The organism is Lactobacillus delbrueckii subsp. bulgaricus, from assembly GCF_046938665.1.
Lineage (GTDB): Bacteria > Bacillota > Bacilli > Lactobacillales > Lactobacillaceae > Lactobacillus > Lactobacillus delbrueckii_C.
Genome location: NZ_JBKZCD010000003.1, coordinates 1 through 56,628, shown reverse-complemented (window position 1 = coordinate 56,628; position 56,628 = coordinate 1). Strand labels below are relative to the sequence as shown.

General features: G+C 49.4%; 57 protein-coding genes, 3 tRNA genes and 1 pseudogene (1 of these 61 only partly in view). 55 read left to right on the top strand and 6 right to left on the bottom strand.

What is annotated here, in order from left to right:
- From ACLUXO_RS02890 to ACLUXO_RS02695, 40 genes are all read left to right on the top strand, one after another.
- On the top strand, positions 1 to 200 hold the 3' portion of the coding sequence (locus ACLUXO_RS02890) for an aminotransferase class I/II-fold pyridoxal phosphate-dependent enzyme (protein ID WP_412136260.1). It extends 982 nt beyond the left edge of the window; 200 of the gene's 1,182 nt are visible here — the last part of the coding sequence; its start codon lies beyond the left edge, outside the window; it ends in the stop codon at positions 198 to 200.
- Positions 187 to 1,242, top strand: coding sequence for a PTS transporter subunit IIC (locus tag ACLUXO_RS02885; RefSeq protein WP_412136259.1), 1,056 nt, complete (start codon positions 187 to 189; stop codon positions 1,240 to 1,242). The genes ACLUXO_RS02890 and ACLUXO_RS02885 overlap by 14 nt, the downstream gene beginning before the upstream one ends.
- 75 nt (positions 1,243 to 1,317) lie before the next feature.
- Positions 1,318 to 1,399: transfer RNA gene (locus tag ACLUXO_RS02880), tRNA-Tyr, on the top strand.
- A 5-nt stretch (positions 1,400 to 1,404) separates the two neighbouring features.
- Positions 1,405 to 1,476 (top strand) — tRNA-Gln (locus ACLUXO_RS02875).
- A 283-nt stretch (positions 1,477 to 1,759) separates the two neighbouring features.
- Positions 1,760 to 3,367 carry a peptide ABC transporter substrate-binding protein gene (locus tag ACLUXO_RS02870; protein WP_412136258.1) on the top strand — a complete coding sequence of 536 codons (1,608 nt, stop codon included), beginning with the start codon at positions 1,760 to 1,762 and terminating at the stop codon, positions 3,365 to 3,367.
- A 344-nt stretch (positions 3,368 to 3,711) separates the two neighbouring features.
- On the top strand, positions 3,712 to 4,875 hold the full coding sequence (locus tag ACLUXO_RS02865) for a matrixin family metalloprotease (RefSeq protein ID WP_412136257.1): 1,164 nt from the start codon (positions 3,712 to 3,714) through the stop codon (positions 4,873 to 4,875).
- Between the two features lie 167 nt (positions 4,876 to 5,042).
- Positions 5,043 to 6,155: a hypothetical protein gene (locus tag ACLUXO_RS02860; protein ID WP_412136256.1), complete on the top strand. Its 1,113-nt coding sequence runs from the start codon at positions 5,043 to 5,045 to the stop codon at positions 6,153 to 6,155.
- A gap of 12 nt (positions 6,156 to 6,167) precedes the next feature.
- Entirely contained in the window at positions 6,168 to 7,235 is a 1,068-nt protein-coding gene (locus tag ACLUXO_RS02855) for a hypothetical protein (protein WP_412136255.1), read from the top strand.
- Positions 7,236 to 7,301: 66 nt separating this feature from the next.
- Positions 7,302 to 8,003, top strand: a complete 702-nt coding sequence (locus ACLUXO_RS02850) for a GntR family transcriptional regulator (RefSeq protein WP_412136254.1) — start codon at positions 7,302 to 7,304, stop codon at positions 8,001 to 8,003.
- 162 nt (positions 8,004 to 8,165) lie between these two features.
- Positions 8,166 to 9,305 carry a CDP-glycerol glycerophosphotransferase family protein gene (locus tag ACLUXO_RS02845; RefSeq protein WP_412136253.1) on the top strand — a complete coding sequence of 380 codons (1,140 nt, stop codon included), beginning with the start codon at positions 8,166 to 8,168 and terminating at the stop codon, positions 9,303 to 9,305.
- Positions 9,306 to 9,308: 3 nt separating this feature from the next.
- The gene (locus ACLUXO_RS02840) at positions 9,309 to 10,736 is read left to right on the top strand and encodes an oligosaccharide flippase family protein (RefSeq protein ID WP_412136252.1); all 1,428 of its coding nucleotides are present in this window, start codon (positions 9,309 to 9,311) and stop codon (positions 10,734 to 10,736) included.
- A gap of 50 nt (positions 10,737 to 10,786) precedes the next feature.
- Complete coding sequence (locus ACLUXO_RS02835; protein WP_412136251.1) at positions 10,787 to 11,521, top strand: WecB/TagA/CpsF family glycosyltransferase; 735 nt, start codon at positions 10,787 to 10,789, stop codon at positions 11,519 to 11,521.
- Positions 11,521 to 12,621, top strand: a complete 1,101-nt coding sequence (locus tag ACLUXO_RS02830; RefSeq protein ID WP_412136250.1) for a glycosyltransferase — start codon at positions 11,521 to 11,523, stop codon at positions 12,619 to 12,621. The genes ACLUXO_RS02835 and ACLUXO_RS02830 overlap by 1 nt, the downstream gene beginning before the upstream one ends.
- Complete coding sequence (locus tag ACLUXO_RS02825) at positions 12,618 to 13,319, top strand: glycosyltransferase family 32 protein (protein WP_412136249.1); 702 nt, start codon at positions 12,618 to 12,620, stop codon at positions 13,317 to 13,319. Before ACLUXO_RS02830 ends, ACLUXO_RS02825 begins: the two co-directional genes overlap by 4 nt.
- A 104-nt stretch (positions 13,320 to 13,423) precedes the next feature.
- Positions 13,424 to 14,254, top strand: a complete 831-nt coding sequence (nadE, locus tag ACLUXO_RS02820; RefSeq protein ID WP_412136248.1) for an ammonia-dependent NAD(+) synthetase — start codon at positions 13,424 to 13,426, stop codon at positions 14,252 to 14,254.
- Between the two features lie 205 nt (positions 14,255 to 14,459).
- The gene (locus ACLUXO_RS02815; RefSeq protein ID WP_412136247.1) at positions 14,460 to 17,126 is read left to right on the top strand and encodes a calcium-translocating P-type ATPase, PMCA-type; all 2,667 of its coding nucleotides are present in this window, start codon (positions 14,460 to 14,462) and stop codon (positions 17,124 to 17,126) included.
- A gap of 292 nt (positions 17,127 to 17,418) precedes the next feature.
- Complete coding sequence (locus tag ACLUXO_RS02810) at positions 17,419 to 18,207, top strand: hypothetical protein (protein ID WP_412136246.1); 789 nt, start codon at positions 17,419 to 17,421, stop codon at positions 18,205 to 18,207.
- A 222-nt stretch (positions 18,208 to 18,429) separates the two neighbouring features.
- Complete coding sequence (locus tag ACLUXO_RS02805) at positions 18,430 to 18,840, top strand: choline-binding protein (RefSeq protein ID WP_412136245.1); 411 nt, start codon at positions 18,430 to 18,432, stop codon at positions 18,838 to 18,840.
- A gap of 93 nt (positions 18,841 to 18,933) precedes the next feature.
- Positions 18,934 to 19,722, top strand: a complete 789-nt coding sequence (locus ACLUXO_RS02800) for a hypothetical protein (RefSeq protein WP_412136244.1) — start codon at positions 18,934 to 18,936, stop codon at positions 19,720 to 19,722.
- Positions 19,723 to 19,833: 111 nt separating this feature from the next.
- Entirely contained in the window at positions 19,834 to 20,304 is a 471-nt protein-coding gene (locus ACLUXO_RS02795; protein ID WP_412136379.1) for a hypothetical protein, read from the top strand.
- A gap of 17 nt (positions 20,305 to 20,321) precedes the next feature.
- On the top strand, positions 20,322 to 20,924 hold the full coding sequence (locus ACLUXO_RS02790) for an ABC transporter ATP-binding protein (RefSeq protein ID WP_412136243.1): 603 nt from the start codon (positions 20,322 to 20,324) through the stop codon (positions 20,922 to 20,924).
- 42 nt (positions 20,925 to 20,966) lie between these two features.
- Complete coding sequence (locus ACLUXO_RS02785) at positions 20,967 to 21,425, top strand: SprT family protein (RefSeq protein WP_412136378.1); 459 nt, start codon at positions 20,967 to 20,969, stop codon at positions 21,423 to 21,425.
- Between the two features lie 31 nt (positions 21,426 to 21,456).
- Positions 21,457 to 21,542 (top strand) — tRNA-Leu (locus tag ACLUXO_RS02780).
- Between the two features lie 118 nt (positions 21,543 to 21,660).
- Positions 21,661 to 22,284, top strand: coding sequence for an ECF transporter S component (locus ACLUXO_RS02775; protein ID WP_412136242.1), 624 nt, complete (start codon positions 21,661 to 21,663; stop codon positions 22,282 to 22,284).
- A gap of 13 nt (positions 22,285 to 22,297) precedes the next feature.
- Complete coding sequence (locus tag ACLUXO_RS02770; RefSeq protein WP_412136241.1) at positions 22,298 to 22,951, top strand: glycoside hydrolase family 73 protein; 654 nt, start codon at positions 22,298 to 22,300, stop codon at positions 22,949 to 22,951.
- Between the two features lie 90 nt (positions 22,952 to 23,041).
- Complete coding sequence (gene pcrA / locus ACLUXO_RS02765) at positions 23,042 to 25,303, top strand: DNA helicase PcrA (RefSeq protein ID WP_412136240.1); 2,262 nt, start codon at positions 23,042 to 23,044, stop codon at positions 25,301 to 25,303.
- A gap of 10 nt (positions 25,304 to 25,313) precedes the next feature.
- Positions 25,314 to 27,329 carry an NAD-dependent DNA ligase LigA gene (gene ligA / locus ACLUXO_RS02760; RefSeq protein WP_412136239.1) on the top strand — a complete coding sequence of 672 codons (2,016 nt, stop codon included), beginning with the start codon at positions 25,314 to 25,316 and terminating at the stop codon, positions 27,327 to 27,329.
- Entirely contained in the window at positions 27,326 to 28,471 is a 1,146-nt protein-coding gene (locus ACLUXO_RS02755; RefSeq protein ID WP_003617018.1) for a CamS family sex pheromone protein, read from the top strand. Before ligA ends, ACLUXO_RS02755 begins: the two co-directional genes overlap by 4 nt.
- Positions 28,472 to 28,482: 11 nt before the next feature.
- The gene (gatC, locus tag ACLUXO_RS02750; protein WP_003620937.1) at positions 28,483 to 28,788 is read left to right on the top strand and encodes an Asp-tRNA(Asn)/Glu-tRNA(Gln) amidotransferase subunit GatC; all 306 of its coding nucleotides are present in this window, start codon (positions 28,483 to 28,485) and stop codon (positions 28,786 to 28,788) included.
- On the top strand, positions 28,788 to 30,230 hold the full coding sequence (gene gatA, locus ACLUXO_RS02745) for an Asp-tRNA(Asn)/Glu-tRNA(Gln) amidotransferase subunit GatA (RefSeq protein ID WP_412136238.1): 1,443 nt from the start codon (positions 28,788 to 28,790) through the stop codon (positions 30,228 to 30,230). Before gatC ends, gatA begins: the two co-directional genes overlap by 1 nt.
- 5 nt (positions 30,231 to 30,235) lie before the next feature.
- Positions 30,236 to 31,666 carry an Asp-tRNA(Asn)/Glu-tRNA(Gln) amidotransferase subunit GatB gene (gene gatB, locus ACLUXO_RS02740; RefSeq protein WP_050889622.1) on the top strand — a complete coding sequence of 477 codons (1,431 nt, stop codon included), beginning with the start codon at positions 30,236 to 30,238 and terminating at the stop codon, positions 31,664 to 31,666.
- 35 nt (positions 31,667 to 31,701) lie between these two features.
- Entirely contained in the window at positions 31,702 to 32,628 is a 927-nt protein-coding gene (locus ACLUXO_RS02735; protein WP_412136237.1) for a diacylglycerol kinase family lipid kinase, read from the top strand.
- Positions 32,629 to 32,688: 60 nt separating this feature from the next.
- Positions 32,689 to 33,399, top strand: coding sequence for a TMEM175 family protein (locus ACLUXO_RS02730; protein WP_412136236.1), 711 nt, complete (start codon positions 32,689 to 32,691; stop codon positions 33,397 to 33,399).
- Positions 33,400 to 33,402: 3 nt separating this feature from the next.
- A complete protein-coding gene (gene rlmD, locus ACLUXO_RS02725; RefSeq protein ID WP_412136235.1) occupies positions 33,403 to 34,752 on the top strand; it encodes a 23S rRNA (uracil(1939)-C(5))-methyltransferase RlmD in 1,350 nt (449 codons plus the stop codon).
- Between the two features lie 247 nt (positions 34,753 to 34,999).
- Positions 35,000 to 35,314, top strand: coding sequence for a type II toxin-antitoxin system RelB/DinJ family antitoxin (locus ACLUXO_RS02720; protein WP_412136234.1), 315 nt, complete (start codon positions 35,000 to 35,002; stop codon positions 35,312 to 35,314).
- Positions 35,301 to 35,636: a type II toxin-antitoxin system RelE/ParE family toxin gene (locus ACLUXO_RS02715; RefSeq protein WP_412136233.1), complete on the top strand. Its 336-nt coding sequence runs from the start codon at positions 35,301 to 35,303 to the stop codon at positions 35,634 to 35,636. Before ACLUXO_RS02720 ends, ACLUXO_RS02715 begins: the two co-directional genes overlap by 14 nt.
- Positions 35,637 to 35,703: 67 nt before the next feature.
- A complete protein-coding gene (locus tag ACLUXO_RS02710) occupies positions 35,704 to 36,684 on the top strand; it encodes a Fic family protein (protein WP_412136232.1) in 981 nt (326 codons plus the stop codon).
- Positions 36,685 to 36,978: 294 nt separating this feature from the next.
- The gene (locus ACLUXO_RS02705; RefSeq protein ID WP_412136377.1) at positions 36,979 to 37,551 is read left to right on the top strand and encodes a TetR/AcrR family transcriptional regulator; all 573 of its coding nucleotides are present in this window, start codon (positions 36,979 to 36,981) and stop codon (positions 37,549 to 37,551) included.
- Positions 37,552 to 37,586: 35 nt separating this feature from the next.
- Positions 37,587 to 38,159 carry a sugar O-acetyltransferase gene (locus ACLUXO_RS02700; RefSeq protein ID WP_412136231.1) on the top strand — a complete coding sequence of 191 codons (573 nt, stop codon included), beginning with the start codon at positions 37,587 to 37,589 and terminating at the stop codon, positions 38,157 to 38,159.
- A gap of 27 nt (positions 38,160 to 38,186) precedes the next feature.
- On the top strand, positions 38,187 to 38,573 hold the full coding sequence (locus ACLUXO_RS02695) for a VOC family protein (RefSeq protein WP_412136230.1): 387 nt from the start codon (positions 38,187 to 38,189) through the stop codon (positions 38,571 to 38,573).
- A 376-nt stretch (positions 38,574 to 38,949) separates the two neighbouring features.
- Here ACLUXO_RS02695 and ACLUXO_RS02690 read toward each other — a convergent pair whose 3' ends face one another.
- Positions 38,950 to 39,264, bottom strand: coding sequence for a hypothetical protein (locus ACLUXO_RS02690; RefSeq protein WP_229771798.1), 315 nt, complete (start codon positions 39,262 to 39,264; stop codon positions 38,950 to 38,952).
- A gap of 111 nt (positions 39,265 to 39,375) precedes the next feature.
- Between ACLUXO_RS02690 and ACLUXO_RS02685 the strand changes: the two genes are divergently transcribed.
- The 6 genes from ACLUXO_RS02685 (at position 39,376) to ACLUXO_RS02660 (ending at position 43,021) form a co-directional block, all read left to right on the top strand.
- Positions 39,376 to 40,242, top strand: coding sequence for an ATP-grasp domain-containing protein (locus tag ACLUXO_RS02685; RefSeq protein WP_412136229.1), 867 nt, complete (start codon positions 39,376 to 39,378; stop codon positions 40,240 to 40,242).
- 455 nt (positions 40,243 to 40,697) lie between these two features.
- The gene (locus ACLUXO_RS02680; protein ID WP_412136228.1) at positions 40,698 to 41,324 is read left to right on the top strand and encodes a DUF4417 domain-containing protein; all 627 of its coding nucleotides are present in this window, start codon (positions 40,698 to 40,700) and stop codon (positions 41,322 to 41,324) included.
- Positions 41,324 to 41,737: a hypothetical protein gene (locus ACLUXO_RS02675; RefSeq protein ID WP_412136227.1), complete on the top strand. Its 414-nt coding sequence runs from the start codon at positions 41,324 to 41,326 to the stop codon at positions 41,735 to 41,737. Before ACLUXO_RS02680 ends, ACLUXO_RS02675 begins: the two co-directional genes overlap by 1 nt.
- Entirely contained in the window at positions 41,737 to 42,117 is a 381-nt protein-coding gene (locus tag ACLUXO_RS02670) for a hypothetical protein (RefSeq protein WP_412136226.1), read from the top strand. Before ACLUXO_RS02675 ends, ACLUXO_RS02670 begins: the two co-directional genes overlap by 1 nt.
- A 24-nt stretch (positions 42,118 to 42,141) precedes the next feature.
- The gene (locus ACLUXO_RS02665; protein WP_412136225.1) at positions 42,142 to 42,504 is read left to right on the top strand and encodes a helix-turn-helix domain-containing protein; all 363 of its coding nucleotides are present in this window, start codon (positions 42,142 to 42,144) and stop codon (positions 42,502 to 42,504) included.
- Positions 42,488 to 43,021 (top strand): ImmA/IrrE family metallo-endopeptidase, encoded by a 534-nt coding sequence (locus ACLUXO_RS02660; protein ID WP_412136224.1) that lies wholly within the window; start codon positions 42,488 to 42,490, stop codon positions 43,019 to 43,021. Before ACLUXO_RS02665 ends, ACLUXO_RS02660 begins: the two co-directional genes overlap by 17 nt.
- A gap of 66 nt (positions 43,022 to 43,087) precedes the next feature.
- Here the strand turns inward: ACLUXO_RS02660 and ACLUXO_RS02655 are convergent.
- A pseudogene (locus ACLUXO_RS02655) lies at positions 43,088 to 43,778 on the bottom strand (IS30 family transposase); the annotation flags it as partial.
- A gap of 64 nt (positions 43,779 to 43,842) precedes the next feature.
- Between ACLUXO_RS02655 and ACLUXO_RS02650 the strand changes: the two are divergent.
- From ACLUXO_RS02650 to ACLUXO_RS02625, 6 genes are all read left to right on the top strand, one after another.
- Positions 43,843 to 44,436, top strand: a complete 594-nt coding sequence (locus ACLUXO_RS02650) for a GNAT family N-acetyltransferase (RefSeq protein WP_412136223.1) — start codon at positions 43,843 to 43,845, stop codon at positions 44,434 to 44,436.
- Between the two features lie 151 nt (positions 44,437 to 44,587).
- The gene (locus ACLUXO_RS02645; RefSeq protein WP_412136222.1) at positions 44,588 to 45,148 is read left to right on the top strand and encodes a hypothetical protein; all 561 of its coding nucleotides are present in this window, start codon (positions 44,588 to 44,590) and stop codon (positions 45,146 to 45,148) included.
- Positions 45,149 to 45,296: 148 nt separating this feature from the next.
- On the top strand, positions 45,297 to 47,225 hold the full coding sequence (locus ACLUXO_RS02640) for a heavy metal translocating P-type ATPase (protein WP_412136221.1): 1,929 nt from the start codon (positions 45,297 to 45,299) through the stop codon (positions 47,223 to 47,225).
- Positions 47,226 to 47,247: 22 nt separating this feature from the next.
- A complete protein-coding gene (locus tag ACLUXO_RS02635; RefSeq protein WP_009559129.1) occupies positions 47,248 to 47,475 on the top strand; it encodes a heavy-metal-associated domain-containing protein in 228 nt (75 codons plus the stop codon).
- A 57-nt stretch (positions 47,476 to 47,532) separates the two neighbouring features.
- Complete coding sequence (locus ACLUXO_RS02630; protein ID WP_412136220.1) at positions 47,533 to 47,814, top strand: iron-sulfur cluster repair di-iron protein, ric; 282 nt, start codon at positions 47,533 to 47,535, stop codon at positions 47,812 to 47,814.
- A gap of 24 nt (positions 47,815 to 47,838) precedes the next feature.
- Positions 47,839 to 48,489 carry a Crp/Fnr family transcriptional regulator gene (locus ACLUXO_RS02625; protein WP_412136219.1) on the top strand — a complete coding sequence of 217 codons (651 nt, stop codon included), beginning with the start codon at positions 47,839 to 47,841 and terminating at the stop codon, positions 48,487 to 48,489.
- Between the two features lie 72 nt (positions 48,490 to 48,561).
- On the opposite strand, the gene ACLUXO_RS02620 is transcribed toward ACLUXO_RS02625, so the two are convergent.
- The 4 genes from ACLUXO_RS02620 to ACLUXO_RS02605 are packed head-to-tail and all read right to left on the bottom strand — an operon-like array spanning position 48,562 to position 54,328.
- Complete coding sequence (locus tag ACLUXO_RS02620) at positions 48,562 to 48,822, bottom strand: SemiSWEET family transporter (RefSeq protein ID WP_412136218.1); 261 nt, start codon at positions 48,820 to 48,822, stop codon at positions 48,562 to 48,564.
- The gene (locus tag ACLUXO_RS02615; protein ID WP_412136217.1) at positions 48,812 to 51,454 is read right to left on the bottom strand and encodes a family 78 glycoside hydrolase catalytic domain; all 2,643 of its coding nucleotides are present in this window, start codon (positions 51,452 to 51,454) and stop codon (positions 48,812 to 48,814) included. The genes ACLUXO_RS02620 and ACLUXO_RS02615 overlap by 11 nt, the downstream gene beginning before the upstream one ends.
- Positions 51,444 to 53,087 (bottom strand): glycoside hydrolase family 3 protein, encoded by a 1,644-nt coding sequence (locus ACLUXO_RS02610; RefSeq protein WP_412136216.1) that lies wholly within the window; start codon positions 53,085 to 53,087, stop codon positions 51,444 to 51,446. The genes ACLUXO_RS02615 and ACLUXO_RS02610 overlap by 11 nt, the downstream gene beginning before the upstream one ends.
- Before the next feature lie 29 nt (positions 53,088 to 53,116).
- Entirely contained in the window at positions 53,117 to 54,328 is a 1,212-nt protein-coding gene (locus ACLUXO_RS02605) for an MFS transporter (RefSeq protein ID WP_412136215.1), read from the bottom strand.
- 157 nt (positions 54,329 to 54,485) lie between these two features.
- Here ACLUXO_RS02605 and ACLUXO_RS02600 point away from each other — a divergent pair, with 157 nt between their 5' ends.
- The 3 genes from ACLUXO_RS02600 to ACLUXO_RS02590 are packed head-to-tail and all read left to right on the top strand — an operon-like array spanning position 54,486 to position 56,497.
- The gene (locus tag ACLUXO_RS02600) at positions 54,486 to 55,520 is read left to right on the top strand and encodes an AraC family transcriptional regulator (RefSeq protein ID WP_412136214.1); all 1,035 of its coding nucleotides are present in this window, start codon (positions 54,486 to 54,488) and stop codon (positions 55,518 to 55,520) included.
- The gene (locus ACLUXO_RS02595) at positions 55,517 to 56,131 is read left to right on the top strand and encodes a DUF1349 domain-containing protein (RefSeq protein ID WP_412136213.1); all 615 of its coding nucleotides are present in this window, start codon (positions 55,517 to 55,519) and stop codon (positions 56,129 to 56,131) included. The genes ACLUXO_RS02600 and ACLUXO_RS02595 overlap by 4 nt, the downstream gene beginning before the upstream one ends.
- A 39-nt stretch (positions 56,132 to 56,170) precedes the next feature.
- A complete protein-coding gene (locus ACLUXO_RS02590; RefSeq protein WP_412136212.1) occupies positions 56,171 to 56,497 on the top strand; it encodes a putative quinol monooxygenase in 327 nt (108 codons plus the stop codon).
- Positions 56,498 to 56,628 lie beyond the last annotated feature (131 nt).

Genomic DNA, 56,628 nt, shown 5'->3' with positions numbered 1-56,628 from the left:
CCGGCCTTAACCAAAAAGACACGGAATTCGTTTATGAGCTGGCTGACCAGGCCCATGTCGGGGTTTGTGCCGGTTCCTGGTTTGCCAAGGGCGGCCAAGGCTGGCTCCGCTTCTCCTACGCGACGGCCCTGGACGAAATTAAAGAAGGCGTAAGCAGAATCAAGAAATTTGTCGAGGAAAATAAGAATGACGGAAAGTAAAGAAACAAACGGCCTTAAGCAAGGCACGCTGAACATTTTAAACGGGATCGGACTCGGGGTTATTGCCGCCCTGGTGCCGGCCGCGATTTTAGGCCAGCTGATGAAGGCCCTCTTGGGCGTGGCACCGGCTTTTTCCCAGACGGTCATCAACATCACTACTTTTACCCAGAGCCTGCTGGCGGCCATGGCCGGCTTCTGCGCGGCCTACCTCTTCCAGATGAACATGATCCAGATGTGTTCGGTCGCAGCCGCGGCCATGATCGGGTCTGGCGCGGTTACTTTTAAAAATGGCTTGATCATGGTCGCCGGGACTGGTGACGTTATCAACATCGGCTTGACGATCACCCTGGCCATCCTCTTGATCAAATTGATTGGCAACAGACTTGGTTCCTACACGACCATTCTCTTGCCAATCATCGTCTTGGTCGTTGGCGGCGGGATCGGCCTCTTGATCTTGCCATACGTTAAGACTGTGACTACCTTTATCGGCATGATCGTCATGGCCTTCACCAAGCTGCAGCCGCTCTTGATGGGTGTCTTGATCGGGATGTCCTTCGCGGCCATGATCGTGTCGCCGATTTCTTCAGTGGGGATCGCGGTGGCGATCGGCTTGACCGGGGTTGCCTCCGGGGCCGCTAACCTGGGCATCACCGGGGCAGCCTATACTTTGGGGATCATGAGCTACAGCGTCAACGGGATGGGGACCACCTTGGCCCACTTCATCGGGACGCCAAAGATCCAGATGGCCAACATGCTGGAGAAGCCGAAGCTTTTTGTCCCAGTCTTGCTTTCGTCTGCTTTGTCCGGTCTTCTGGCCGCCATCTTTAACCTGCAAGGGACGCCGAGTTCCGCTGGCTTTGGCTTCAGCGGCCTAATCGGGCCCCTGGCGGCTTACGCCAAGATGACGCCAGGCTGGGGGAGCATCGTCCTTTTGACTGTTCTCTACGTCGTTTACCCAGTTGCCTTGGGCTTCTTCATGCGCTGGCTTTTCATCGACCGCTTGAGCTTTGCCCAGGCAGAAGACCTGCGCCTGGAAGTTTAAGCCAAAAAGTAAAAAAATTGCCAAAAAACCTTGCACTTGCCCTGTTTTTTCGTTAAGATAATAGAGTACTTCAACGGAGGAATAGCGAAGTGGCTAAACGCGGCGGTCTGTAAAACCGCTCTCTCTGAGTTCGGTGGTTCGAATCCACTTTCCTCCATTGATTGCGTTATAGCCAAGTGGTAAGGCAACGGTTTTTGGTACCGTCATGCGCTGGTTCGAATCCAGCTAACGCAATTGTTCTAAAGAACACCCAACCCGAAAGAAGAGCTTCTGACTGAGTCAGGAGCTCTTTTTTTGCCCCAAGCAAAAGAAAAATAGTTTTTGGTCAGAAGAAGTACTTAAAAACAGATGAGAAAATTAATTTTAAAAGAAAAGGATTTCTTTCATAAGTAATGATGTACATTCTTAGGTTTACTTGCTATACTGAAAAAGTAAGTTGTTGGTTACTTTTAGTAAGTTCATTAAGTACAAGTAAGATTAGATTGGATTGGACAAGTAAACTCTCGGGAGATAAAAGATGCATAAGAAAAAGATTGCTTCAGTAACACTTTTGGCAACGGCCGCGCTTTTGGCAGCTTGCGGGCAAAACAAGGGGGCTTCCAGCTCCAAGCAGGTGATGAAGACGGCTGTGACCGGGGAAATCAGTACCCTGGACTCCAGCAAGTACGGGGACACCATCAGCTCTGAAACCCTGCAGAACTCCATGGAAGGGCTCTACCGCTTTGATAAAAAGGGGCAGGCCCAGCTGGCCGGGGCGGTCAAGGTGACCAAGTCCAAGGACCAAAAGGTTTACACTTTTACCCTTAGGAAAAATGCCAAGTGGTCTAACGGGGACCCGGTCACGGCCCAGGACTACGTTACTGCCTGGCGGCGGACGGTTGACCCCAAGAACGATTCCCTGGACAGCGACAGCTACCAGGTGATCAAGAACGGGACGGACATCGTGGCCGGCAAGAAGAAGGTGTCCAGCCTGGGCATCAAGGCCTTGGGCAAGTACAAGCTGCAGATCACCTTGGAAAATCCGATCCAGTACCTGCCGGACCTCTTGACTGGGGCCCAATTCTACCCGCAAGACACGAAGATCGTCAAAAAGTACGGGTCCAGCTACGGGACCAGCTCTAGCAAGCTAGTTTACAACGGGCCATTTACTGTCAGCCAGTGGACCGGGTCCAATCTCAAGTGGACTTTGAAGAAGAACAAGACTTACTGGAATGCCAAGTCCGTCAGCTTGAGCGCGGTCAAGGTCCAGGTCATCAAGACCACCTCTACCGGCCTCAACCTCTATAAGGGCGGGCAGCTGGACTACGCGCCAGTTGATTCTGACTACGTCAAGCAGTATGAAAAGAACGCCGACTACCACACGAAGACCACGCCGACCAACGGCTACATGGTCTTTAACTTGAAGCGCAAGACCACTGGCAATGTCCACGTCCGCCGGGCAATCAGCCTGGGCGTGAACAAGCAGGAACTGGTGAAGACGGTCCTGCACTCAGGCAAGGCGGCTCAAGGCCTGGTAGCCAGCGACTTCATCTATGATGAAAACGGCAAGGACTACCGGACCAGTGCCGGCAAGCTGATGACCTACAATCTGAAGCAGGCCCAAAAGGAATGGGCTTTGGCTAAAAAGCAGCTGGGCAAGTCCAAGATCACCATCGAACTGTTGACTAGTGACATGGATGCTTCCAAGCGGGTAGGCGAATACCTGCAGAGCAACTTGATGAAGAACCTGCCGGGCTTGACCGTTAAATTGCGGTCAATTCCGCTGAAGTCCCGCCTGGCTGACACGAGCAAGCACAACTTCGACATGGTTTACGGGACTTGGCAGCCAAGCTTCCAGGACCCGATCGACTACTTGACCATCGGCGGCCTCTTTAACCTGGAAAGTGACTACAAGAACAGCACTTTCTGGAAGGAAATCAACCAGGCAAAGAGCACTTACGCTACCCAGCCAGCCAAGCGGCAGGCAAGTTTGATCGCTGCCGAAAAGCAATTGATCCAAAAGGATGCTTTCGCGGCACCGCTCTACCAAGCCGGGGTTTCCTACCTGCTTAAGTCCAAGGTGACCGGCTTCCGCCTGTCTCCTTACGGGACTATTGCCTACTACTGGGATGTCAAGATTAAGTAAAAATTACACGGCTTCTGCTTTTGAGCAGGAACCGTTTTTTGTTAATTTCTTAAAGATGTTTTGCTTATTTTAATTAAATAACATTTTTGTTTTACAAAATCACGAATAATCTTTGATTATCAGCAAGCTGAATTGGTAATGAGGAATAATTGTATACCTTTTAAAGCGTTTGCTATGTTTTTCTTGAATTTGTCAAGTTAATATAAATACTTTTTAGCCTGCCGTATAGTGCGATAGCTTGCGTATTTTTTTGTGATTATAAGGTTTTTACGCTTGAAACCGCTTTTAGTATAATGTATTATAAAAGTGAAAACAAGCAATAACTATAGTTGAAGGAGAAAAATATGTTAAAAAAGAAATTAGCTGTACCAGCGTCAGCACTTGCTTTGCTTGGACTTTTTGTTACTGGGAGTAATAATGCTGAAGCTGCGACTAAGTCGATTACCCCATCACTTGCTTACCGCTATAAGCAAAACAATGCTTACTATTACGATTTATCCACCTCTGATTACTATAAAGATGTGTGGAACACTGCAACTGCAGCGTGGAAGAAGAATGGGTTTACTTGGAAAAAGGCAGCAAATCATTCAAAAACTACTGTAAGCAGCTATTCAGATGATACTAGTTCCGGTCTTAAATATGCCGGGTATGACCAAGTCAGCTACGATTTAAAAACTGGAAAAATTATTTCAAGTAAAGTGAGATTAAACAGAGCAGTTTTCAAAAAATATGGATATACCAAAGCTGAACAGATTAATGTAGCTGAACATGAGCTTGGGCATGCATTAGGATTAGACCATAACTCATCCGGTAGTGTATCAGTAATGAATCCAGCTAACAGATCTTATTCCATTAAATCTTGTGACGTAAAAGGAATGGAAAAAATCTATTCTACCGCTGCATCATTTGATTTAGTGGATGGTCAAGAAGAAGTTGTAACTGTTACTAACTATATTCCAGCATCAGCCAAGATCAGCAAGGTTAAGACTAAGTACACGTCTAAGACTAATTCATTGTCTGTAACTGGCCAGGCTAAAGGGGCTAATTCAGTAAAAATTAGCTACAATGGCAAAGCGGTAAAGAATGTAAAAGTTGACAAGAAAGGTAAGTTTAAGGCAAGTGTGAAATTTACCGGCTACAAAAACTTCACTTTGATTGCCCAGGATAAGAAAGGTAAAGCGTTAACAAAGGCATATAAGATCACTTCCGACAAATACGCGACTGCTAAGCCAGTTGCTGTTAAGGCATCACATCCAGAAGAAGCAGCAAAACTTACTTACACGGTAAATACCACTAAGGGTAGTAAGTTGAACTTTTACTACAAGAATAAGTTAGTAAAGAGTGTTCGTGCAAATAAAAAGCAGGTTGTAGTTACTTTCAGCGAAAAAGAATTAGCTGATAAGAAGGGTAACTTCACAGTTACTGCTAAGGCAGAGAACAAAAAAACTAGCCAAAAGGCCAAGTTCGCAATTGTTCCTGTAGGGCAAGAACAAACACTGAATTACTAAAATTATCTTACATCGTATAAAGGGTGATAAAGGTCAAGACCCCCATTTTGATTTGGGGGCTTGGCCTTTTAATATTTCAAGAAAAGCGAAAAATACCAAGCTTAGTTTGCCTATTTTTAAGGGTTAGCAGGTACAATAGAAGATAGCTTTTATTGAGGAGGCAAAAGATGCCTAAATACATCAAGGTTGGCAGCGGCGGCGGTGAAGTGACCTGGCACCGGGCCATGCTCGACATGGAGCCGGGGGACTATCTGCTGCTGGAGCCCGGCTATTACGTTTGGCCCCGGGGCCGGCTATTAGAAGACGTGACCATCAAGGGCCTGGGGGCCAGTCCGGAAGACACCCGGATCCGCAGCTTTTTCTCCATCGGTGAAAACAGCTCCCGGGTGGTTTTTGAAAACTTGACCCTGGAACCTTACGGGGACGTAAACACCCTGGATTTGCCGGAAGAGACTAACAGCTACCTGATCTTGCGCGGCTGCGTCTTGACCGGGACCGGCAGCAAGACGACCACGATTTCCGTCAATGGTCAGGACACGGTGGAGATGTACTCCTGCCGCCTGCTTAACGGGACCCTGTCCTTTTTTGAAAAAGCCAATTTCCGCCTGGAAATGGCGGACTGCCTGCTGGACTATGAATCAGATAAATTCGGCACCATCTCTTTGGAAGGGACCGGGACGGCTATCATTAACAATTCCGAGATCCGGGGGACGGTCAACAGCTTTGATTCCAGCAACATCGAATTAAACATCAATAACTCCGCCATCGGCAACCTTAACTTAGGCGGCAAAAGCTGGGTCAATGTCTACGCCGGCCGTTTTCTTAACCGGGACTACAGCCTTTATGCCCGGGGCGAATGCTGGCTGAACATCCTGGAGAGCCAAATGCCAAGTCAATTAGCCATCGAAGACCACTGCCACTTGCTAATGCAGAACAGCCAGCTCTATAATTTCCAGGCCCGGGGGGAGAGCCAGAGCTTTTTGTCCAATGTCCAGATCGCGGCCGCGGCCAGCCTGGAAGGAAAAAGCTTTATGGACGGCAGCTTAGTGACCTTCTCCGGCAACGGAGACTACCCTTACTTCATCTTCCTGGTTGACCAGGCGGTATTGAAAGGGCGGAACCTGCAATTTGACCCGCAAAACTGGCCGGTTCTGGTCGACAATGATGCCCGCTTAGTGGCCAACGCCCTTTACTACCAGGGAGCGCCACTGGAAATCAAGTGCGAGCATCCGGAAAACATCTCTTTGATGGGAATCAAGTGGACTGAACGGAAGGAATAGAAAGGAGCCACCATGCGCTTAATCAAAGTAAGCCAGGACCCCCGGGACTTGTCCTGGGAGCAGGCTTTAGACCAGCTGGAAGACGACGACGTGCTCATGCTGGCTCCCGGCTTTTATCAAATTCCTTTTGGGCAAAAGCTGAAGAATATCGTGATCAAGGGGACGGGGACAGCAGCGGATATGACGGTCCTGGTTGGCACGGTCATCCTGGATGGCCGCTATTTGACCTTGGAAAATCTGGCCGTCAAGACTACTGCAATTGCTGGAGCCCTGGTCAGAGTCTATGAAGGAGAAAATGCTCCTTACCTGACCCTGCGCGGCTGCCGGCTGGAAGCAGCAGAAGGGGAGAGAGGCATGGCTCTCATGACCTTAGGGCCGGTCTGGCTGGAACTTTATTCCTGCCAGGTCAAAGGGAGAATCCGCCTGGTTGGCGATGAGGAGCAGCATGTCCAGATCTCTTCCAGTGAAATCGCGGCAACTCCAGCTGCTTTTACCGGCAAAGGCTTTGGCCCATTAGCCATCAGCCAGTCCCAGATCAAGGGGGATTTTGTCCTGGAGGAAAGTTCGGCTTATGAAGGGCACTTTGACCAGACGGCTTTTGACCAGGTGACCAGCTTGAGCGAAGGAAACGACCTTTACTTCACTGAGTCTGCCCTGTCTTTAACTCTGAAAAATGGCCAGGCCGACCTTCTGAACTGTGACTTGCCGGGGACAAGCCTTTTGGAAAAAGCTAAATCAGCCGCTTTCCAAAACTGCACTTTTAAGCAATTCAAGCAGGTCAGCGGCAGCAGCAACTTAACCAACTGCCACTTGGAGGCCGGGGCAATCATGGGCCAGGGCAAGGCTGTTTTTTGCCGGCCGCACTTTTCCTGCAGCGAAGGCACTTGGCTTAGTTTAAGGGATGCAAGCCAGGTCCGTCTGCAGGATGCCCTCTTAAACGTGGCTGGCAGCCACTTGCGCCTGGCTGACAAAGCCGGGATCTTAGGCAATGTTTTGGAGAGCGACCAGGACCAGCTGCTGGTTAAGCAGACTGGCCAGGGCAAGGTAAAATTGACAGGAATAAAATGTAAACTTGTCTAAAGGCCGCCTTTTGCTATAGAATTTAATTAAGATCCAAGCTTGATGATTCTGTGGGGGGAAAGACCGATGCAAGAACCAATGTATATCAAAATTCACAACCAGCTGCGCCGGGACATTGAAAACCATGTCTACCAGGTGGGGGACCGGATTCCAGCTGAACGGCAGCTGGCTGAACAGTTCAAGGTGTCGCGGATGACCCTGCGCCAGGCCATCAAGACCCTGGAGGAAGAAGGGATTCTGGAAAGGCGGCTGGGCAGCGGGACCTACGTGGCCAGCCAGAAGGTCCAGGAGAAGATGTCCGGGATCATGTCCTTTACCGAAATCACCCGGGCCAACGGGCAGACCCCGTCCAGCAAGCTGGTTTCCTACAAGATCACCCAGCCTTCCCTGTCGGAAAAAGAACGCCTGGCTCTGGCAGGCAGCGACAAGGTCCTGCGCATGGAGCGGATCCGCTATGCCGACCAGGTGCCGATCTGCCACGAAATCGTGACGGTGCCGGAAGATTTGATCGCGCCTTTTGCCAAGGATGACGTGTCAAGCCACCTCTACCAGACCTTGGAGAAGCAGGGGGGCTACCAGATCGGGGATGCAACTGAGTACATCTCAGCCGCCGTTGCCAATGAACAGGAAGCCCGCCTGCTCAACTGCCGCCGCGGGGAAGCCTTGATCACCCGCCGGCAGGTCACCAAGCTGGCTGATGGCCGGCCCTTTGAATACACGCGGGCTTCATACGTGGGTGAGCGCTTCGAATTTACTTTCAGTAAATAGCCAGCTGACTAGCTAAAGATGAAAATGACAAAGAGACAGGTTCAGTCCTGCCTCTTTTTGCTTCCTTTAAAAAAGGCCAAAAGATGGAACTTGCTTTTGGCGGCAGGGGGCGAATTTGCTAAAATGGACTTGATACTATTAGCTAATGATTAACGAGGCACTATGAAAAGCATACTATTCCGCCTATATCTGGCAGTCATGAAATTTTTGGCCCGCTGGCAAAAAGAAGACCCCAACACATACGTAATCTTGAACGGGGCCGGCCGGTCGGGGTCCAATGGCTACCTCTTTTATAAATACCTGCGCCGCGAGCACCCGGAAGTTACGGCCTACTTGATCGAGCCCTGGCCTTCTTCCCACCTGCCCTGGTCAGACTGGCAAAAAATCGGCCGGGCCAAGTACGTCTTAACCACCCACCAGCCCTTCAAGGTCCGGAAAAGCCAGGTCAACCTGGCCCTCTGGCACGGGATTCCCCTCAAGCGGATGGGGACCATGGCCAACAATACCCAGCGCCGGGACAACCAGAGAAATGAAAAGCTCTGGCATAAGACGGCCGACCTGGTCACCTCCAGTTCGGAACTCTATGAAAGCTTGATGAGCGCCTGCATGGGGATTGAAGGTCCCCGCTATGTCCAGCTGGGTTTCCCCAGAATTGATTCCTTGCTCAAGTCTCCTTATCAGAAGGACCAGCTCCTGAGCGACTTTTTCTCCTGCCAGGACCCGGAGGCCCAAGTAGGGATCTATGTGCCGACCTTCCGCTATGAATTAGACGACCCGGAAGTGATGGAGCGGATTAAAGAAGGGAACTTTTTTGCCTTCAGCGACTTCGACCTGGCCGCTTTAGACCAGGCCCTGGCTGCTAGAAAGCAGTACCTCCTGGTCAAGCTCCACCCATGGGAAATGAAGCTCTTCAGCGATTTCCACTTGGAAGCCAAGCACGTGGCCTTTTTGAACAATTCCGACCTTTTGGCGAAAAAGCTGGACCTCTACGAAATCCTGGGAGCCACCGACTTCCTCATGACCGACTTCTCTTCGATCTATTTTGACTACCTCCACTTGGACAAGCCGCTGATTTTCATTACCAACTACCTGGCCCAGTATGAAAAGACCCGTGGCTTTTTGCTGGGGCCTTATGAAAAAATCGTCCCAGGTCCCTGCGTGGCCAGCCAGGCTGACCTGGTCAAGCAGCTGGGCGAAAAAGACAAGTACGCCCTTGAGCGGAAAAAGTGGCTGGAGCTGAGCGACCAGGCCGACCATGGCCATGCCTGCCAGACAATTTTTGATTACTTAAGCGGGGTCTGATCCTTGAAAAAAACTTTTCTGAACATCTTCTATAACGCGGTCTACCAGGTCTTCCTGGTCCTGGTGCCCTTGATCACGGTTCCTTACCTGTCCAGAGTCCTGGGCCCGACGACCTACGGGATCTATTCCAGCGTCAACAACACGGTCCAGTTTCTGATGATCTTCTGCGTCCTGTCTTTATCCAATATCGGGGTCAGAAGCATCTCTAAAGCCCGGGCCAAAAGCAAGAGCGGGGAACTGACCGAGGCCTTCTGGGGCCTGTGGTACTTCCAGTTTATCGGCGGCTTGGCAACCATCGCCTTGACTGTCTTGACCTGCCTAATCCTCAAGGTCCGCTACTGGAACTACTTTTTGCTGATGCTGCCATACTTGATTGCCGCCCAGTTTGACATCTCCTGGTTCTTCCAAGGCCTGGCTGATTTTGGCCGGGTGGTCTTAAGAAATACCATCGTCAAGATCGTCAGCGTGGTCTTTATCTTGCTTTTGATCAAAAGTCCGGCTGACCTGTGGAAGTATTTCCTGATCATGTCCGTGTCTACCATGCTGGGCTCCTTTGTCTTCTGGTTCAGCATCGGCAAGTATGTCGGCCGGCCAGTCAAGCACTTTTACCGCTTTACGGAAACCCGCCGGGCCATCATGACCTTGATGATTCCCCAGATCGCGACCCAGATTTACACTTCCTTGGACAAGCCCCTTTTGGGTCTCTTCCAAAATACGGCCCAGGTCTCTTACTATGACAACTCCCAGCGGATTTCCAACATGATCCTGGGGGTGATCACCAGTATTTCCCTGGTCATCATGCCCCAGATGGCGGTCCAGGGGAAGGAAACCCAGAAGAAGGTTTTGAAGAAGTCCCTGGAAGCCACGACCATGCTGGGAACCATGTTTGCCGTGGTGGTCATGGCCAATACCAAGGAATTCGTGCCCTTTTTCTTCGGGAAAAAATATATCCCGATGACCCCCTTGATGTTCTTCTTTACCTTGACCATCATCTTGATCCCCATGGGCGGGGTCTTCGCCAACCAGTTTGCCCTGGCCAACAAGCGGGACAAGGACTATGCCATTCCGGTTACGATCGGGGCGGTCCTGGAGCTGGTCTTCAGCTACTTTTTGGACCGGCCTTTCGGGGCAGCAGGGGCCATGGTGGCGATCCTCTTGACCGAAGCCGTCGTTCTCTTTCTGCGCTGCTGGATTGTGCGGGACGGTTACGACTTCAAGGAAACTTTCAGCGACGTGCCTAAGTGCTTTTTGGCCATGGGGGTCAGCCTGGCGGCAGGGATGCTGTGGCCTTGGCAGATTCCAAGTGCTTTGATCAACATGACGGTCAAGTCCCTGGTTATTATGGCCTTGTACCTGGCCATGCTCTGGTTCTTGAAGTTTGACTTGAACGAAGACTTGGTCACGATCGTCAAAAAGCGCTTAAAAAAATAGCTATTAATAAGGAAGAAATCAGCAAGAATAAACAAAGAAAGCGTGTAAGCATGGTAAAAATCAACATTTTGGGCGTTGGCTTCGACAAGTACAGCCTGGCGGAATTTGAAGCCCGCTTTTTGGACCGCTTGCGGAAAAAAGAATCCACCCTGGTGGTCACGGCCAACCCGGAAATCGTCATGGCCGCCAAGGAGGACCCGGAATACCGGGAGATCATCAACAATGTGGCTGACTACGTGACGGCTGACGGGATCGGCATCATCAAGGGGGCCAAGATGCTGGGGCTGAAGCTGCCGGAGAGAGTAACCGGCTACGACCTCTTCTGCTGGTACCTGCAAATCGCCAATGAAGACCACTTGCGGGTCTACCTGATTGGGGCCAAGCCAGCCGTGATCGCCGCCGTTAAGGAAAAAATCGCCAAGGACTACCCGGGCATCGACTTAGTTGGCGCTGAAGACGGCTACTCCCAAGACGCCCTGCCGGAAATTGCCAGCCGGATCGCCCAAGCCAAGCCCGACCTGGTCTTCGCGGCCCTGGGCTTTCCTAAGCAGGAGAAGCTCCTGGCCATCTTGCGCAAGCAAAACTTGCCAGCCAGCATGATGGGGGTGGGCGGCAGCTTTGACGTCTTCGCCGGCGCTGTCAAGCGGGCACCACAGCTCTTCCAGGACGCCCACCTGGAATGGTTCTACCGGCTCTTGAAGGAACCAAGCCGGATCGGCCGGATGATGGTCTTGCCAAAATTCGTCCTGGAAGTTAAAAAGAGCAAGAAGCAGGACCAGCAATAATGAAAGTACTGCACATCAACGCCGGCCTGGAAAGCGGGGGCGGGCTGACTCATATCGTGAACCTGCTCTCCCAGGCCAAAAAGGCGGGGCAGGACTTTGACCTCTTGACCTTCGCGGAAGGACCAGTTGCCCAGGCTGCCCGGGAAAAGGGGATCAAGACTATTGTTTTGGGCGGGTCCAGCCGCTACGACCTGGCCCTGCTCAAGCGGCTGAAAAAGACAGTCAAGGATGGACATTACGACCTGGTCCACAGCCATGGGGCCCGGGCCAACCTTTTTGTCAGCTTGATCAAGTCATCCTTGCCTTGCCCCTGGCTGATTACGGTCCACTCGGATCCCGCGATTGACTTTGAAGGGCGGGGAATCGCGGGGAAGATTTTTACCAAGCTGAACCTGCGGACGATCAAGCAGGCGGACGGGGTCTTCGCCATCACTCCCCGTTTTGAAAAAATCCTGCTGAATTACGGAGTAAAGCCGGGCCGGATTCACGTTATCTACAACGGGATCAACTTTAGGGACAATCGAAATATAGCAGGCAAGGAAGACCACGCTGGCTTCAACATTATCAATGTTGGCCGCCTGGAAAAGGTCAAGGGGCAAGATCTTTTGCTCAAGGCATTTAAAGCAGCCAATTTGCCGCAAGCTCACCTCTATATCGCTGGCAGCGGCAGCCAGGAAGCAGATTTGAAAAAATTACGGCAGGATTTGGCCTTAACCGACCAAGTGACTTTCACCGGCTTTTTGACCCAAGCAGAATTAAGGCAGCTCTACCGGAAGATGGATCTGGCCGTCTTGTCTTCTTACTCAGAAAGCTTCCCCCTGGTCTTGCTGGAAGCAGCCGACAACCTGCTCCCGCTTTTATCCACTGACGTGGGCGGGGCCAGGGAGCTGATTCCAGAAGGGAAAGGCTGGGTCGTGCCGGTCAACGAGGAAAAAGCCATGGCCGGCCAGTTAAAAGCCATCGCCGCTTTGCCAAAAGAAGAACTGGCAGCAATTGCCCAAGCGGAAAAAGCCTATGCCCGCCAGCACTTTTCCCTGGACCGGCAACTGGCTGACGTTCTGGCCGGCTACCAGGCCTGCCTGCAAGGAGGAAGAGCATGATTCCCAAAATTATCCACTATGTCTGGGTGGGTGGCAATCCCAAGTCCAAGACCATCCAGACCTGTCTGGCCTCTTGGCAAAAGCGCCTGCCGGACTATGAAATCATCGAATGGAATGAAGACAAGCTGGACCTAAATGCTAACAAATATGTCAAGCAGGCTTACCAGGCCAAGAAGTGGGCTTTCGTTTCCGACTATGTCCGGGCCAAGGCCCTCTATGAAATGGGCGGGATCTACCTGGACACCGATGTCATGGTCTTAAAAGATTTTTCCGACTTGCTAAATGACCGGGCCTTTATCGGCTTTGAAAACAATGACTACTTGTCAGCGGCCATTATCGCGGCAGAGAAGGGCCATCCTTTTATGGCTGACATCCTGCACTACTATAACGACCTGGATTTTGCCTTTGACCAAAAGGACCAGCTGGCCGGGGTCAACTCCCTGTCCGTCACGGAAATACTCAAAGAAAAGTACGGCCTTAAGACTGGCAACCAAGAGCAGGTATTAAAGGAGGGGATCCATGTTTATCCAGACGGGATCCTCTGCAACCCTTCCCCTCATTCCCGGTCCATTCACCTTTTTACCGGGACCTGGCTGGAAGGAAAAAATTCCTGGAAGCATGACCTGGTCACCTTTTTGAAATTACATATCCGCAGTCAAAAAGCTGCGAAAATTTACTACCAGCTCTTCAGACGCTAATTTTTTAAAGAATCTCGTGAAAATACATTTCTGAAAACAGGGACTGCATTTTTTGAGTATAATTAAAGGTAGAAAAAACAAAGTAGAAGATTGCGAGGCAGCAAATGAGAGAGTTGCAAAAGAAAATTGTCGAATATGAGCACGTTTTGCCGGAAATCGATCCCCAGGAAGAAATCCGCAAGACGGTTGACTTCTTAAAGGACTACCTGAAGGCCAACCCCTTCTTGAAGTCATATGTTTTGGGGATTTCCGGGGGCCAGGACTCAACCTTGACCGGGAAGCTGACTCAGATGGCAATTTCCGAAATGCGGGAAGAAACTGGCGATGACAGCTACAAGTTTATCGCCGTCCGCCTGCCATACGGCGTCCAGGCCGATGCCGCTGATGCCGCTGACGCGGTAGCCTTCATCCAGCCGGACGTGGACTTGATCGAAAACATCAAGCCAGCCACTGACGCCATGGTGGCGACCTTGAAGGAAACGGGCGTGGAAATGACCGACTTTAACAAGGGCAACATCAAGGCCCGGCAAAGAATGGTCATGCAGTATGCCATTGCCGGGGCCAACCAGGGCGCGGTTGTGGGGACTGACCACGCGGCCGAAAACTTCTCTGGCTTCTACACCAAGTACGGCGATGGCGCGGCTGACTTGACCCCGCTCTTCCGTTTGGACAAGCGGCAGGGCAAGCAGCTCCTGGCTGCCCTGGGCTGCCCGGAACACCTTTACTTGAAGGCACCGACGGCCGACCTGGAAGAAGAGAAGCCATCTTTGCCAGATGAAGTTGCCTTGGGCGTGACCTACGAGGAAATCGATGACTACCTGGAAGGCCGGGATGTCAGCGAGAAGGCAGCCGAAAGAATCGAAGAATTGTGGACCAAGAGTGAGCACAAACGTCATTTGCCGGTTACCATCTTTGACGATTATTATAAAAAATAGGGGCAGATTTAGTGAAACACTTGTTTAAAGTGCTAATTTTTGCTATATTATTCATGTCATAAGGGAGTAACGGCAAGCATAGCTTGCGACAAGCCCAACAGCCGGGAACCGCGTTGGTTTCCTGGGCTTGTCTTAATTAGTGAGACTTATGTGCTTTTGTTAAGGGGCACGTAAGTCTCTTTTCTTTTTAAAGGAGGAAAATACTGTGGCTAAGAAGTATTACAGCCAGGACATCCCGGGCACTTTAGCCGAGTTTAACTCGGACGCCAACCACGGGATCAGTTCGGCTGAAGCCAAGAAGCGCCTGGACCAATACGGCCCGAACGCTTTGGCCGGCAAGAAGAAACGTTCAATGTTTGCCCGCTTCATGGACCAGTTCAAGGACTTGATGATCATCGTCCTGCTGGTTGCCGCTGTTTTGTCCGGGGTAGTTGCCCAGGAATGGACAGACGCGGGGATTATTTTAGTAGTTGTGCTTTTGAACGCGGTCCTGGGCGTGATCCAGGAAGCCCGGTCAGAAGCAGCGATTGAAGCTTTGAAGGACATGTCCACGCCAAGCGCCAGGGTGCGCCGGGACGGAGCGGTAATTGAAGTTCCGTCAACGGAAATCGTGCCTGGCGACGTGGTCTTGCTGGAAGCCGGTGACGTGGTTCCGGCTGACCTGCGGCTTTTGGTAGCGGAAAGTTTGAAGATTGAAGAAGCTGCCTTGACCGGGGAATCAGTTCCGGTGGAAAAGAGTAATGAAACCCTGCAAGGGGAAGACATTGCCCTGGGTGACCGGATCAACATGGCTTACTCCAGCACTAACGTGACCTACGGGCGCGGGGAAGGTGTGGTTGTCGCTACGGGGATGAACACGGAAGTCGGCAACATCGCCAAGATGCTGAACGAAGCTGATGAAACTGATACTCCTCTTAAGCAGAACTTGAACCAGCTGGGCAAGACCCTGACTTACATGATCCTGGCCATCTGTGTGGTCGTCTTCATTATCGGGGTTATCCGGAACCCGCAGCATGAACCGATGAATGCTTTGCTGATCGACATGTTCTTGACGGCGGTTTCCCTGGCGGTTGCCGCTATTCCGGAAGGGCTGCCAGCGATCGTGACGATCATTTTGGCCCTGGGTACCCAGACCATGGCTGACCACAAGGCCATCGTCAGAAAGCTGCCAGCCGTTGAAACCTTGGGGGCAACGGACATCATTGCTTCTGACAAGACTGGTACTTTGACCCAGAACCGGATGACGGTGGAAAAGGTCTACTACGACGGGATCCTGCATGATGCCAGCGATGACATCGACTTGACCAACCAGGCCTTGATTACCATGCTTTTGGCCAATGACACCAAGATTCAAGACGGCGGGGAGCTCTTGGGTGACCCGACTGAAACTGCCCTGGTGCAATTCGGTTTCCACAAGTCTCTGCCAGTGAGCGACTTTTTGGCAGAACACCCACGGGTACAGGAAGTGCCATTTGACTCTGACCGGAAGTTGATGAGTACGGTCAACAAGTATGACGGCCAGTTTATGGTTGCCGTCAAAGGCGCGCCGGACATGCTTTTGGAAAGAGTCAAGTATGTCAACATCAACGGCGAGCTGAGCGAAATCAGCGCTGAACAAAAGAAGGCCATTTTGGCAAGCAACAATGAAATGGCCAAGCAAGCCCTCCGGGTTTTGGCGATGGCTTACAAGGTTGTTGACCAGCCATACGCTGACCCGACGACTGACAATGTTGAACAAGATCTGATCTTTGCCGGTTTGGTCGGCATGATCGACCCAGAGCGGCCGGAAGCCAAGGACGCGATCGCGGAAGCTCACCGGGCCGGGATCAGAACGATCATGATTACTGGTGACCACCAAGTTACGGCGCAGGCGATTGCCGAACGGCTGGGCCTGGTTGAAAAGGGCCGCGACGATGCTGTAATTACCGGGGCGCAATTGGACAAGCTGAGCGATGACTACTTTACTAAGCATGTCGGTGACTACAGCGTTTATGCCCGGGTTTCACCAGAACACAAGGTTAGAATTGTGAAGGCCTGGCAGGCAAATGGCAAGATCGTGGCTATGACCGGTGACGGGGTCAACGACGCGCCGAGTCTGAAGCAGGCCGACATCGGGGTCGGCATGGGGATTACCGGTACGGAAGTCTCCAAGGGCGCGGCCGACATGGTTCTGGCTGACGACAACTTCGCAACGATCGTGGAAGCGGTCAAGCAAGGGCGGAAGGTCTTCGCCAACATTCAGAAGGCGATTCTGTACTTGATGAGCTGCAACGTCGGCGAAGTATTGACGGTCTTCTTGATGACTTTGCTGGGCTGGGATGTTTTGAAGCCAGTGCAGCTTTTGTGGATCAACTTGGTAACTGACACCCTGCCGGCGATTGCCTTGGGTGTTGAACCAATTGAAAAGGGGATCATGAACAAGAAGCCGCGGGGGAAGAATTCTAACTTCTTCTCAGGTGGTGTGGCCAGCTCAATTATCTACCAGGGGATCCTGGAAGGTGTTCTGGTCTTGACCGCTTATGGTTTGGGTCTGCACGTTCTGCCACAGGGGACTAACCCGCATGAAGACGCGTTGACCATGGCCTTCCTGACTTTGGGTCTGATCCAGCTCTTCCACGCGATTAACTCTAAGTATGTGAAGCAGTCAATCTTCCAAAAGAGCACTTTTGCCAACAAGTGGTTCAATGGGGCGATTATTCTGTCAGCCTTGATTATGGCGGCAGTTGAATTGCCATTCTTGACCAGAGTCTTTGCAGTTTCAGAATTGCACCTGGATCAATGGCTGACTGTTCTGGGGATGGGCGTTTTGATGATCGTGATCGTCGAAATCGTTAAGTTCTTTGAGAGAAAAGCTGATCAACGGAACAATTAAAGATAATAATTCACAAAAATGCCTGGACGCAAGTCCGGGCATTTTTTGTTGCGTGAAAAAAGGTATGGTGAAATCGTAAGGACTTGAGCCGGCTGCAATAATCTTTATATTATGTTAATAATAATGGGGTAGCTGGAGTAAATAATAATATAAAACGCTATTCTTAGAAAAAGTATTGACGTAAGTTCAGATTGAACTATAATCAAAGGAGAAAAGGTCACAATTTGTTCACGTTTGTGCTGTGTAAAGTTTTGGAGGAAAGAGTATGTTGACCAGGACGAGAAAAATATATGTGGGAGCAGTAGTGATCTACTTGCTAGTTATCATAGGGCAAGTGGCGTATGCAATCTATGACAATCTTCCAGTATTAAAAAGCAACGATTATGCCTTTGACTATTTATATGATATGGTCCAATACGGTGGTGCAAATGAAACTGTAATTGGAGAAATTACCAGTTATCTATTAGTGCCCATGATTGGTGCTGGTTTGGCTATATATATGAAAAATAGTCATGAACTGTATAGTATCGTTTCACGAATTGGCTGGAGTCACTTTTTTAAGAAAAGTATAAAATATACTTTTTGGGGCGCAACAATCCTTTATTGGTTGGGCTGTCTGATCGAAATGGTGATAATCAATATTTTCTACCATCACTTTGTATATCAACCATTTGCACAAGATATTCTGATCCGTGGAGATGGCTACTTTTCACTAAATAATTTAGCTAATTTGGTGATCAAGACTATTCTAAATGGATTTGGTTGGGGAATTTTTGCAATTTTCATTTTTATCCTAGCTTTGTTTGTCAAGAAAACCAGTCTTTGCTTCTTTTTAGGTCCCGTTATTGGTTATCTTATAACAATTCAAGAATCTTTATCTGGGGATATTGGCGGAATGGTGCGTGTGCTTTCAAATATCTGGGATACTACCAACATCATAAACCCTATAGAGAATGCCATGGTGCAAGATCCCTCCCCGGCAATCTATTATCTAAATTACGCGACGACCGCGGTTTTCTATATTATGCTGACTGCGGTTCTGTTAAGAATTTGGTACATGAAGAATATAGAGAAAGGCTAGGCTGGAACGGCTCATGTTGGTGTAATGTATATTTATTATGCAATAAAAAGCGATTAAAAGCGGCTTTATGTGATTGGATTAAAACAAATATAGTTGTTTAATCAAAATTATTAAAAAAGTATTGACAGTAGGGGAAAAAGAGCTATAATTTGAGGTATGAATAAGATAATTGTTCAACTGTTTATGTATTAAATGTATTACAAGAAAGAGGGATGAGAAAAAATGAAACATAAAGTATTATCGAAGTTCGCTTTATGTGGAATGTTGTTGTTACCGTTTGCTAGTGCGGCTGTTGTTCAAGCAGCGGGAACCTGGACTATTAGTGTTGAAGATGTGTCATCTTACGGAAGATGGAGCAGTTGGGGAAATCCTAATGTTAAGCAGACACAGTCGTCCTACGCTTCATTTAATGGGGATGTTGTTCCGAAGCGTACCAAGCCTATTAAGGTTAGATTAATTAACAATAAAGCACAAAAGCGATCATCATTTGTTGTGTTAATCAAAAATAAGACTAAGCGTGCCGATGACAATACTGGGTTGAGAGATCGTAAGTATTGGGGGGATGCTCGTACTGATAAAAATGATCCTCACTCAGCAAGAGTAAAGTTTCACTTCAGTGCGGACTATAAGTGATGTGAGCGGTAGGATGCAAAAGGCAAAAGAAATTTCTTTTGCCTTTTACATTTTGGAGGAAATAGAATGTTGACCAGGACGAGAAAAATATACGTGGGAGCAGTAGTGATTTACTTGCTTATAATTGCAGGACAAGTTGGGTATGCGATTCACGATAATCTTCCAACATTAAAAATTAATCCCTATGGTTTTGACTATATGTTCGATGCAGTACAACCCTATGGTGTTGAGGAAACTATGATAGGAGAAATTGCTGTATATTTGCTAATTCCAATTGTAGGAGCTGCTTTATCGATTTATATCAAGAATAATCATGAGCTGTATAGTGTGGTAGGTCGGATTGGTTGGAAAAAATTTTTTACTAAGAGTATAGGGCTGACATTTTTAGGTGCAGTTATTTTGTATTGGCTAGGGTGTTTATTAGAGGTACCGATAATTAGTATTTTTTACCACGGTTTTGTTTATATGCCGCATAACGAAATAATACTGATTCGAGGAGATGGATATTTTTCACTTAACAATCTGGCTAATCTTTTGACTAAAGTAGTTCTTTTCGGCATAGGCTGGGGAATTTACGCTGTATTTATTTTTAGCGTGGCCTTGTTCGTTAAGAAAAATAGTATGTGTCTGTTTTTAGGGCCAGTTGTCGGTTTTTTGGTAACACTGACAGGGAATATATCATCTGATATTGGAGGGACTTTATTTATTGTTTCAAATATCTGGGATACTACCAATATCATGAACCCTATGGAAAATGCTATGGTGCAAGATCCATCTCCGGCAATCTACTACCTAAATTATGCAACGACCGCGGTTTTCTATATTATGCTGACTGCGGTTCTGTTACGAATTTGGTACATGAAGAATGTAGAGAAAGGTTAAATTATGCTAAAAACGCGTTATCAGCGCCTAATTGCCATAACCCTCTTTTTGGATTTTGCGGTCAGCCTGGGATGCGGCCTGCAGTTTGCGATGATCGGCGGAGAAGGCGAGATGCCAATGTATTATCTGAATGCCAACTTGATCAGCTTATACATCCAGCCGGGGCTAACCGTCATGGCAGCCGTCCAAATCCTCTCTTTCCGCTCAGTCCGGCCGCTTCTGGCTCCCCGCGGCAAAATGGATTACTTTGACCAGCGCCTGGCCCAGCTCCTTTTCTTGGATTTGGCCATCTACCTTGTTTTCTCCATCGTGCCCTATTTCTTTGGCAAGAATCCCTGCTTCCGCTATGGCCCGGCCTGGAAGGGCACCCTCTTGCTCTTAATTCATTACCTGCTGTTCATTGCCTGTTTCATGCTGATCTTGCTCTGCATCAAGATCAAATATCCTTTCTTTATTATTGTTTTTGCCAGCACAGTACCTATTCTTTACCATTACTGGCTGGAGAAAACCTGGCTTTTACCGAAATACGCTAATATTTATGACCCTCTCTGGCGGGCCATCCACCACATGTATATACTCTAAGTCGAGGAGGAGTTTGTATGTTGAAAGTGTCACATGTTAAGAAGAGCTTTAAAAAACTGGCTGTATTAAAGGACATCTCTTTAGAAACCCAAGCGGGCGAACTGGTCCACATCTCCGGTGTTAACGGCTGCGGCAAGTCCACCCTGTTCAAGATCATCGTTGGCCTCTTAAAAGCTGACAGTGGGGAGATCCACACTGACAAGGACGACTACCTCGGTGCCCTAATCGAAAACCCTGGCTTTATCGAATATGAAACAGCCTGGGACAACTTGACCTTTTTGGGTCACTTCAACCACCGCTTCCAGCCCGAAAAGACCCGGGACCTGCTCAAGGCCTTTGACCTGGATCCGGATAACCCGCAATCCGTCGGCAACTACTCAGTCGGGATGCGGCAGAAGCTGGGGATCACCCAGGCCGTGATGGAAGACCAGAACATCATCCTCCTGGATGAGCCAACCCGGGGGATCGACAAGGAAGGGGTTGACCAGTTCGTTAACCTGATGAAAGACTTGCGCAGTGAAAACAAGACCGTCATCGTGGCCAGCCACGACGAAATTCCCGGCCTGGTCTACGACCGCCGTTTAAGAATGAAAGAGGGGATCTTGCTGAACGAAGAGTAAAAGTTGGCATTTTCCGCCCTGACCAGCTACAATAATCCCATGATTAGTGAACAAGAACTGCAGCAGCTGGTTGAAAGCATCTCCCTTGAATCCTTTGGCCGGCCCTTTCTCCACCAAGCGAAAATCAACCGCCGCCTGAAGACTACTGGCGGCCGCTATCAATTATCTGACCACCACCTGGAATTTAACCCGCTCTTTCTTAAGGAAGAAAACTTCCATTATCTGCCGGGCATCATCAAACATGAACTGGTCCACTACCACCTCCACCTGGCTGGTTTGGGCTACCAGCATAAAGACCGGGACTTCAAGCTTTTACTGCAAAAGGTGGGCGGCAGCCGCTATGCGCCAAGACTAGAGGAGAGCAAAAGCAGCCGCTGGCACTACCGCTGCCGGCAATGCGGGCAGGACTACTGGCGCCAGCGGCAGGTCAACGTCAAGAAGTATTTTTGTGGCCGCTGCCGGGGAAAATTAGAAAAAATCGCCGGCCCCCTTGCCAAATGAGGACAGCTTTGCTAAAATATTAAATGTATTTGCGGGCGTGGCGGAATTGGCAGACGCGCAAGACTAAGGATCTTGTGACCGCTTTTGGTCGTGGAAGTTCAAGTCTTCTCGTCCGCACTAAGATAAGGAGTCGTTGTAAAACGGCTCCTTTTTTGTTGATTCTTTAAACTTGCTTTTCCTCCAATCTGTTATAATTGATAGAACACAATGCAAGATGAATAGAAGGGTGTGCTAAATGTACGATTCTGAAGCCAGACAGAAGACCCTGAACCTGACGATCAGCGCGGTCTTTGTGGCCATTCTGCTCCTGGAAGCTTTTATTCCCAATGTGGGTTACATCACGATTTTGCCGGGCCTGCCGGCCATCACCACGATTCCGCTGACAGTGGCGGTCTTTGCTTCTTTAAGAGGGCCGAAAGCCGGCGCGGCCTTTGGCTTGGTCTGGGGCCTGACTAGTTTGCTCAGGGCCTATGCTGCTCCAAATGGCCTGGTTACCATTCTCCTTTTCCAGAACCCCTTGATTGCCTTATTGCCCCGGCTTGCGGCCGGCTGGGCAGCGGGCCTGGCCGGGCAATTGGCTGATAAATGGGAGAAGGAGAGCAGGAAAGCTCTGGCTTACGCCTTAAGCGGCTTTTTAGCTTCAGCGGTCAACACGCTCATGGTGATCCTTTTGTCTGACCTGGTCTACTTCAGTCATCCCCAGAAGCTGGCTTTAGCCCTGGGGGCCAAGAGCGGGCAGTCTTTGCTGGTCATCCTCTTCACGGCCCTGGCCGTCAACGGTATTTTGGAAGCAGTCTTCAGCGGCTTGATCACGCCGCTCATTACCGCGCCCCTCAAGAAGCGACTGAAGCGGCGCTAGAAAGCAGATAAGTATGGCTGGACACAGAAAAACACGCAAGGGCAAGCAGACGACCACCATCCTCGTGGTCCGCGTTTTTGCCATCATTCTCTTGTGCCTGGGCTTGTTCGTGGCCTTCCGCTACTACCGCCGCCAAGCCTTGCAGCAAGAGCAGATCCGCCAGGCTGAACTGGCCAAGCAGGAAGCAGCCGCTAAGCTTTTGCGGCAAAAGAAGGCCTTTATCAAAAAGGTGGGGCCGATCTCTCAAAAAGTTGACAAGGGGACCGGCCTTTTGCCAAGCATCACTATCGCCCAGGCCTGCCTTGAAAGCAACTACGGGCAAAGCGCCTTGTCCCAGAAGTACAACAACCTCTTCGGGGTCAAGGGGACCAACCCTAATACTTCAGCGGTCATGACGACCAAGGAGTACAGCAACGGCAAGTGGGTGACCGTCAAGGCCCGCTTCCAGATTTATGATTCTTATGAAGCCTCCATCCGGGCCCATGTCCGCCTCTTCCAGCAGGGAACCAGCTGGAACAAGGACCAATACAAGGACGTTTTGGCGGCCAAGGACTATAAGAGCCAGGCCAAGGCCCTGGTCACTGACGGCTATGCCACCGACCCGGACTACTCAACCAAACTCATCAATTTAATTGAACAATACAACCTGAATAAGTACGATAATTAAGCAGGTTTGACAAGGCTGCCAGAGCTTTTTGGCAGCTTTTTTTGCTATAATGGATAAGCTAAGTTTTTTGATTTATTGAAAGGGTAAAGCATGTCTGAAGCAACGATTTTACAAGGTTTGAATCCGCAACAGGTCCAGGCAGTCAAGACGACTGAAGGGCCCCTTTTGGTAATCGCCGGGGCCGGCAGTGGGAAGACCTCAGTTCTGACCAGGCGGATCGCCTACTTGGTGGAAGAAAAGCGGGTTGCTCCCTGGAACATCCTGGCCATCACCTTCACCAACAAGGCCGCTAAAGAAATGAAGGAAAGAGAAGTCAAGCTCCTGGGCGACCAGGCCGAAAGCATCTGGATGTCCACCTTCCACGCCCTCTGCGTCCGTATCCTCCGCCGGGACGGCCACTTGATCGGCTATGACCGGGACTTCTCCATCGCTGACCCTTCAGAGCAGGTGACCCTGGTCAAGCGCATCCTCCGCCAGCTGGACCTGGATCCCAAGCAATACCTGCCCCGCAACATCTTGAGCCAGATCTCCAATGCCAAGAACCGCCTGCAGACCCCGAAGCAGTATGAGGCCAGCGCGGTCGGTCCTTTTGAAAAAGTCGTCGCTGACGTCTACAAGAAATACCAGGCCAGCCTGGAAAGAGACCAGATTCTGGACTTTGACGACTTGATCATGCAGACGCTGACCCTTTTTAAGGCCAGTCCTGACACCCTGGCCTACTACCAGCAGAAGTTCCGCTATCTGCTGGTTGACGAATACCAGGATACCAACGAGGCCCAGTACGAGCTCTGCCGCCTGCTGGCAGATGGCTACCACAATATCTGCGTTGTCGGGGATGCCGACCAGTCAATCTACGGCTGGCGGGGAGCCAACATGGAAAATATCCTCAACTTTGAACATGACTACAAGCATGCCCAAACTGTCAAATTGGAGCAGAACTACCGGTCAACCGGCCACATCTTGAAGGCGGCCAACTCGGTCATCGACCACAATGAAAACCGGAAGGCCAAGAAGCTGTGGACTGACAAGGGCGACGGGGAAAAGGTCCACTACTACCAGGCCCAGAGCGACCGGGACGAAACCCGCTTTGTCCTTGCCAAAATTAAGGAAGAGGTTGACAAAAAGAAACGCCGCTACCAGGACTTTGCTATCCTTTACCGGACCAATGCCCAGTCCCGGGGGATGGAAGAAACTTTGGTTGAAGCCAATGTCCCTTACCAGATCGTCGGCGGGCATAAGTTCTACGACCGTAAGGAAATCAAGGACATCATGGCCTACCTCAAGCTGGTGGCCAACCCCAGCGACTCCATGAGCTTCAACCGGATCATCAACGTTCCAAAGCGGGGGATCGGCCAGGCGACGACAACCAAGCTGGCTGCCTTCGCTGACGAAATGGGGGGCGGGATCTACGAAGCCATGCGCAATGTCGAATTGGCTCCGATTTCTTCCGCTGCTGCCAAAAAGCTCCTGGCCTTCAGCGACCAGCTGACTAGCGCCATTGCTTACGCCCAAGACCACACGGTCAGTGAACTGACCGACAAGATCCTGGAAGACTTTGGCTACATCAAAGCCTTGAAGGAGGAAGAAGCCCAAGGGTCCCTGGAAGCTGCCGCCCGCCTGGAAAACTTGCAGGAATTCGCTACGGTTACCAAGCGCTTTGACGACAATTACAATGAAGAAGAGAACCCGGACAGCAGCCGCTTGAGCGACTTTTTAGCGGAAGTATCCCTCTTAAGCGACCAGGATGACCTGGAAGAAAGCGATGACCGGGTAACTTTGATGACTCTGCACGCGGCTAAGGGTTTGGAATTTCCAGTCGTCTTCTTGATCGGGATGGAAGACAACATCTTCCCGCTTTCCCGGGCCATCAAGGACGAAGACCCGAACCAGCTGGAAGAAGAACGCCGCCTGGCTTACGTGGGCATTACCCGGGCCAGGGAAGAGCTTTACCTGACTTCGGCTTACACCCGGATGATGTACGGCAGCAAGCAGTATAACTCCCAGTCCCGCTTTATCGGCGAAATCAAGGATGAGGACCTGGACATCGTGGCTTCAACTGCTCCGAAGTCCAGCACTTCCTTCTTAGACCTGGACCGGCTGCCTTTTGCCAAAAAGTCCCAAGCCAAAGCTGCTCAGCCGGCTAAGATCCACCGAGCCAGCAAGGCAGCCGGGGCCGTCGGCGCTGAAAAGAAGGGCTGGCACCCTGGCGACCAGGTTGAGCACAAGAGCTGGGGCAAGGGCGTGGTCATCAAGGTCACCGGCTCTGGCGAAGACATGGAACTGGACATTGCTTTTGCAAGCAAGGGCAACAAGCGCCTGCTGGCGGCTTTTGCCCCGATCAAGAAAATTTAGGTGAAGAAGCATGGCTGAAAGTTTAGAAGAAGCAAAACAGGAAGTCCGCCAATTGCGGACCCAGCTGGACCAGTGGGCCAAGGCCTACTATGAGCAGGACGCTCCGGTGGTTGAAGACCACGTTTATGATGAAAAATACGCCCGCCTGCTGGAACTGGAAGCTGCCTATCCGGAATTAAAGTCAGCTGACTCCATCACCCAGAGGGTCGGCGGCGAGGTGAGCAGCGACCTGCCCAAGGTTGAGCACCCGGTGCCTATGCTGTCGATGGGGGATGTTTTTTCCAAAGAAGAGCTGGCGGAATTTGACCAGCGGGTGCAAAAGGCCATCGGCCACCCTGTGGCCTACAATGTCGAATTGAAAATTGACGGCCTGTCCCTGTCTTTGGAATATGAAGAAGGGCGCTTAAAGCGGGCCTCAACCCGGGGCAACGGCCAGGTCGGTGAAGACGTGACCAAGAATGTCAAGTATATCAAGGACGTGCCCCAGAAATTGCCGGAAGCCATTACCACCGAAGTGCGGGGGGAATGCTACATGGGCAAGGAGGCTTTCGCCAAATTGAACCAGGAGCGGGATGAGGCCGGGGAGAGCATCTTTGCCAATCCGAGAAACGCCGCGGCTGGTTCTCTGCGCCAGCTGGACCCGAAGGTGACCAAAAAGCGGCAGCTGAGCACCTTTATCTATACCTGGATCAACCCGCCAGCCGGTATCGATTCCCAGCACCAGGCAATCAGCGAAATGGCCAAGCTGGGTTTTCACACCAATGAAAACGGCCGCCGGCTGGAAAATCTGGCAGCTGTCTACGACTATATCGATGAATTTACCAAAAAGCGCGACAGCCTGCCTTACGGGATCGACGGCATCGTCTTGAAAGTCGATGACCTGGCCCTGCAGGCGGACTTAGGCAACACTGTTAAGGTGCCCCGCTGGGAAATTGCCTACAAGTTCCCGCCGGAAGAAGAAGAAACAGTAGTCCGGGAGATTGAATGGACTGTGGGAAGAACCGGGGTCGTGACCCCGACTGCCGTGATGGATCCGGTGCAATTGGCCGGGACCACGGTGGCCCGGGCCTCTTTGCACAATCCGGACCTGTTGGCCAAACTGGACGTCCGCTTGGGTGACACGGTTAAGCTGCACAAGGCCGGCGATATCATTCCGGAAATTTCCGAAGTTGTCTTAAGCAAGCGGCCAGAAGACTCTGTCCCTTATAAAGTGCCAACTAAGTGTCCATCCTGCGGGGAAGACCTGGTACACCTGGATGAAGAAGTAGCCCTGCGCTGCATTAACCCGTCCTGTCCGGCCCAAGTTGAAGAAGGAATTACCCACTTCGCTTCCCGGCAGGCCATGAACATCGCCGGCCTGGGCCCAAAGATCGTCAAGCAGCTGATCGCCAAGGACCTGGTGCACAATGTAGCTGACCTTTACTATCTGACAGCCGACGATTTGAGCCAGCTGGACCACTTTAAGGAGAAGTCGATCAACAAGCTCCTGGCGGCCATTGACCAAAGCCGGAAGAATTCCGTTGAGCTGGTCCTTTTTGGCCTGGGGATCGGCAATGTCGGCGGGAAAGCCGCCCAATTGATTGCCCAGAAATTTAAAAATATGTCTAAAATCGCTTCAGCAAGCGTGCAAGAACTGACGGCAATCGATACAATAGGAATGACGATTGCTGAGTCTTTGACGGCTTACTTCCAGCAGGAAGAAGCCAAGAAGCTGCTGGCCCGGCTGGAAGAGGCCGGGGTCAACATGGACTACTTAGGCGAAGACGGGGAAGCCGCAGACAACTTCTTCAAGGGCAAGACGGTGGTCTTGACCGGGAAACTGGCCCACTATAGCCGGGCGGAGTTTACCAAGAAGCTGCAGGCCCTGGGAGCCAAGGTGACCGGGTCAGTCTCCAAGAAGACTGACTGCCTGGTTTACGGGGAAGACGCCGGCAGCAAACTGGCCAAGGCCGAAGCCCTGGACATTCCGCGCTTAACGGAGGCAGAAGCAATCTCTAAGATCGAAGAGAAGGACACGGAAAAGTGAAGAGATTTTTACAGGCAATAACTTTGGCAAGCTGCAGCCTCCTGCTGGCGGCTTGCGGCAACTTGAAGAATTCTGACCTGGCCAGCAACTCAACGACGACGACCAGCAAGGCGAAGAAGTACGAGACAACTTCCAGCACTGACGGCGGCTACTCCGTCCTTTTGAAAAAGGGGGTCTACAAGACCAGCCCGATCTCCGGCCTGGAAGCCACCAACTATGACAACAGCGTGGACGAGTCGGCCATGGAACGGGGCTTGATCCGGGTCTCCAAGAAGGTCTTCTCAACCAAGGACTATGTCATCCAGGAAGGCCAGCAGCTCGACGAAACGACGGTCACCAACTGGCTGGGCCGGTATTCAAAGAGCAACAAAGAGGGGCTGAACCTCAAGAACAACGGCAAGACTGGGTCAACGACCAGAAACCCGATCATCTTGCAGCAGATCATGGAAGAAGACTTCTATGTCAAGAGCGGGTCCAGCTACAAGCTGGCTGGCATCAGCATCAGCCTGGGCCTCAATTCAGTTGACTACTACACCAAGACGACTGACGGGGCCGAATACAGCACCAAGATTTCCCTGGCCAAGCGGCGGGCCTTCGGGCAGAAGACGGCTAACACGATCGTCTCCCGCCTGCACGCCAAGAAGAAGCTTAAGAATATCCCGATCATGGTTGGCCTTTTCTCTAAGACCGACACCGACTCATTAGTTGGGGGAACTTACTTCTCATATGGGACAGCTAGCGCAAATAGTAGTAAAATATCTAAATGGAATTCCGTGAACGAAAAGACCCAGGTGCTGCCGACAGTCGATGGGGCCAGCGCGGTCAGTGCCAGTGACGAATCCAAGTTCACCAGTTTTAAGGATGAAATTGAGGATTACTTCCCGAACGTTTCCGGGGTCACGGCCACCCTGCGCTACTACGATGGCAAGCTGGCTTACGAAAGCATCGCCATCACCACGCAGTTCTACGGCTATCTGCAGGTACAAAGCTTTGCCCAGACGGTTATGAGCCGGGCGAAGAAGTATCTGGGAACCAGCTCACCGGTTGAAATCACTATTTCCTCGGTCAATGACACCCAAGCGGTCGTCGCCAAGGAAACAGCCACCGGGTCTTATCGGATGCACATCTATGGCGGTAATTAGGAGGTACATAAGTGGAAAAGGTAACAAATGATACCATCAAGCACGTTGCGGCATTAGCCCAGCTTGAATTCAGCGAAGAAGAACTGGCCAAGTTCACCCCGCAAATGGGGAAGATTCTGGAAATGGCAGAAGAACTTCAAGCCGTTGACACGACTGGCGTTGAAGAAACGGTGCAAGTAGTTGATCGCGACACTGTCTTCAGAGAAGACGTTCCTGAAAAGTGGCAGACCCGCGAAGAAATGATGAAGAACGTTCCTGACAAGAGCAACGGTTTTGTCAAGGTACCTGTAATTATCGATAAGGATGATAACCAATAATGAACTACTTAAACGAAACGATCGATTCTTTAAACGACAAGCTGAAGAGCGGCGCTGTTTCTGCTGACCAATTGGCCAAGGACACCATCGCCAACATCAAGAAGACTGACGAAAAGATCAACGCCTTCATCACTGTAGATGAAGACGCCAAGCCAGCAGAAGACCTTGACTTTAACAACAAATTGGCCGGCGTGCCGATTGCCATTAAGGACAACATCATCACCAATGGCTTGAAGACGACGGCAGCCAGCCACATTTTGTACAACTTTGAACCAGTTTACGAATCAACTGTTGTTGCCAAGCTGAAGGCAGCCCAAGCTACTATCATCGGCAAGACCAATATGGACGAATTCGCCATGGGGTCATCCACTGAAACTTCTTACTTCGGTGACACCAAGAACCCATGGAACTTAAACAAGGTGCCAGGCGGTTCATCCGGTGGTTCAGCAGCGGCTGTGGCCAGCGGTGAAGTGGTTGCTGCCCTGGGTAGTGACACCGGTGGTTCAATCCGCCAGCCAGCATCCTTCAACGGTATCTTCGGGATCAAGCCAACTTACGGCCGGGTATCCCGCTGGGGCTTGATCGCTTTTGCCTCATCACTGGACCAAATCGGGGTGATGAGCAAGCGGGTCAAGGACTCAGCTGAAGTTCTGAACGTGATCGCCGGGGCTGATGACCGCGACGCTACTGTTTCAGAAAAGGAAGTACCAGACTACACCAGCTTCCTGGGCAAGGATGTCAAGGGCCTGCGGGTTGCCGTGCCTAAGGAATACATGAGCGACGCTGTTGAAGAAGGCGTCCGCAAGGCAGTTGAAGCCCAAATCGAACTTCTGCGGGCAAACGGGGCCATCATCAACGAAGTTTCCCTGCCACACACCAAGTACGTGGTGCCAACTTACTACATCATCGCTTCCAGTGAAGCTTCAGCCAACCTGGAACGTTACGACGGGATCCGTTACGGCTACCGGGCAGAAGCCAAGAACCTGGACGAAGTCTTCCTTAAGTCCCGGTCAGAAGGCTTTGGCGATGAAGTAAAGCGGAGAATCATGCTGGGTTCCTTCGCCCTGTCCGCTGGCGCTTACGACAAGTTCTTCCTGCAGGCGGCTAAGGTAAGAACCTTGATTTGCCAAGACTTCGACAAGATCTTCGCAGACAACGACGTTATTGTCGGGCCGGTTTCTACCGAAACTGCTTTTGACTTGAACTCAGAAATTTCTGACCCGATCAAGATGTACAACAACGACATCTTGACGATTTCCGCCAACATGGCCGGGATTCCGGCAGCCAGCGTGCCAGCCGGCTTGAGCGAAACGACGGGGATGCCGGTCGGCTTCCAAATCATGGCCAAGCGTTTTGACGAAGGCCATGTCTTCCAAGTAGCTGACTTCATCGAACGCAGCAACAAGTTCTACGAACAAACACCAGCTGGATTGGAGGATTAATTTAAATGAATTTTACGTCAACTATCGGTCTGGAAGTCCACTTTGAGTTGAAGACCAAGAGCAAGATCTTTTCACCTTCACCAGTAACTTACGGGGCCAAGCCAAACACCGAAACCAACGTTATTGACTGGGGTTACCCAGGTACCCTGCCAATGGTTAACAAGGAAGTCTACCGCCTGGGCTTGATGGTCGCTTTGGCCACCCACTCCCACGTTAACCCGGTAACCCACTTTGACCGGAAGAACTACTTCTACCCGGACAACCCAAAGGCTTACCAAATCACCCAATTCTTCAAGCCACTGGCTGAAAACGGCTATGTTGAAGTCGAAGTTCACGGCAAGAAGAAGAAGATCCACATCCACGAAATGCACATCGAAGAAGACGCCGGTAAGAACACCCACGGGACCAACGGCTTCTCCTACGTTGACTACAACCGGCAAGGGGTACCGCTTTTGGAAGTTGTTTCTGAACCAGAAATGACTGACCCGGACGAAGCTGTTGCTTACCTGGAAAAGCTGCGGGAAATCGTGCAATTTACCGGGGCTTCCGACGTTAAGATGGAAGAAGGGTCAATGAGAATTGACACCAACATCTCCATCCGTCCAGCTGGCCAGAAGGAATTCGGGACCAAGGTCGAAATGAAGAATCTGAACTCCTTTGAACACGTCCGTCTGTCCCTGGCTTACGAACAAAAGCGCCAGCAGGAAATCCTCCTGTCCGGTGGCCGGGTTCGCCTGTCCACCCGCCGTTTTGACACCAATACGGGCAAGACTGTACTGGAACGTGTTAAGGAAGGGGACGCGGACTACCGTTACTTCCCAGAACCAGACCTGGCTCCATACCACATCAAGCAGGAATGGGTTGATGAAATCGCGGCCAACTTGCCAAAGACGGCTGACGAACGGCGGAAGATCTACGTTGATGAATACGGCCTTAAGCCATACGACGCGAACGTTTTGCTGCAAAACAAGGAAAGCTCAGACTTCTTTGACGCTACTGTAGCTGCTGGTGCTGACCCGCAACAAGCAGCCAACTGGATGAACACCCAGGTTAACGGCTACTTGAACGAAAAGCACGCTGAACTCAAGGACATTGCCTTGACTCCAGAAAACCTGGCAGCTATGATCAAGCTGATTTCTGACGGGACGATCTCATCTAAGATTGCCAAGAAGGTCTTCGCGGAAACTGTTGCCAACGGCACTGACCCGAAGAAGTACGTTGAAGAAAACGGTATGGCGCAATTGTCAGACGAAAGCGTCCTGGCACCAATGGTCAAGGAAGTTGTTGACGCTAACCCGCAGTCTGTTGAAGACTACAAGAACGGTAAGGACCGGGCGATCGGCTTCCTGGTTGGGCAAATCATGAAGCAGACCCGGGGCAAGGCCAACCCTAAGGTGATCAACAAGCTCCTCTTGGCCGACCTGGCTAGCCGTTAAGGCAGGAGAAAATTTTTTAGAAAAAGGTGAAGCAGATGACTAAGCGCGCGCGCTTGATTTACAATCCGGTCTCAGGGCATGAACAGATGCCGAAGAACGTTTCTGATATTTTGGATATTTTGGAACAAGCGGGTTATGAAGCCAGTGCATTCAGAACCACGCCAGCTCCGCTCAGTGCTCAAAATGAAGCAACCCGGGCAGCCAAGGACGGTTTTTCACTGGTCGTGGCTGCCGGCGGGGACGGCACGATCAACGAAGTCGTGAGCGGGATCGCCTTTTTACCTAAGGAAGAGCGCCCGCGCATGGCCATCATCCCGGCAGGGACGACCAACGACTACGCTAGAGCCTTGAAGATTCCGCGCGACGACGTGGTTGCGGCGGCTAAAGTGATTCTTAAGGACAAGGTGCAGAAGATGGACGTGGGCCGGGCCGACTTCGGCGATGGCAGCCAGAAGTACTTTGTCAACATCGCGGCTGCGGGTTCTTTGGCGGAACTGACCTATGGGGTTTCGTCAGACGTCAAGTCTGCCCTGGGCTACGCTGCCTACTTGATCAAGGGGGCGGAAATGCTGCCAAACCTCAGCGAATGTGAAATGCGGCTGACTTTTGACAAGGGCGTTTACGAAGGCAAGCTGTCTCTGCTTTTATTGGGGATGACCAACTCCATTGGCGGTTTTGAAAAGATCATGCCAAACGCCGAACTTTCAGACGGCCTCTTCCAGCTGATCGTGGTCAAGCCAAGCGACCCGGGCAACCTGCTCCGGCTGATGGCTTTGGCCTTGAACGGCAAGCACGTGGACGACCCGAACATCATCTACACCAAGACGACCAGCCTGAAGGCGGAATTGATCGGCCACAACCGCAACGACAAGCTCTCCGTCAACCTGGACGGGGAAGAAGGCGGCATGTTCCCGGTAACTTTTGAAAACTTGCGGGAACGGATCGAATTCTACGTCGGTTAGAACTGTTATAATAGAGTTTGACTTTGTCAGACTCTATTTTTGTTTGAGCAGGTGTAAGAGATGAGAAGAAATCGAGATATCGCGGGCAGGAGCAAGAAGCTGCAGCTGAGCCCGGAAGAGCAGGCCGAATGGCAAAAGCTGCAGGCCCACCAGGAAAAGGCCCGGGAGCAGGCGGCAAGCAAGCTGGCTGACCACTTGACCACCTTTAACGACGGGGTGATTGCCATTATTATCACCATCGTGGTTTTGGAAATCCAGGCTCCGGTGGCTGACCGGGCTTATGGCAATTTTATTGAACAGATCGGGATCTTCTTGATCTCTTTCTTCGTGGTGGCGGACTTCTGGTATGAAATGCACAAGAATTTTAGTAATTTCATCTGGAAGGCCAACAAGTGGACCATGATCTGTGACTTTTGTTTCCTGGCCAGTTTGTCCTTGATTCCGGTGATGACCAAGTGGCTGATGGATCACCTGTCGATGCTGGCCGTGGTCAACTTTGGAATCGTGTACTTTTTTGTGCAGACTTTTGAACTCTTGACGGAGAGGGCGGGGATGCGGGCTTCCTTGCCGCATATCCGGTCATTGAGCTGGATCATGAGCCGCTTTGCCAGAATCAGAATTTTCTGGCTGCTCCTGTTGAACCTGCTCTTTATTGGAATCTCTTTTATCAATCCACGTTTTGGGATGGTGCTTTACCTGGCCTTCCCGATCATCAATTTTATTGCCCCAGAATTTGACCGGGGCCAGCGAAGCAGCAAAGGAGAAAAGTAAAATATGAAGAAAAATGAAATCGTCGAAGTCGAAATCACCGACTTGTCATATGAAGCCATGGGGGTCGGCCATGTCAATGGCGAAACGGTCTTTGTCAACAACGCCCTGCCGGGTGAAGTGGTTAAGGCACAGATCTTGAAGGACAAGAAGAGCTATGCTTTTGCCAGAATTTCAGAGATCGTCAAGGAAAGCCCGGACCGGGTCAAGGTGCCTCTGCGCCAGTACGTGCAGACTGGCTTAGCCAGCCTGGCTCACCTCAAGTACGACAAGCAATTGGAATTCAAGCAAAAGCAGGTTAAGGAGCTTTTGAGCAAGGCCCACTTGGACCAGATCAAGGTAGCAGAAACTTTGCCAAGTCCTTTGGAAACTGGCTACAGAAACAAGGCCCAGGTACCGGTCAGAATGGTCAAGGGGCAGCTGGAGATCGGCTTTTTCCGCCGGCACTCACATGACTTGGTGCCACTGGAAGACTTTTTCACCAATGATCCGGAAATTGACCGGGTATTGCTGGCAGTCAGAGACATCTTGCGGGAAAAGCGGATTCCGGCCTATGACGAAGAAAAGCATCAAGGGCAGGTAAGATACCTGGAAGTCCGCCGGGGGACGGCTACGGGCGACATGATGGTCGTCCTGGTCTGCTTGGACCGGGACTTCCCAGGCCTGCACGCGGTGGTAGATGAGATTAAGGAAATCGACGGGGTGAAGTCGGTCTTCCTCAACCACAACCCGAAGAGAACCAATGTCATCTTGGGTGAACATGACTACCATTTGTGGGGGAAGAGATACATTGATGACAAGATTGGCGATTTGACTTTTGAAATCTCGCCGCAGTCCTTCTTCCAGATCAACTCTTTGCAGACGCCGCGTTTGTACAAGCTGGCTATTGACCAGGCGGGCTTGACTAAGGACGATTTGATTGTTGATGCCTACTCCGGGATCGGGACGATCGGTCTGTCCGCAGCCAAGTACGTTAAGGAAGTCCGCGGGGTTGAAGTGGTTAAGGCAGCGGTTAAGGACGCCAAGAACAACGCCCGGCTCAACCAGATCCACAATGCCAAGTACTATGCCGGCAAGGCGGAAGAACTGATGCCAAAGTGGGCAGCTGAGGGCTTGAAGACGGATGTGATTTTTGTCGACCCGCCGAGAAAAGGCTTGACCAAGGAATTTATCGATGCCGCGGTTAAGACTGGTCCAAAGAAGGTTGTCTACATCTCCTGCAACCCGGCAACGCTGGTGCGGGACATGCAGCTCTTGATGGAGGCCGGTTACACGACTGACCTGGTTTCCCCGGTCGACATGTTCCCGCAGACGCCACATGTGGAATGCGTGACCGTGCTGACGAAAACGAAATAAACGATGACTAAAAAATAGAGTTAAGCCATTTTTGCGGCATCTGTCTTTCCTAAAAGGAGAGGTGGGTGCCGCTTTTTTTGATAAAGATAAGAAAGGCGGTCTGACGAGACTGTGGAAAAGCTGCAAACTGCGGCTGGGACTACAGTATGCTGTTATGATTCATTCTAACAGGCGTATTCAAATTGATTGCGAAACGATATACAATGTGTTACTATCCTCATAGAAAGAATATAAGGAGGCTGATTGTATGGCAGCAAGAACAGCGAATGTTATTGCAAGAGTAGAACCTGAAGTTAAGGAGAAGGCAGAAACTATCTTAAAAGGCATGGGCATCCCAGCCTCTGTAGCAATCAACATGTTCTATAGACAGATTATTACAGATAACGGCCTTCCATTTCAGCCTTCAAAGAATATCCCAGCTCCGAAGGCACTGGGTGAGATGACTCGTGAGGAATTTGATGCGCGAATGGCAGAAGGGCTTCGTCAGGTGGATAATGGAGAAGTTTCGTCTGTAGAGGATGTTCGTAAGCGGGTTTTAGGGGAATTGCATGGACTCCTATAAGGTTAATATTACAAAGCAAGCAGAAGAGTCGATGCGTAATATTGCCTTATATATCGCGCAGAAACTTATGAATGTATCGGCGGCAGAAGGGCATGTTGATGCATTCTTGAATGCAATTGAAGAACTATCTTACAGGGCATCAACTGTGCAAACAATTCCAGAGCAGCCTTGGGGAGAGATGGGGTTTCGCCGGATCAGCGTCAAGAACTACTATATCTACTTCAAGATATATGAGGATAGAAAAGAGGTTTCTGTTCTTGACATTATCTATCAAGGACGTGATCAGAAAAAGAGCTTGAGTGAAAGTGGCTATGAAGAATAACTTAGTCGGTCAAGCGACCAAGATAAGCGACTAAGTTACCGACCAAGATAGAGAATAGGAGGCAGAGATGAGTGGATACGTACCGCCATTTCAGATGACCGACAACATAATGAACCTGTTAGCGGAAACCAGTGAACAGATTGGCCGGATCAAGGTTTTGTCGCATGGCAATCTGAATCCGCACTTACGGAAGGAAAACAGAATCCGGACGATTCACTCATCTTTGGCGATTGAGCAGAATTCTCTAACTCTTGAACAGGTTACGGCTATCTTGGACGGCAAGCGGATTCTTGGCAATCCCAATGAAATCCGGGAAGTGAAGAATGCATACGCCACTTATGAGATGATGCTTGAACTCAACCCGTATTCTGTGGATGACTTGTTAGAAGCACACAAGCAGATGATGGCGGGGCTAATTTCTGAAAATGGTAAGTTCCGGACCAGTGGGGTGGGAGTTTTTGCCGGTGACCAAGTCATTCACATGGCTCCGCCAGCCAAACTTGTCCCAGGTGAGATTCAAAATCTGATCACTTGGTACCGTAATTCTAAAGTTCATCCCTTGATTAAAAGCGCGATTTTCCATTATGAGTTTGAGTTCATCCATCCTTTTGCCGATGGCAACGGGAGAATGGGTCGGCTCTGGCATAGTTTGCTGCTGGGTAACTGGAATGAAATCTTTTTCTGGCTGCCGATAGAGGAACTGATCCGGTCCAGGCAGGAGGAGTACTACCAGGCACTTGGCAAGTCTGATGAACTAGGAGAAAGCAGTCCTTTTGTGGAATTCATGCTGGAAGTCATCTTGGACACGCTGAAGGAAACCACAGTTGTTGGTAAAACAAAGAAAGCAGAAAATCCCCAGGTTCAAAAACTGTTGGAAGTTCTTGATGGTGAAGAGCTGTCTGCAACAGAATTGATGGAACGACTAGGGCTTTCGCACAGACCCACTTTCCGGAGAAACTACTTAAATCCGGCTTTGGAAGAAGGACTTATAGAAATGACTATTCCAGAGAAGCCGAAAAGTAGAAATCAGAAATACCGGCGAAAATAACTTAGTCGGTCAAGCGACCAAGATAAGCGACTAAGATAGCGACCAAGATAAAGAAGAGTCCCTTCATGTTTAAGCGTGAAGGGACTTTTTTCGTTCAATTATTTGTCATAATCCGCAAATCAACACTTTTCCCCGTTTGTGTTGCTCATTTTTAATTGTTGGTGTGATAATGTAAAACCACAGCCCTTGGGAGGGAGTTGAAATGAGCACAGCCAAAGCTTGCATCTCAAGTTCTTAGGTATAATAAATTGGAAACCGAGAGAAAATTGAAGATTGACGGAGAACAGAGTGGACATGCAAGCGGGAAAATATCAAAACGCAGCCGTGCTCATGGATGAGGCTTTCTTGCGATTACTTGAAAAAGAAGACCCTGACCAGATAACGGTTAAGGAGATCTGTGAAAAAGCTGGGGTGAACCGGACAACGTTTTACCGGCACTACGGTAATGTCAACGATCTTCTTGAAGAAACAATCTGCCTGATCAACAAGCGCTTTACCGATTCATTGACGGCTGTTGATGATGCAGGTCTTGATACAGAGGTATTGACCAAGGAAAAATATCTTAGGCCGTATCTTACGCTGGTGAAAGAGCATAAGAAAGCATATAGAGTGATACGCAAGAAAGGCAGCCTGTTCAACACCAGAGGTGCTTTTGATGAGCTGTACCGCACGCTTTTCTCCCCTGCATTGACGCATTTTGGCGTCAGCGAAAAAGAGAAAAAATACGTGCTTGCTTTTTATACCCAGGGAACAATGGCGGTCATTGGCGAATGGGTTGATGGCGACTGCGAGGATGACATGGATATGATCATCGATCTCATCATAAAGCATACTCTGGTGCATGAGAACACCTCCAAGGCTGATTAGACAGCAACTAACGATTTTTATGGAGGATAATAAAAATGACCGAACTTGAAAAAGCACTAGCTGGAGAACAGTTTGACCGACGCGCGGTGGATGTACGGGAATTTCAAAGCCATGTAAAGGACTTGTGCTTTGACTTTAACAACACCCGTCCTTCTGACCCTAAAAGAGCAAAAATTGTTGAAGAACTCGTGACTGGCTACAATCCATATGTTTTCATTGAGAGTGGCTTCAACTGCGTATTTGGCAAAAACATCCATTTCGAGGGGATGGCGATGATCAATTACGGCTGCACTTTTTTAGACTCCAATATCATTACCATCGGGAAATGTGCCTTGATCGGTCCGGGCTGTCAAATCATCTGCACTAATCATGCGCTGGATGGTGAGGAACGGCTCAAAGGGCTGTTTAATGACAAGCCAGTTCATATTGGTGAAAATGCTTGGTTAGGTGCTAATGTGACGGTTCTTCCGGGGGTTACGATTGGCAAAAACGCGGTCATTGGGGCTGGATCAGTGGTAACGAAGGATATTCCGGAAAATACGATTGCCGTTGGCAACCCCTGCCGCGTGCTGCGCGAAATAGAGGACAAAGACAAGTTGTTGAAATAGTCTAAAAAGGCTGGTATTCTGGACGGTATGGAAATCATTGGAATTGATCATATCGTAATTACAACACAAGATTTAGCTGCCTGCCTGCATTTCTACGGGGATGTCCTTGGAATGCAGGTGGTTCACGGCAATGGCCGCTATGCAGTGACTTTTGGCCAGCATAAATTCAATATCCACACCAGAAAGGCTGAGTTTTTGCCAGCCGCGGCCAATCCGACTTATGGAAGCCTGGACTTGTGCCTGGAAGTCGGCGGCAAGCTAGCGGAGGTTAAGAAAGAAATCGATGCAAGCGGCTATCCGATTGAAGAAGGGCCAGTCACGCGTCACGGCGCGCGAGGTGAAATGACGAGTCTCTATCTGCGTGATCCAGATGGAAACCTGTTCGAGCTGTGCAGCTATGATTCAGTTAAATAGACGAAAAAAGCAGGTTGCTCATTGTTATGAGCCGGCCTGCTTTTGTTATTTCAATCATTATGGTCGTTCGTAAAAGTCCATATGAGGAAGGAAAATATTGATGTATAAGGTAATCGCAATAATAAAAAGATATGATTTGCTCTCAGTTAATAATGTAATAAACGATAGGGCGTTATAATTTTATGGAATGAAGCACATTGAAAGAATTATTATGGCTACAATAGCATTAGGAAGTAACGTCCCTTCATGTTTAAGCGTGAAGGGACTTTTTAGTCCAATCATTTGATTTTTCGTCCAAAATCGGGCAAAATTGGACGAAACAAGCATCTCTAGCAAGAAAGTTATTCTGCCAGGGATGCTTGTTTTGGTTGATGAGCTAATATTCTACGTCTAAATCGGGCAAAAGTTCCTTGAAAGTTTTGCCTTCAAACAAAGGAACGTCTTCTACCAACTTACGGAAATTCTTGTTTTGAATTATGACTTTTCCGCTGAGCTCTTCGGCAATCATGTAGCCACCATCTCCGTAGGCTGCGGTAATGATATATCTGATACCGTGATACCAGAAAAGAAAATCCATTGTTAAAGGCGGATCGTCCTTTCTTTCCGGAAATTCGTTCCATGATTCAGATAACATAAAGCTTTCCCAAGTGAAAGGCTTATCTTCTTCTACGTGATCTTTGTTTGGCTTCATTCTTTTTTCTCCCAAGTTAGATGTTTTGCTTTCTGAATACCCGTAATATATCAGAATTATCAAGAAAAGCGTAAACTATCTCATAGAAGTATTTTTGGAGATGTAATGACGATGAAAAAGATGACGATTTTATTTCCCGGCAGTTACATGAATTACCATGTAATAGACGATGATATGAGTGAAGAACTTCAAGCTGCTGAAAAAACAGAGCTTTTTAACACGGTCTTGTTTAACTACGACAATTGGCTGGCCGGAGACAAACTCAAGCTGACCGATCACGGCAACATTTCAAATCCAGTTATTTACCGGGGCTGGATGCTGAAACCGGAGGAATACCAGCGGCTGTACGAGGAGCTTGACGCTAATGGAATTTACTTGCTGACTAAGCCGGAAGCTTACTCGAACATGCATCTTTTTCAAAATGTCTATTCGTTGATTAAAGATGACGCAGCGAAGATGATCTATTTTCCAGATCGAAAGGTAGATCTGGAAACTGTGAAGAGGCATTTTAACCGCTTCATGGTCAAGGACAGCGTGAAATCAGCAAAAGGGACTGAATTCCCAGCCTTTTTTGACCAGTCGACAAGCCAAGCGGAATTCGATGAGGCAATGAAGATTTTTTACAAATACCGGGGCGATCTTCTGACTGGGGGTATTTGCGTCAAAGAATATCTAGAACTAAAACGTTATGATGGCGTGACAAATGAATTCCGCGTATTTTACGCAAATGGAAAGATCATTAGCGTAAGCAAAAATTCGAAGCAGCCAGAGTCTGTGAATAAGTTGCCGATGGAATTGGCCGAAAAATATCTTGGCTTAAATAGCCCGTACTACACAATCGATTACGCAGAATTAGCGGACGGATCATGGAAGATTATTGAAGCAGGAGACGGCAGTGTGTCTGGCCTCTCAGCCGGCCAAGATGCGATAGAGTATTACCAGGCAATCTATCATGCATTTGTAGAATTAGCGGATTAGGAAAACTTGATCGGCTCTTATACCAGCGAAAATAACTTAGTCGGTCAAGCGACCAAGATAAGCGACTAAGTTAAAATTAGGTCCTCTCACAATAGGTTGTGGGAGGATCTTTTTCGTTCAAAATCGGATGAAATTGACCGAAAAATTACTTAGTTAGACGAAAGGAGCAACAGTCATATGAAGCCAACTTGGCAAAAAAGATAGCTTTACCTCTGCTTGGCAAAGGCCAACGTTGTAGAAGATTACTGTTCCCAGAATCACTGTTCGTTGGACAAAGAAGTTGCCATGGGTTGACAAATTAGCCAATATGGTTAATAATATTTACTGAAGGCGTAAAATAAAAAGTGGCTGTTGGCGCAGCCACTAAATAGAGAAGTGCTAATACTTCAACTAGCAATTTAAGTTTAGCATACTTCTCCATATTTGACACCTAATAATAAATAAGGAGGCAGTGAATGCTAAACTTAAAAAATGGCTATTTTACAGGTAAAGATGAATTCCCTGTATTACAGTCACAGAACAATAATTTTCAACGTCCTTTCCAAATGGTAAGATTTTCTGACCGAAAAGATGTCTCTTTAAATGATGCTATTTGCTTTTATGAATGGGATGAGAAATTTAAGCGTCAGTTGGCGGAGAATCATCTGAATAGGTTAATCGGTGATTTTAGACGAGCGGGATCCGTAGTACAACCAGATTACAGTATTTATGCTGATGATCCATTAATTCTGCAAAAAATGGCAGTTTTTAATCGGAACCGAGTTGCTTGCGAATTGCAGTCATGTGGAATTGAAATTATTCCCAATTTGCGTTGGGGGGATGAAAGATCATTTGAATTTGCCTTTGCAGGTATACCTAAGCATCAAATCTGCGCTGTTGGTACTTATGGACAAATTCGTGATAAAGAGAAACGGAGGCTATTTGAGTTAGGCCTTGAGCAAGCGTTAGTTCAAACAGAACCTAGAGAGGTTCTTGTTTACGGGCCCATGCCTATTGATATTTTTGGACAATATCAAAGTGTGGTTCCTTTTTATCAATATCAAGATTGGCGTAATAACGCGTTTGATAAGAAGGTGATTTGATGGGCAGCGGGTACCGCGGTTATTCTCACACTCAAGGGGCTACAGAACGATTTAAATCACAAAAGCTCATGGATGAGCTGAAGAACAGTGGAGTTAAGTATACTGAAAAAGACGTAGTATTAGTAGCTAAAAATTATTATGGTAAGCTTTTATGGCTGGAGAAGGGAAATGAATCATCTGGTCTGAAGCATATCGAAATACGACATCAAAAAGAATTTGGCGAAAATACTGATATTAAGGACCTATTAATGAAGATCCTATCGTTAAAACCAGTAAAACGCTTTAGTAGGGGGAAGGGGAAGAGACTATCTGACGTCTATCTGTATAAGAAAAATTCGAAGCATTATTTGGTCGCTTATGGTGACAATGGTTATATTGTTAGCTTTTATCCATATGAGGAAGGGAAATATTGATGTATAAGGTAATCGCAATAAAAGAATATGAATTTACACGAGACATCATTGTTGAAAGTCAAAAATCTAAACAGCAATATACAGTATTTGATGATTCAGATTTAATTGGAAATGATCAATTCTCTTTTGTGAAAGAGCAAGAAATCTATGATTGTAAGATAGGCATACTGTATGAAGTAAATCGCTCTGGGAAAATATTTTATGTTTTATCTCGGGAAAAGGTTGGTAAGATGAACTTATTTAAGGTATCAAATTCAGACGGTGATAATTTTTATTTGCCAGCTACCACAGATGTAAAGATTGGTAGTCAAATTAACTTGATAGTAAAAAGATATGATTTACTCTCAGTTAATAATGTAATAAATGATAGGACATTATAAAATGAATCACATGGAGGAATTATTATGGCTACAACAGCATTGGGAAAATTTTTAAGAAAGATACGGATAGATCGTGATGAGCGATTATATGATATGGCAAAACATTTAGGAGTTAGTTCTGCTTTTCTTTCTAGTGTTGAAAATGGTCATAAGAAAGCATCAACTACTTTAATTAATAATATTATTGATGCCTATAACTTGGATATGGAGCAGCAAGAACAGTTGAAAGATGCGGTGAGCCTTAGCGAGCATAAGATTGATATCTCACAATTCTCACCACAAAAGCAGGAAGCTACTTTAATGTTTGCAAGAAAGTTTGATGAATTAACTGACGAACAAATTGATCAGATTAGGAATATTTTAGAAGGAGATGGGGACAATCATTAGCTATAAAACTGCATTTGAAGCTAAACCAGAGTCTCGAGAAGATTTACGATATTTAGCGAAATTAATTCGTAAAGAGCTAGGTATCGCCCTTGATAAAAAATATGTTGATGTCACTTGGATTTTGGAAAGATTGGATGTACTTGATTCAGAGTATTCATATGAAATAGTCGATGATGATGAATTAGGAGCGGCAGTGCAAGCACAAACTGATATTTTAAAGGATACTATTTATATTAAAGAGTCTGTGTATGAAGGTGCAATTCAAAACAACGGTCGTGATCGTATGACGATTGCTCATGAAATGCTTCATCTCATTTTGCACCAACCAGTAGCATTAACTTTGTATCGTCGCACTGATGATTTACCAGTTTATAAAAATCCTGAATGGCAAGCTGAGTGTTTTGCTGGCGAATTATTGATGCCCTATGATCAGATTAAAGATATGACGGAAGAAGAAATTGTAGAACAATGCAAAGTCTCTAAACGAGCTGCTCACTATCAGAAGGCGCATATCTAGAAAATATGAAATTCTCCAATTGCAAGAACAAATTGAACACTTACCATAAGATCTAGTAGATTTTGATTATCTGCGTCGGTGAATGCGGTTAAGTTCAGCGTCATAGCATTCATCTGGAGTCTTGTAGTTTAATATCTTCCGGGGAAGAGAGTTTCGATCTTAGCAATGATTTCTACACTGTACTTGCCCATACGGTCTCCTTTGGGAATATAGCGTTTGAAAGCCTGTTCTATGCTTCCTTCATCGCAGGATATATAAGGGTGAGAGTAGTACACAAGCGCCTTAGTGACTTGCTCAAGATCGGATAAATTTACGAATTCAGATCCGTTGTCAGTTGTGATGGACTTAAAGATTTGATTCCATTTGGTTCCATACAACTTTCCAAGTTTATCAACTGCTTCATGACACCGGCTGAGGTCTTATCCTCAATCTTGATCAATAAAGAATTGACGCGTCTTTCGTTCGTACAGAGTAAGTAACACATCGTCATCCTTAGTCTTACGTCCAAGAACCAAGTTGCATTCCCAGTGACTAAAGTCCTTACGGGCATCGATTCTAGGGCTACGTTCATCAATGCTTCGTCCCAGGATGCGCTGGCTTATACGGGCACGATGAGCCGTAGTATTGCATTTGACCTTCTCGGGAAGATCCCTTCAGCCAAAGCGTGACCCAAGCAAGCGTCAAGAGACCTGCCTCGATTATGGAAGCAGCGGGAAACGTAGCTGATGAACTCATGTCTACGAATGAACAAGCGCTTGCTTTAAGCGTGAGGGGACTTTTTTAGTCCAATTATTTGCTCTTTCGTCCAAAATCGGGCAAAATTGGACGAAAAAAGAGCTAGTTGGACGAAAAAGACAACTTGGCAAAAAGCTGGCTTTACAATCCGCCTGGCAAAGGCCAGCGATGTGGACGATTATTATTTCCAGAACTACTGTTCCTTGGACAAGGAAGTGGCCAGACTGACTGGCTGCAAAGATCATTTTACCAAGGAAGAAGTGACTTCTTTTTTTCTAAAAGCTATCGCAGAAACGGACAGATACTTCTTTTTGATCCTAGACCCCAACGGTAAAATCATTGGTGAGAGCGTGATTAATGCAATCGCCTGGGACCTGCGCCGGGCCAATTTCCGCATCTGCATCTTTCATCCGGCGGAAAGAGGGAAGGGCATTGGCAGCTGGGCGGTTGAAGTGAGTCGGGATTTCGCCTTTGACCAGCTGCATCTGCACCGGCTTGAACTGGACGTCTTCTCTTTTAATCCCCGCGCGGAAAAAGCCTACCTGCGGGCTGGATTCAAGCGGGAGGGAGTTTTGCGGGATGCAGTTTTCGACAGGGGCCAGTACGCTGACGACATCTTGATGGCTATCTTAGAAGATGACTGGCGTAAGCTGAAAGAAAATGTTGATATTTTTATATAAAACTTATTCCGTTAAATCGCTATTTTATAAATAGTAAGTGAGCTTATTATATGATATACTCGATATAGTCATGACGTGATATACTTATTTTTAAGTAGTTAAGACTCCCTTTAACGTTAAAGCGATAACCATGATTTGTTGAGGAAAAAATATGACTAAATACCGCGCCGACATTACGGCTCTTAACGCAGAAAAAATTGGCAGCCAGGCTCACGGCTATGTAGAATTCACGACTGCGGATGACAAGCTCCACATCAAGCTGGAGATGTTCGACACCCCGGCCAACATCCAGCACTGGGAACACTTCCATGGCTTCCCGGACGGCAAGGATGCCCAAGTGCCAACCCTTGCCCAAGACACTAACCAGGACGGCTTTATCGACCTCTTGGAAACCGAACCAGTCTCCGGCACGACTATGGTGCCCCTGGACGCGGCTCCGCACGAAATGTGCATCCCCCACGACAACTACCCAGTTGCCGACGCAAACGGCTACTACAGCTATGAAAAAGATGTCGACTTAGCCAAGCTGGAAGCCAAGTTCAAGGAAGTCTTCAACGACCAGGACCTGGCCCTGGACAAGCGGGTGGTCTACATCCACGGCGTGCCAGCTGACCTGGAATTGCCAGAAAGCATCGGCGGCAAGATCAACGACCATTACGACCAACACGTCACTCTTCCAATCGCGGCTGGTAAAATCAACCGCGTCGACTAAAACTAAGCCATTCAGAGGATCGAATTCCCCTGGATGGCTTTTTTTCGTAAAAAAATTTTGCAAAAATCCCGATCTTGATAGAAATCAATTGGGGAATTCGGCTTTCCCGGTATATTAAAAGCATCAAAGCAAGGAGGTCGAAAGATCAATGCAAAAATGGTTAATGAAAAAGCGCAACCGGCTGACGGCAATTACGGGCATCTTAATTGTTCTGGCCTTTGCCGCTAAATGGTTATTTAAAAGTGAAACAGCAGAGTCCGGCCTGCTCCTGGCCGCCTCTCTCATCGGCGGCTTCCCGATCGCCGCATCCGCTTGGCAGGCCCTGAAGGTCAAAGTCATCAGTATCGACTTGCTGGTGACCCTGGCCATCTTAGGTGCCTTCGTCATCCAGGAATTCGAAGAATCCGCCATCGTGGCCTTCCTCTTCTTGTTTGGGGCCTATCTTGAGCAAAAGACCCTGGCCAAGACCCGGTCAGCCATCAAGGAACTGGTGGAGATGGTGCCAGAAACCGCCCTCCGGCAGACGGCAGACGGCGACTTTGAAGAAGTTGACTTAGATGACTTGGACGAAGGGGACATCCTTTTGGTCAAGACCGGCGGCAAGATCCCGGTTGACGGGGAAGTCGTCTCCGGTTCCGGAACGGCCAACGAAGCCAGCATCACCGGTGAATCCATGCCTTTAGGCAAAAAGCCCGGCGACCCGGTCTATGCCGGTACTATTTTGGAAAACGGGACCATCCGGATCGAGGCGGAAAAAGTCGGGGATGAAACGACTTTTGGCAAGATCATCGAACTGGTCGAAGAAGCCCAGGACTCCAAGTCCCAGGCTGAGCGTCTAATTGACCGCTTCTCCAAGTACTATACCCCAGTCGTCCTGCTCCTGGCCATCATTGTTGGCCTCATCAGCCAAGACCTGGAACTGGCGGTAACTATCCTGGTTCTCGGCTGCCCGGGTGCCTTGGTTATCGGGGTTCCGGTCTCCAACGTGGCCGGGATCGGCAACGGGGCCAAGCAGGGGATCCTTTTTAAAGGCAGTGAAGTCATCACCAAGTTCAGCAAGGTCGACACGATTATGTTCGACAAGACCGGGACCTTGACTTACGGCGACCCCCGGGTCAGCCAGGTGAAAAAGTACGGCCAGGGCCAGCTGGCTGAACAGCTTTTAGTCAGCGTGGAAAAAGAATCTGCCCACCCTTTGGCGAAAGCAATTACTGGCTACTATGAAGACCTGGAAGCTAAAGAAGTTGAAGCTTCCCAGGTCCTCCAGGGCGGCGGGATCGTTGCGCAAGTAGCTGGCCAGCAGGTCCTGGTCGGCAACCGCTATCTGCTTGACCAGTACCATGTCCCAATTACAGAAGAGATGGAAAAGGACATGGAAGAGCTGGCAAGTGCTGGCAATTCCCTGGTTCTGGTAGCTGTTAACGGGCAGCTGGAACTTGCTTTAGGCTTAAAGGATGAGATCCGGGCCGGAGTCAAGGAAGACCTGGCCGCTTTAAAGAAGCTGGGCGTCAAGAACCTGCTCCTCTTGTCCGGTGACAACCAGAAGACGGTTGACCTGGTAGCGGAAGAACTGGGCCTTACTGAGGCATATGGCCAGCTTTTGCCAGAAGACAAGGCCGAATTTGTCAAAAAGCGGCAGGCAGCCGGTGAAATCGTGGCCTTTGTCGGCGACGGGATCAACGACAGCCCGTCACTGGCCCGGGCAGACATCGGGATTGCCATGGGCAGCGGGACTGACGTGGCAATTGAGACTTCAAACGTAGTCCTCATGAACGGCAGCTTTGACCGGATTCCGCGGGCTCTGGCCCTGGCTAAGGCCACCCGGCGGAACATGATTGAGAACATCACCATCGCCCTAGCTGTCGTCGCCGTCCTGCTGGTCAGCGTGTTAGCCAGCTCATGGATGAACATGGCCATCGGGATGTTTGTCCACGAAGGCAGCATCCTGGTTGTAATCTTAAACGCCATGCGCCTTCTGGCCTACCGGTCAAAATTACAAAAAACGCGAAAGTTGATAGAAAACAATTTTTCTCAAGCAGCAGGCCCGTATACTAAGGGCATCGAAAGTATCCAATAGGAAAAAGAAAGGACAAGAAATCATGCAAAAAGCAATTTTACAACTCGAAACTTTAGCCTGCCCAACCTGCATGCAGAAGATCGCGGGGGCCATCGCCAATGTCGACGGGGTTGAAAAGACCAGCGTCAAGGTCCTCTTCAACGCAAGCAAGGCCAAGGCCAACTTCGACCCGGACAAAACCAATTTGGACACGATCACGCAAGCCGTGAAGAATATCGGCTATGACGTCTTGAAGGCCAGCGCTAAATAGTAGAAAAAAGCAAAAGCAAAAACAAGAAAAACGACTGATCAAGAAAAAAGGAGAAAAATGATGATTAAGGAATTTTTTGCCAAGAATGATGAAATGTTAGACTTATATACGCAGGCAATTACCAAGGCCCATGGCGCCCACCACCCGGAAGTCTTTGAAGTCCGCAAGGTTTACGAAGACATCCAAAAGAAGGTGAGAGCCGGCCAGGAAGACTTAACTGCCGACTTCAGCAAGCTGCGGTCTTTGACCGCGGATTACGCCATTCCGGCCGACGCCTGCGGGGCGATGACTAAAACCTACCAGACCCTGGAAGAATTCGACCACTTGGTCCAGGGCTAATTTTTACCAGCAGAGGAGAGCAAAATGCAGCATATATGTGTCAGCCTGGTTCCCTTATTCGCGGACCTGCCAGAAAAAGACCAGCTTAAGATCAATTCCCTGGCCAGCCACCGGCGCTATCAAAAAGGTGAGACGATTTTTCAGCCAGGGGATGAAAAGCTGCAGATCGTGGCCCGGGGAAACATGAAGGTTTACCAGCTGTCCGCCAGCGGCCGCGAGCAGCTGCTCCGGGTCGCTCAGCCGGGTGACTATGAGGGGGAAAAGCAGCTTTTTGGCCTGGAAAACGACAGCTTCTTCGGCCAGGCCATGGAGAATACGGAAATCTGCAGCTTGAGCAAGGCAGACTTCAACCGGGTCCTCCTGGAAAATCCCCAGCTCTCCCTCAAACTGCTGGAACTCAGCACCCAGAAGCTGCTGGCCACGGAAAGACAGACCCAGTTCCTGGCTATGGAGCGGGTTGAAGAAAGACTGGCCAGCTACCTGCTTGACTTGGCTAAGGTGAGCGAAAGTGACCAAATCCAGCTGTCCATGAAGATGAAAGATATCGCCCTGTATCTGGGAACTACTCCCGAAACCCTCTCCCGCAAATTCAAACTCCTCGAAAAAATGGGCTATCTGAAAAGGACAGGCAAGCAGGTGAAAATCCTTGATGAAGACGGCCTGCTGGATCTGTAGCAGGCAAGCAAAATCTCCCTCTAGATTACTAGGGGGAGATTTTTTGTATTGAAAAAGAAAGATGAAGAAGGCTTAGTGCAGGGCGGTTAGGAAGGTGATTAGGCCGAAGACAATGCCAGGAACATTGGCGATAAAGACCGGCCAGTCCTTGTACTTCTGCAAAAAAGCGTAGCTGCACCAAAAGGAGCTGTTGATGCAGGCGACCAGCGGCTGCATGGGATTGCCGTATTGGCCGTGCAGGTTGTTGATGATCTGCGGAATGTAGGAGACGTACATCAGAATTGACATGATGCTGGCAATCCGGCCAATTAAGATGGCTTTTTTAGAATTCATTAGCGGCCTCCTTCAAATCAGCAGCTGAGCTGCTGGGAAAAGTTTCTGAGAAGAGGTTGACGCCAGACTTTAATTGGCACCGGCTGCCATCTTGCTTGACGAAGACTGCCTTGGTTCTTGGCGGGAGGGTGACCATGCTGTCGACCATGTCCCCGTTTCTGACCCACTTGACCTCCAGCGGTCCGTTAGCCGTCATGAGCGTGCCGCCAGCCCAAGTCAAGTGGCTGGTGAAGTGCGGGGCGATCGTCCAGGTATCGCCTGTCAATTCTGGCAAATTGATCCCAAGCATTTTTTCAACGACGAAGTCTTCAACTGAGCCATACGCGTAGTGGTTCATGCTGTTCATGTCAGTACCGGAGATGTGGCCATCGCTCAAAAGTGAGTCCCAGCGCTCCCAGGTAGTCGTTGCTCCTTGGCTGATTTCAAACAGCCAGCTCGGGCTGTCTTCTTTAAACAAGAGGTCAAAGGCTTCTTCGTCCAAACCGTTTTCACTAAGCGCGTGTAAGAGGACAGGCGTGCCGGCAAAACCAGTGGTCAAAGAGCAATTTGTTTCAGCCAAGCGTTCCTTTAAGCGGCTGGCCAGCTTTTGTCTGGCAGCTGCAGTCGGGTAAAGATGGTAGTGAAGAAGCAGGGCCAGTCCAGTTTGCGTGTCAACTTTAGTGGCGATCTTTTGCCCGGCAAAGCCCTGGGCCATTTGCTGGCGGATCTGCTCAGTCGGAGAATTTAAGGTCTCCGGAGTCAAATTAAGGTCATCACCCTTGAAGTAGCAGGCCAGGATCGCTTCCTTGATCTCATCAGCCAGCTTTTGGTAAAAATCGCCATCTGCTTGATAGTCCAGAATCTTGGCTGCCTCTGCCGTGTTTTGGGCTGAAAGCCAGTAGTAGACGGTAGCGACCAGGCTGGAGTCCGTTGCCCCCATGACGCTGCCTTTGATGCCCGTGTCCAGGGCCAGCCAGTCGCCCAGCTGCATGTCAAAGTCAAAGAGATGGCGGTTTTGGTGGGTCCGGTCTTTTTGCAAGATATAGTCGACCCAGCCCTTCATCAGCGGATAAGCTGCTTTAAGCTGACCTTTATCGCGTTTGTGCCGGTAGGAAGTGATCGGGAGAATCGTGGCTGCGTCACCCCAGACTGAAACAGCTCCGCCTAGCAGGAAGGGGTTGATCCCTTCAAAAGGCTTGATCTTTGGGTATGGGGCAAAAACAGGTACTGCCCCGCCCAAGGCCAGCTGCTCAGCCCGCATTGCCCGCAGGTAGTTGGCAAAAAAGGCCCGGGTTTCCATATTGTAGGAGGCGGTATTGGCGAAGACGGCAATGTCGCCGGTCCAGCCCAGGCGCTCGTCACGCTGCGGGCAGTCAGTTGGGATGCTGAGGAAGTTGTCCCGCTGGCTCCACATGATGTTAGAGAGCAGCTGGTTGAGCTTGGCACTGGATGAGGCGAAGGAGAAGCTTTCTTCCATTTCGCTTTGCAGGCTGTAGCCCTTGAAGCGGAGAGCTTCTTCTTCAGACAAGCCTTCGACTTTCACGTAGCGGAAGCCGAAGTAAGTGAAGTGGGGGCGGATAAAAGTGGCCTGATCAATGTTGTCGACGATAAATTCCTGCTTGGCCGTTCTGAGATTGTCCCGGTAGAAGCAGCCATCCTGCAAGAGTTCGCCAAAAGTAAATTTGACCTGCTTTTTGGCCGTCTCTACCCGGCCGGCAATCCAGCCAGTGATTTCCTGTTCAAAGTCCAGGATCAAGTCACCGTTTTTATCGGTAAAAACGGCCGGATTATAGACGCGGACCGGCTTAACCGGTAAGTCCAGGCGCTCAGTCAAGGTTGCCCGGTCATCGTCAAGGACCAGGGTCGTCAACTTTTCAGCCTTGGCAGCCAAATCCTGTCTTTCCCCGTCATAGATGGAGTTTTCCTTGATAAAGGAAGTCGTGCATGACCAACTGCCGTCACTTAAAATGACTTCGCGGCTGCCATCTTCATAAGCAATTTCCAGCTGGGCGATCAGCTTCTGCTTGTTGCCGTAGATGTCTTCAAAGCCGCCGTCAAAAAGGAAGCGGCCCTTGTACCAGCCGTTGCCGACCGTGACTTCCAGCTCGTTTTCTGCCTTGATGAGGTGGGTTATATCAAAGGTTTGGTACTGCTGGTAAAGGTCATAGCTGTGGTAGCCTGGCATGAGATATTCGATGCTGACGGCTTGGCCGTTGAGTCTGGCTTCATACAGGCCCAGGCCGGTCATGTAGAGGCGGGCTGACTTGACCGCCTTTTGGCTGGTGAATTCTTTAGAAAAGCAGACAGCATCCTGGGCAGGTTCGGAATAGGAGATCCACTTGGCCTGCCAGGCTTCAGCCAGCAAGCCAGTTTCAAAAAAACTGCTGGCTTGAAAACCCATCCCTTGTACCCGCCAGAAGTAGCGGGTCTTGTTTTCCAGAAAATTAGGGTCGATCGTCAGCAGGTTATCGCTGGTGCTGCAGCTTGTTTGGACAAGGATCTGCTTAAAGTCAGCATCCTGGGCAACGGTGACCGTCAAAGCCTGCTGGTCATCTAGGTCTTCGCCTATGTTTTCCCATGAAAAGGTCAGGTGGTCATAGCTGTAGCCGATTGGCTCAACCAGGCCGTTAAGCTTTAAATTTTCAGCTTTCACGTTTTAATTCCTCCAAAATCTTGTTCTCGCACAGGGCATTGACCGGGCTGACGCCTTTAAAGTCGCTTTCGCCAGTCAGCTTGGCAATGGCCGCGGCAATAAAGTGGTCGTAGTTGCAGTAGGCATTGACGATGGTGCTGATCATTGGCACGTCGAAATAGTGGTAAGGGTTGCCCAGACTCAAGAAGACTGTTGGCACTTCCTTGGTGAACCATGGCAGGTTGTTGCCTAAGCCGTAGAGGGTGTACCAGTTGATCCGGGCCGTGGTCTGGTTGCTTTCCGTTTCAACGTTGGCCACGTACAAGACCAGGTCATACTTAGCCTTGAATTCTTCAACAGATTCAACTTCAAAGAGGTTGCTTTCCGGCTGGTAAATCGTGACCTCAAAGCCCCGCTTTTCCAGCTGCTTTTTAAGCTGGCTGAGGACATGTTCATCCTGTTTGCCTAGCAATTCCAGCAAAACCCGCTTGTTTTTCTCAACAGTCAGCGGCAGAAGCTGGTCATCGTCTTTAACTAAAGTGATGGCGTGGTCAGCGAGTTCGGCTTGTTCAGCCTGGTAGTTGCCTAAGACCAGGTCGCCGTGGTCAACGCCTGTGTTCAAGCCGATCGCGGCTTTAGTGGCTAAGATCCGGGTTACGGCTTCGTTTAAGCGGTCTTCAGTCAAAAGGCCATTTTCCAGCCCGGCCTTCATGTAATTGAAATCTTCTGCAAAATCTCTGTAGAAAAGGAACATGTCGCAGCCGGACTGGATTGCCGTTGGGACAGCCGTCTTGCGGTCCATGGCGGAATTCATGCCGACCATGTTGGATGCATCGGTAATGATCAGGCCGTTAAAAGCCAAGTCTTCGCGCAGGAGGTCCTTAAGCAGGCGGGGGTTCAAAGTCGCCGGCAGATTATTCTGGCTGTAAGCTGGAAAGGCGATGTGGCCAACCATGACAGCTTTTACCCCGTAATCGATCAAGGACCGGTAGACCTTGCCGTAGGTCTTCATCCACGCGGAAACCGGCAGGCTGTTGACTGAGGTCAAGAGGTGCTGGTCCCGTTCGTCAACCCCGTCTCCTGGGAAGTGCTTGATGGAAGTCAACATCTGCTGCTCATCAAAGGCCCGGATGTATTCTTTAGTGTTGGCGATCACCGTGTCGGGATTATTGCCATATGAGCGGACATTGATGATTGGGTTTCTGAAGTTAAAGTCAAGGTCAACTACTGGTGAGAAGCCCCAGTTGACGCCGACTGCCTTGGCGTCATGAGCGGCAATTTTGCCTAAAGTATAGGCGTACTTGGGGTCATTAGCCGCGCTGACGGCCATTTGCCGGCCATAGCCAGTCCCGCCAGCGATAGCGCCGTTGCTTCCGTCTTCCAGGTTGGCCGCGGTCAAAAGCGGGATCTTGGAGTGGTCTTGAGCGTATTGATAAGCCTGGTGGATGTCTTCTTTGTTGCCTGGCCGGAAGAAGAGGCCGCCGATATGGTATTTAAGCAGGGCATCCAGGTCCTTGCTTTCCTTGGACATGCCGATTGGCAGGAAGAGCTGGCCGATTTTTTCGTCCGTACTCATTTGCGCCAGAGTCTTTTGGACCCAGGTCTGCTGGTCTTGGCTTAAGTAAAATGGCTTTGCTGTTAAATCAATGGTCATGGTAAGTTTTTTCCTTTCTGGTGAAAAAATTATTTGTTGGCTAAAGCGTGGTCTGGCTTGGACTTTTCAGCTGCCAGCAGGGAAACAAGGACAATGGCGGCAATTACGATCAAGGCGAAACCGGCATTTCTGATTGAAGCGGCGGCTGTCTTGCCCAAGAGGCTAGCCGTGTACGGTGCCAGGAAGGAACCGATGTTGGAACCAACCAGAACCAAGGCATTGTTCATTGGAGCGGTCTTGGTCACGGACAATTGGGAAACGCGGGTGAAGATGTAAGGAATTGAAACGCCGCCAAAGAAGCCGGAAGCAATGCCCAGGGCAATCATGGCGCCGTTGCTGGTAGTCATGGCCATGCCTACCAAGGTCAGGCCAGAGAGCAGGATCCCCAAAGGCAGGATCTTGGATTTCAAGAACTTGTAGAGAAGGCCGAAGACGAGCCCACCCAGCAGCTGGGCAAAGTTCAAGCAGGCAAAGACCGTGCTGGCCTGGCTTGGGGTGCCGACGCCATTTTCAACATACATGGTCGCCAGTTTGACCATGGCCACCATGACAGCTGAGAAGTAGGTAAAGAGGACGGCAGCATAGAAGATGACTTTGCCGCGGGCGTGTTTTTCGGCCGCTTCTTCAGCAGGGGCAGCCTGGTCATTTTCGGCGGCTGCTTCTTTCTTGATCCCGGCTTTTTCTGGGTCTGGCACGAAGAAGATGAAGAAGATCAAGGTTGGAACGAAGAGCAGGTAGACCAGGTAGGCAGCGTGCCAGCTAATTTTCAGCAACTGGCCGGCTAAGAGAGTCATGAGGGAAGTCCCGATCCCGGAGGCAGCTGCCCGCCAGCCCATGAGATGGGCCAGGAAGTCGCCTTCAAAGAACTCGCCGATCAAGCTGACCGCCAGGGGGTTGGCCAGCCCAATCCCGACACCGAGGATAGCGCGGGAGACCATGATCATGTTGAAGCTGTTTGAAAAGGCAGGGATGAGTGAAGAAACCGCTGCGATGGCAATCCCTAAGACAGCTGTGGCCTTTTGTCCCAGCTTATTGACAATCATGCCGGAAATCAGCACGAAGATGGTGACGAACATGGAAACGATGGTGGTGATCATTTCAATTTGCACTTGGGAGTGGCCGGGGAAGGACTTGGCCATTTGCGGAATAGTGGCTGAAATGACACTGGCTGCCTGCTCAACTATGTTTAAGGCAAGTAAGGAGACAATCAGCATAACTTTTTTGAACTTGGAATCTTTCACGATTTTTCCTCCTAAAATAACAGATTGGCTGATAAGTTTTTAGCTTTAATAATGCTTCTTTCAAGTTACGAGCCTATTATAAGAAATGCTGTCTGCGCTTACATTGCATAAATTCCATGCTATAATGAACTATCTACAGATTATAGAAGTGCTCTCAATGAATCTAAAAGAACTAGAACAATATTTGTATACCGTTAATGTTTATGAGCAAAAGCAGCAGGAGACTGGGGTCAGCATCAATGACTACGAGGATTACACTCATTCGCCGCAGCGGTCGTATGTTGACCCTGACCGCCATATCGTGCGCTTGCCAAAGAATATGTTTTTCAAAAATGGGCAGAACATCTTCATCAGCAAGCACAACCGCTTTGCCCCGATGCGGGAGCACCTGCATGACTTTATTGAATTGAACTATGTCTATGCCGGCCACTGCACGGAACAAATCAACGGGAAGAGGGTTGACTTAGAAGCGGGAGACTTTTGCGTGCTTGACCGTAATGTGCCGCATTCTATTGCCCCCTTGGGCCAGGATGACATTTTGATCAACATCTTGATCAATGAAGAGACGTTTTCCTCGCTTTTTATAGTCAAGATGGAGAACAATTCCAGCTTGCAGGCGGTAATCTTGACTGACATGTTTCAAAAGCAGGCCAAGCATGACCGCTATGTCTTGTTTAAGAGCAAGGACTTCCCTCGGGTTCACGTCTTGGTGCAGCTCTTTTTGACGGAATACTGGTCGGAAGAAAAGCAGATGCCTCTTTTTTTGACCAAGTATCTGGAACTGATTATTATGGAGTTGATGCGAATCTACAGCTATAATCAGCTAAATCACCCAAGTTCGGCCTTTGCTTATGAGGCGGTATTGGACTATATTGACGACCACTATCTGGGCCTGACTTTGTCTGACTTGGCCCGGCATTTTGGCTATAATAAAAATTACCTGGGCAATGTCTTGAAGAAGACGACCGGCCGGACCTTTCAATCGATCCTACTGGAGAAGCGCCTGTCTATTGCCAGTTCGCTCTTGTTGAATACAGACTATTCGATTGAACTGATTGCGGAAAAAGCCGGCTTTAATTCGGCAAGCTACTTTTTCCGGCAGTTCAAGAAAAAGTACAATGAGACACCGAATGCCTTTAGGCGGGGAAATTTGCAGCAGAAAAAAGTTAAAAGCAAGGGAGAAGAAAAATGAAGTTTCCGGAAGACCAGCTGACTTGGACCAGAGAGCCGGCCAGCTATACTATTTCAGCTGATAAGATTGAGATCGTGACCAAGCCGCACACGGACTTGTGGCAGCGGACTTACTACCATTTCCGCAATGACAATGCCCCGGTTCTGCAAGTGTCCAGTGATGAGAAGTTCTTTTCTTTCATCGTTAAAACTGACTTTGCCAGTCACCACCGCTTTGACCAATGCGGGGTGGTGCTGTACCTCGACAGCGAAAACTGGCTTAAGGGGTCAATTGAATATGAGAATGAAGACTTCCAGCATCTGGGCAGCGTGGTAACCAATCATGGCTATTCCGACTGGGCGACAACCGAGATCCCGGCCACGGTCAAGTCGATGTGGTACCGGCTCAGCCGCCGGGAAGATGACTACTGCATCGAATGTTCAGAAGACGGAGTGATCTACAAGCAGATGCGAATTTGCCACCTGCTGGAAGGCGGCGGGACGGTTCGCTTTGGCATCTACGCCTGCAGCCCGGAAGATTCATCCTTCAAGGCTACTTTCAGCCACTTGGAATTAACTGACTGCCAGTGGCAAAAGCATGATGGCCAGGCTGCTGATCCGGATCTGGAATAGAAAAAAATAAAACGAAGCTGATAATGCAAAGGAGAAAAAATGAGCTTAACAGTCAATCTTTACTATCACGGGCAAAACGGCAGTGCCCGCAAGTTCGCGGAAGAAATGGAAGCAAGCGGGGTGGCCCAGGCAATCCGGGAAGAAGCCGGCAACCTCCGCTATGAGTACTTCCAGCCGCTCGCTGACCCGGAAACCATCCTTTTGATCGACAGCTGGGAAAATCAGGAGGCGCTGGACGTCCACCACGCTTCACCGATGATGGGCCAGCTGGCTGAGCTGCGCGAGAAGTATGACCTCCACATGAGCGTTGAGCGCTATGTTTCAGCAGAAGAAGCAGCTGGCGACGAGCAATTTATCAGAAAATAAAAAAACAGAGTTTCCTTTTTAGCTTAGGAAACTCTGTTTTTGCGTTAGGCGCGTTTTTTGCTGATAGCAGCCTTAATGGCTAAAATAACGAAGGTAACAGCGACTGGAACCAGCCAGCCCAGGCCATCCTG

What these genes read in the sequence shown, in the direction of transcription:
- ACLUXO_RS02645 (WP_412136222.1), top strand. Translation starts at nt 44,588, where the DNA reads ATGACTAAATACCGCGCCGACATTACGGCTCTTAACGCAGAAAAAATT.
- ACLUXO_RS02640 (WP_412136221.1), top strand. Translation starts at nt 45,297, where the DNA reads ATGCAAAAATGGTTAATGAAAAAGCGCAACCGGCTGACGGCAATTACG.
- ACLUXO_RS02630 (WP_412136220.1), top strand. Translation starts at nt 47,533, where the DNA reads ATGATGATTAAGGAATTTTTTGCCAAGAATGATGAAATGTTAGACTTA.
- ligA (WP_412136239.1), top strand. Translation starts at nt 25,314, where the DNA reads ATGGCTGAAAGTTTAGAAGAAGCAAAACAGGAAGTCCGCCAATTGCGG.
- ACLUXO_RS02700 (WP_412136231.1), top strand. Translation starts at nt 37,587, where the DNA reads ATGACCGAACTTGAAAAAGCACTAGCTGGAGAACAGTTTGACCGACGC.
- ACLUXO_RS02775 (WP_412136242.1), top strand. Translation starts at nt 21,661, where the DNA reads ATGTACGATTCTGAAGCCAGACAGAAGACCCTGAACCTGACGATCAGC.
- ACLUXO_RS02845 (WP_412136253.1), top strand. Translation starts at nt 8,166, where the DNA reads ATGAAAAGCATACTATTCCGCCTATATCTGGCAGTCATGAAATTTTTG.
- rlmD (WP_412136235.1), top strand. Translation starts at nt 33,403, where the DNA reads ATGAAGAAAAATGAAATCGTCGAAGTCGAAATCACCGACTTGTCATAT.
- ACLUXO_RS02770 (WP_412136241.1), top strand. Translation starts at nt 22,298, where the DNA reads ATGGCTGGACACAGAAAAACACGCAAGGGCAAGCAGACGACCACCATC.
- gatB (WP_050889622.1), top strand. Translation starts at nt 30,236, where the DNA reads ATGAATTTTACGTCAACTATCGGTCTGGAAGTCCACTTTGAGTTGAAG.
- ACLUXO_RS02690 (WP_229771798.1), bottom strand. Translation starts at nt 39,264, where the DNA reads ATGAAGCCAAACAAAGATCACGTAGAAGAAGATAAGCCTTTCACTTGG.
- ACLUXO_RS02825 (WP_412136249.1), top strand. Translation starts at nt 12,618, where the DNA reads ATGATTCCCAAAATTATCCACTATGTCTGGGTGGGTGGCAATCCCAAG.
- ACLUXO_RS02710 (WP_412136232.1), top strand. Translation starts at nt 35,704, where the DNA reads ATGAGTGGATACGTACCGCCATTTCAGATGACCGACAACATAATGAAC.
- ACLUXO_RS02675 (WP_412136227.1), top strand. Translation starts at nt 41,324, where the DNA reads ATGGGCAGCGGGTACCGCGGTTATTCTCACACTCAAGGGGCTACAGAA.
- ACLUXO_RS02790 (WP_412136243.1), top strand. Translation starts at nt 20,322, where the DNA reads ATGTTGAAAGTGTCACATGTTAAGAAGAGCTTTAAAAAACTGGCTGTA.
- ACLUXO_RS02830 (WP_412136250.1), top strand. Translation starts at nt 11,521, where the DNA reads ATGAAAGTACTGCACATCAACGCCGGCCTGGAAAGCGGGGGCGGGCTG.
- ACLUXO_RS02835 (WP_412136251.1), top strand. Translation starts at nt 10,787, where the DNA reads ATGGTAAAAATCAACATTTTGGGCGTTGGCTTCGACAAGTACAGCCTG.
- pcrA (WP_412136240.1), top strand. Translation starts at nt 23,042, where the DNA reads ATGTCTGAAGCAACGATTTTACAAGGTTTGAATCCGCAACAGGTCCAG.
- ACLUXO_RS02635 (WP_009559129.1), top strand. Translation starts at nt 47,248, where the DNA reads ATGCAAAAAGCAATTTTACAACTCGAAACTTTAGCCTGCCCAACCTGC.
- ACLUXO_RS02885 (WP_412136259.1), top strand. Translation starts at nt 187, where the DNA reads ATGACGGAAAGTAAAGAAACAAACGGCCTTAAGCAAGGCACGCTGAAC.
- ACLUXO_RS02610 (WP_412136216.1), bottom strand. Translation starts at nt 53,087, where the DNA reads ATGACCATTGATTTAACAGCAAAGCCATTTTACTTAAGCCAAGACCAG.
- ACLUXO_RS02660 (WP_412136224.1), top strand. Translation starts at nt 42,488, where the DNA reads ATGGGGACAATCATTAGCTATAAAACTGCATTTGAAGCTAAACCAGAG.
- ACLUXO_RS02850 (WP_412136254.1), top strand. Translation starts at nt 7,302, where the DNA reads ATGCAAGAACCAATGTATATCAAAATTCACAACCAGCTGCGCCGGGAC.
- ACLUXO_RS02735 (WP_412136237.1), top strand. Translation starts at nt 31,702, where the DNA reads ATGACTAAGCGCGCGCGCTTGATTTACAATCCGGTCTCAGGGCATGAA.
- ACLUXO_RS02855 (WP_412136255.1), top strand. Translation starts at nt 6,168, where the DNA reads ATGCGCTTAATCAAAGTAAGCCAGGACCCCCGGGACTTGTCCTGGGAG.
- ACLUXO_RS02670 (WP_412136226.1), top strand. Translation starts at nt 41,737, where the DNA reads ATGTATAAGGTAATCGCAATAAAAGAATATGAATTTACACGAGACATC.
- ACLUXO_RS02730 (WP_412136236.1), top strand. Translation starts at nt 32,689, where the DNA reads ATGAGAAGAAATCGAGATATCGCGGGCAGGAGCAAGAAGCTGCAGCTG.
- ACLUXO_RS02805 (WP_412136245.1), top strand. Translation starts at nt 18,430, where the DNA reads ATGAAACATAAAGTATTATCGAAGTTCGCTTTATGTGGAATGTTGTTG.
- ACLUXO_RS02715 (WP_412136233.1), top strand. Translation starts at nt 35,301, where the DNA reads ATGGACTCCTATAAGGTTAATATTACAAAGCAAGCAGAAGAGTCGATG.
- ACLUXO_RS02795 (WP_412136379.1), top strand. Translation starts at nt 19,834, where the DNA reads ATGCCAATGTATTATCTGAATGCCAACTTGATCAGCTTATACATCCAG.
- ACLUXO_RS02860 (WP_412136256.1), top strand. Translation starts at nt 5,043, where the DNA reads ATGCCTAAATACATCAAGGTTGGCAGCGGCGGCGGTGAAGTGACCTGG.
- ACLUXO_RS02705 (WP_412136377.1), top strand. Translation starts at nt 36,979, where the DNA reads ATGCAAGCGGGAAAATATCAAAACGCAGCCGTGCTCATGGATGAGGCT.
- ACLUXO_RS02685 (WP_412136229.1), top strand. Translation starts at nt 39,376, where the DNA reads ATGAAAAAGATGACGATTTTATTTCCCGGCAGTTACATGAATTACCAT.
- ACLUXO_RS02665 (WP_412136225.1), top strand. Translation starts at nt 42,142, where the DNA reads ATGGCTACAACAGCATTGGGAAAATTTTTAAGAAAGATACGGATAGAT.
- ACLUXO_RS02595 (WP_412136213.1), top strand. Translation starts at nt 55,517, where the DNA reads ATGAAGTTTCCGGAAGACCAGCTGACTTGGACCAGAGAGCCGGCCAGC.
- ACLUXO_RS02590 (WP_412136212.1), top strand. Translation starts at nt 56,171, where the DNA reads ATGAGCTTAACAGTCAATCTTTACTATCACGGGCAAAACGGCAGTGCC.
- ACLUXO_RS02695 (WP_412136230.1), top strand. Translation starts at nt 38,187, where the DNA reads ATGGAAATCATTGGAATTGATCATATCGTAATTACAACACAAGATTTA.
- ACLUXO_RS02620 (WP_412136218.1), bottom strand. Translation starts at nt 48,822, where the DNA reads ATGAATTCTAAAAAAGCCATCTTAATTGGCCGGATTGCCAGCATCATG.
- ACLUXO_RS02625 (WP_412136219.1), top strand. Translation starts at nt 47,839, where the DNA reads ATGCAGCATATATGTGTCAGCCTGGTTCCCTTATTCGCGGACCTGCCA.
- gatA (WP_412136238.1), top strand. Translation starts at nt 28,788, where the DNA reads ATGAACTACTTAAACGAAACGATCGATTCTTTAAACGACAAGCTGAAG.
- nadE (WP_412136248.1), top strand. Translation starts at nt 13,424, where the DNA reads ATGAGAGAGTTGCAAAAGAAAATTGTCGAATATGAGCACGTTTTGCCG.
- ACLUXO_RS02865 (WP_412136257.1), top strand. Translation starts at nt 3,712, where the DNA reads ATGTTAAAAAAGAAATTAGCTGTACCAGCGTCAGCACTTGCTTTGCTT.
- ACLUXO_RS02870 (WP_412136258.1), top strand. Translation starts at nt 1,760, where the DNA reads ATGCATAAGAAAAAGATTGCTTCAGTAACACTTTTGGCAACGGCCGCG.
- ACLUXO_RS02680 (WP_412136228.1), top strand. Translation starts at nt 40,698, where the DNA reads ATGCTAAACTTAAAAAATGGCTATTTTACAGGTAAAGATGAATTCCCT.
- ACLUXO_RS02600 (WP_412136214.1), top strand. Translation starts at nt 54,486, where the DNA reads ATGAATCTAAAAGAACTAGAACAATATTTGTATACCGTTAATGTTTAT.
- ACLUXO_RS02720 (WP_412136234.1), top strand. Translation starts at nt 35,000, where the DNA reads ATGGCAGCAAGAACAGCGAATGTTATTGCAAGAGTAGAACCTGAAGTT.